Origin of the sequence: Streptomyces muensis, from assembly GCF_021474425.1 — a bacterium.
In the GTDB taxonomy this organism is placed as follows: domain Bacteria; phylum Actinomycetota; class Actinomycetes; order Streptomycetales; family Streptomycetaceae; genus Streptomyces; species Streptomyces muensis.
The window spans coordinates 1-55,505 of record NZ_JAKEIP010000020.1 but is presented as its reverse complement, the minus strand read 5'-3'; the positions used below and the strand labels follow the sequence as shown (position 1 = coordinate 55,505).

General features: G+C 71.0%; 53 protein-coding genes and 2 pseudogenes (1 of these 55 running past the window's edge). 26 read left to right on the top strand and 29 right to left on the bottom strand.

All coding sequences use genetic code 11. From position 1 onward, the window contains the following. Window positions 1-393: the 3' portion of a PTS-dependent dihydroxyacetone kinase phosphotransferase subunit DhaM gene (locus tag L0P92_RS08430; RefSeq protein WP_234761880.1), read on the top strand. It extends 30 nt beyond the left edge of the window; the window shows 393 of its 423 coding nt (coding positions 31-423); its start codon lies beyond the left edge, outside the window; the stop codon is at window positions 391-393. Between the two features lie 102 nt (window positions 394-495). Here L0P92_RS08430 and L0P92_RS08425 read toward each other — a convergent pair whose 3' ends face one another. After that, window positions 496-1,170 carry a TetR/AcrR family transcriptional regulator gene (locus tag L0P92_RS08425; RefSeq protein ID WP_372497219.1) on the bottom strand — a complete coding sequence of 225 codons (675 nt, stop codon included), beginning with the start codon at window positions 1,168-1,170 and terminating at the stop codon, window positions 496-498. Between the two features lie 167 nt (window positions 1,171-1,337). Between L0P92_RS08425 and L0P92_RS08420 the strand changes: the two genes are divergently transcribed. Further along, a complete protein-coding gene (locus L0P92_RS08420; protein ID WP_234761878.1) occupies window positions 1,338-2,108 on the top strand; it encodes an SDR family NAD(P)-dependent oxidoreductase in 771 nt (256 codons plus the stop codon). Window positions 2,109-2,127: 19 nt separating this feature from the next. On the opposite strand, the gene L0P92_RS08415 is transcribed toward L0P92_RS08420, so the two are convergent. Continuing rightward, a complete protein-coding gene (locus tag L0P92_RS08415) occupies window positions 2,128-2,883 on the bottom strand; it encodes a glycoside hydrolase family 75 protein (protein ID WP_234761877.1) in 756 nt (251 codons plus the stop codon). 405 nt (window positions 2,884-3,288) lie between these two features. Between L0P92_RS08415 and L0P92_RS08410 the strand changes: the two genes are divergently transcribed. Together L0P92_RS08410 and L0P92_RS08405 are read left to right on the top strand one after the other, a co-directional pair. Then, complete coding sequence (locus L0P92_RS08410) at window positions 3,289-4,272, top strand: fibronectin type III domain-containing protein (RefSeq protein ID WP_234761876.1); 984 nt, start codon at window positions 3,289-3,291, stop codon at window positions 4,270-4,272. Window positions 4,273-4,439: 167 nt separating this feature from the next. Next, window positions 4,440-4,976 carry a hypothetical protein gene (locus tag L0P92_RS08405; RefSeq protein WP_234761875.1) on the top strand — a complete coding sequence of 179 codons (537 nt, stop codon included), beginning with the start codon at window positions 4,440-4,442 and terminating at the stop codon, window positions 4,974-4,976. A gap of 39 nt (window positions 4,977-5,015) precedes the next feature. On the opposite strand, the gene L0P92_RS08400 is transcribed toward L0P92_RS08405, so the two are convergent. From L0P92_RS08400 to L0P92_RS08385, 4 genes are all read right to left on the bottom strand, one after another. After that, entirely contained in the window at window positions 5,016-5,567 is a 552-nt protein-coding gene (locus L0P92_RS08400; protein ID WP_234761874.1) for a PadR family transcriptional regulator, read from the bottom strand. A gap of 31 nt (window positions 5,568-5,598) precedes the next feature. After that, window positions 5,599-7,614, bottom strand: a complete 2,016-nt coding sequence (locus L0P92_RS08395; RefSeq protein WP_234761873.1) for an NADPH-dependent 2,4-dienoyl-CoA reductase — start codon at window positions 7,612-7,614, stop codon at window positions 5,599-5,601. Window positions 7,615-7,893: 279 nt separating this feature from the next. Then, complete coding sequence (locus L0P92_RS08390) at window positions 7,894-8,274, bottom strand: hypothetical protein (RefSeq protein ID WP_234761872.1); 381 nt, start codon at window positions 8,272-8,274, stop codon at window positions 7,894-7,896. A gap of 121 nt (window positions 8,275-8,395) precedes the next feature. After that, on the bottom strand, window positions 8,396-9,268 hold the full coding sequence (locus L0P92_RS08385; RefSeq protein WP_234761871.1) for a hypothetical protein: 873 nt from the start codon (window positions 9,266-9,268) through the stop codon (window positions 8,396-8,398). Between the two features lie 268 nt (window positions 9,269-9,536). Here L0P92_RS08385 and L0P92_RS08380 point away from each other — a divergent pair, with 268 nt between their 5' ends. After that, a complete protein-coding gene (locus tag L0P92_RS08380; RefSeq protein ID WP_234761870.1) occupies window positions 9,537-11,615 on the top strand; it encodes a SpoIIE family protein phosphatase in 2,079 nt (692 codons plus the stop codon). Window positions 11,616-11,697: 82 nt separating this feature from the next. Here L0P92_RS08380 and L0P92_RS08375 read toward each other — a convergent pair whose 3' ends face one another. Further along, window positions 11,698-12,540: a putative protein N(5)-glutamine methyltransferase gene (locus L0P92_RS08375; RefSeq protein WP_234761869.1), complete on the bottom strand. Its 843-nt coding sequence runs from the start codon at window positions 12,538-12,540 to the stop codon at window positions 11,698-11,700. Window positions 12,541-12,822: 282 nt separating this feature from the next. Here L0P92_RS08375 and L0P92_RS08370 point away from each other — a divergent pair, with 282 nt between their 5' ends. The 3 genes from L0P92_RS08370 to L0P92_RS08360 all read left to right on the top strand — a co-directional run bounded on the left by L0P92_RS08370 (window position 12,823) and on the right by L0P92_RS08360 (window position 14,929). Further along, window positions 12,823-13,428 (top strand): sulfite oxidase-like oxidoreductase, encoded by a 606-nt coding sequence (locus L0P92_RS08370; protein ID WP_234761868.1) that lies wholly within the window; start codon window positions 12,823-12,825, stop codon window positions 13,426-13,428. Window positions 13,429-13,510: 82 nt separating this feature from the next. After that, on the top strand, window positions 13,511-14,266 hold the full coding sequence (locus L0P92_RS08365) for a ferredoxin reductase (RefSeq protein ID WP_234761892.1): 756 nt from the start codon (window positions 13,511-13,513) through the stop codon (window positions 14,264-14,266). A gap of 78 nt (window positions 14,267-14,344) precedes the next feature. After that, window positions 14,345-14,929, top strand: a complete 585-nt coding sequence (locus L0P92_RS08360) for an Rv1733c family protein (protein ID WP_234761867.1) — start codon at window positions 14,345-14,347, stop codon at window positions 14,927-14,929. A 205-nt stretch (window positions 14,930-15,134) separates the two neighbouring features. On the opposite strand, the gene L0P92_RS08355 is transcribed toward L0P92_RS08360, so the two are convergent. After that, window positions 15,135-16,514, bottom strand: a complete 1,380-nt coding sequence (locus L0P92_RS08355; protein ID WP_234761866.1) for an 8-oxoguanine deaminase — start codon at window positions 16,512-16,514, stop codon at window positions 15,135-15,137. Between the two features lie 102 nt (window positions 16,515-16,616). Between L0P92_RS08355 and L0P92_RS08350 the strand changes: the two genes are divergently transcribed. The 3 genes from L0P92_RS08350 to L0P92_RS08340 all read left to right on the top strand — a co-directional run bounded on the left by L0P92_RS08350 (window position 16,617) and on the right by L0P92_RS08340 (window position 19,773). Beyond that, on the top strand, window positions 16,617-17,585 hold the full coding sequence (locus L0P92_RS08350) for an acetylxylan esterase (RefSeq protein WP_234761865.1): 969 nt from the start codon (window positions 16,617-16,619) through the stop codon (window positions 17,583-17,585). Between the two features lie 147 nt (window positions 17,586-17,732). Next, window positions 17,733-18,899, top strand: a complete 1,167-nt coding sequence (locus tag L0P92_RS08345; protein ID WP_234761864.1) for a serine hydrolase domain-containing protein — start codon at window positions 17,733-17,735, stop codon at window positions 18,897-18,899. Window positions 18,900-19,029: 130 nt separating this feature from the next. Next, on the top strand, window positions 19,030-19,773 hold the full coding sequence (locus L0P92_RS08340; protein WP_234761863.1) for a GntR family transcriptional regulator: 744 nt from the start codon (window positions 19,030-19,032) through the stop codon (window positions 19,771-19,773). Here L0P92_RS08340 and L0P92_RS08335 read toward each other — a convergent pair. The 3 genes from L0P92_RS08335 to L0P92_RS08325 form a co-directional block, all read right to left on the bottom strand. Next, entirely contained in the window at window positions 19,743-20,531 is a 789-nt protein-coding gene (locus L0P92_RS08335) for an acyl-CoA thioesterase (protein WP_234761862.1), read from the bottom strand. The two genes, L0P92_RS08340 and L0P92_RS08335, sit on opposite strands and share 31 nt — an antisense overlap. A 71-nt stretch (window positions 20,532-20,602) precedes the next feature. Continuing rightward, window positions 20,603-21,328, bottom strand: coding sequence for a class I SAM-dependent methyltransferase (locus tag L0P92_RS08330; protein ID WP_234761861.1), 726 nt, complete (start codon window positions 21,326-21,328; stop codon window positions 20,603-20,605). A 5-nt stretch (window positions 21,329-21,333) separates the two neighbouring features. Beyond that, on the bottom strand, window positions 21,334-21,891 hold the full coding sequence (locus tag L0P92_RS08325; RefSeq protein ID WP_234761860.1) for a PadR family transcriptional regulator: 558 nt from the start codon (window positions 21,889-21,891) through the stop codon (window positions 21,334-21,336). Between the two features lie 70 nt (window positions 21,892-21,961). Here L0P92_RS08325 and L0P92_RS08320 point away from each other — a divergent pair, with 70 nt between their 5' ends. The 4 genes and pseudogenes from L0P92_RS08320 to L0P92_RS08305 form a co-directional block, all read left to right on the top strand. After that, window positions 21,962-22,360, top strand: coding sequence for a nuclear transport factor 2 family protein (locus L0P92_RS08320; RefSeq protein WP_234761859.1), 399 nt, complete (start codon window positions 21,962-21,964; stop codon window positions 22,358-22,360). A 74-nt stretch (window positions 22,361-22,434) separates the two neighbouring features. Beyond that, window positions 22,435-23,262 (top strand): class I SAM-dependent methyltransferase, encoded by an 828-nt coding sequence (locus L0P92_RS08315; protein WP_234761858.1) that lies wholly within the window; start codon window positions 22,435-22,437, stop codon window positions 23,260-23,262. A gap of 244 nt (window positions 23,263-23,506) precedes the next feature. Next, a complete protein-coding gene (gene rho / locus L0P92_RS08310; RefSeq protein WP_234761857.1) occupies window positions 23,507-24,643 on the top strand; it encodes a transcription termination factor Rho in 1,137 nt (378 codons plus the stop codon). A 93-nt stretch (window positions 24,644-24,736) separates the two neighbouring features. Next, window positions 24,737-25,573: pseudogene (locus tag L0P92_RS08305) on the top strand (D-alanyl-D-alanine carboxypeptidase family protein); the annotation flags it as partial. A gap of 80 nt (window positions 25,574-25,653) precedes the next feature. On the opposite strand, the gene L0P92_RS08300 reads toward L0P92_RS08305, so the two are convergent. The 15 genes from L0P92_RS08300 to L0P92_RS08230 all read right to left on the bottom strand — a co-directional run bounded on the left by L0P92_RS08300 (window position 25,654) and on the right by L0P92_RS08230 (window position 41,946). Then, the gene (locus L0P92_RS08300; RefSeq protein WP_234761856.1) at window positions 25,654-27,006 is read right to left on the bottom strand and encodes a glycosyltransferase 87 family protein; all 1,353 of its coding nucleotides are present in this window, start codon (window positions 27,004-27,006) and stop codon (window positions 25,654-25,656) included. Next, window positions 27,003-28,397 (bottom strand): polyprenol phosphomannose-dependent alpha 1,6 mannosyltransferase MptB, encoded by a 1,395-nt coding sequence (gene mptB, locus L0P92_RS08295; RefSeq protein WP_234761855.1) that lies wholly within the window; start codon window positions 28,395-28,397, stop codon window positions 27,003-27,005. The genes L0P92_RS08300 and mptB overlap by 4 nt, the downstream gene beginning before the upstream one ends. A 225-nt stretch (window positions 28,398-28,622) precedes the next feature. Continuing rightward, window positions 28,623-29,564: a glutaminase gene (locus L0P92_RS08290; protein WP_234761854.1), complete on the bottom strand. Its 942-nt coding sequence runs from the start codon at window positions 29,562-29,564 to the stop codon at window positions 28,623-28,625. Window positions 29,565-29,616: 52 nt separating this feature from the next. Next, window positions 29,617-31,026, bottom strand: a complete 1,410-nt coding sequence (aspA, locus tag L0P92_RS08285; RefSeq protein WP_234761853.1) for an aspartate ammonia-lyase — start codon at window positions 31,024-31,026, stop codon at window positions 29,617-29,619. Between the two features lie 117 nt (window positions 31,027-31,143). Beyond that, on the bottom strand, window positions 31,144-32,160 hold the full coding sequence (locus tag L0P92_RS08280) for an asparaginase (protein WP_234761891.1): 1,017 nt from the start codon (window positions 32,158-32,160) through the stop codon (window positions 31,144-31,146). A 50-nt stretch (window positions 32,161-32,210) separates the two neighbouring features. After that, window positions 32,211-33,650, bottom strand: coding sequence for an amino acid permease (locus L0P92_RS08275; RefSeq protein ID WP_234761852.1), 1,440 nt, complete (start codon window positions 33,648-33,650; stop codon window positions 32,211-32,213). Continuing rightward, window positions 33,647-34,324, bottom strand: coding sequence for a FadR/GntR family transcriptional regulator (locus tag L0P92_RS08270; protein WP_234761851.1), 678 nt, complete (start codon window positions 34,322-34,324; stop codon window positions 33,647-33,649). The genes L0P92_RS08275 and L0P92_RS08270 overlap by 4 nt, the downstream gene beginning before the upstream one ends. Window positions 34,325-34,479: 155 nt before the next feature. Beyond that, window positions 34,480-35,319 carry an undecaprenyl-diphosphate phosphatase gene (locus tag L0P92_RS08265; RefSeq protein WP_234761850.1) on the bottom strand — a complete coding sequence of 280 codons (840 nt, stop codon included), beginning with the start codon at window positions 35,317-35,319 and terminating at the stop codon, window positions 34,480-34,482. Window positions 35,320-35,412: 93 nt separating this feature from the next. Continuing rightward, the gene (crcB, locus tag L0P92_RS08260) at window positions 35,413-35,787 is read right to left on the bottom strand and encodes a fluoride efflux transporter CrcB (protein ID WP_234761849.1); all 375 of its coding nucleotides are present in this window, start codon (window positions 35,785-35,787) and stop codon (window positions 35,413-35,415) included. Then, window positions 35,784-36,188: a DUF190 domain-containing protein gene (locus L0P92_RS08255; RefSeq protein WP_234761848.1), complete on the bottom strand. Its 405-nt coding sequence runs from the start codon at window positions 36,186-36,188 to the stop codon at window positions 35,784-35,786. Before L0P92_RS08255 ends, crcB (L0P92_RS08260) begins: the two co-directional genes overlap by 4 nt. Then, entirely contained in the window at window positions 36,185-36,646 is a 462-nt protein-coding gene (crcB, locus tag L0P92_RS08250) for a fluoride efflux transporter CrcB (RefSeq protein ID WP_234761847.1), read from the bottom strand. Before crcB (L0P92_RS08250) ends, L0P92_RS08255 begins: the two co-directional genes overlap by 4 nt. 77 nt (window positions 36,647-36,723) lie before the next feature. Continuing rightward, a complete protein-coding gene (locus L0P92_RS08245) occupies window positions 36,724-37,686 on the bottom strand; it encodes an SMP-30/gluconolactonase/LRE family protein (protein WP_234761846.1) in 963 nt (320 codons plus the stop codon). Window positions 37,687-37,731: 45 nt separating this feature from the next. Beyond that, entirely contained in the window at window positions 37,732-38,019 is a 288-nt protein-coding gene (locus tag L0P92_RS08240) for a helix-turn-helix domain-containing protein (protein WP_234761845.1), read from the bottom strand. A gap of 209 nt (window positions 38,020-38,228) precedes the next feature. Next, window positions 38,229-39,797 carry a glycoside hydrolase family 53 protein gene (locus L0P92_RS08235; protein WP_234761844.1) on the bottom strand — a complete coding sequence of 523 codons (1,569 nt, stop codon included), beginning with the start codon at window positions 39,795-39,797 and terminating at the stop codon, window positions 38,229-38,231. Window positions 39,798-39,924: 127 nt separating this feature from the next. Then, window positions 39,925-41,946, bottom strand: a complete 2,022-nt coding sequence (locus tag L0P92_RS08230; RefSeq protein ID WP_234761843.1) for a beta-galactosidase — start codon at window positions 41,944-41,946, stop codon at window positions 39,925-39,927. A 186-nt stretch (window positions 41,947-42,132) separates the two neighbouring features. On the opposite strand from L0P92_RS08230, the gene L0P92_RS08225 reads away from it, so the two are divergent. The 6 genes from L0P92_RS08225 (at window position 42,133) to L0P92_RS08200 (ending at window position 47,306) form a co-directional block, all read left to right on the top strand. Beyond that, on the top strand, window positions 42,133-43,461 hold the full coding sequence (locus tag L0P92_RS08225) for an ABC transporter substrate-binding protein (protein WP_234761842.1): 1,329 nt from the start codon (window positions 42,133-42,135) through the stop codon (window positions 43,459-43,461). Continuing rightward, the gene (locus tag L0P92_RS08220) at window positions 43,458-44,393 is read left to right on the top strand and encodes a carbohydrate ABC transporter permease (protein WP_234761841.1); all 936 of its coding nucleotides are present in this window, start codon (window positions 43,458-43,460) and stop codon (window positions 44,391-44,393) included. Before L0P92_RS08225 ends, L0P92_RS08220 begins: the two co-directional genes overlap by 4 nt. Continuing rightward, complete coding sequence (locus L0P92_RS08215; protein WP_234761840.1) at window positions 44,390-45,298, top strand: carbohydrate ABC transporter permease; 909 nt, start codon at window positions 44,390-44,392, stop codon at window positions 45,296-45,298. Before L0P92_RS08220 ends, L0P92_RS08215 begins: the two co-directional genes overlap by 4 nt. Continuing rightward, window positions 45,295-46,326 (top strand): LacI family DNA-binding transcriptional regulator, encoded by a 1,032-nt coding sequence (locus L0P92_RS08210; RefSeq protein WP_234761839.1) that lies wholly within the window; start codon window positions 45,295-45,297, stop codon window positions 46,324-46,326. Before L0P92_RS08215 ends, L0P92_RS08210 begins: the two co-directional genes overlap by 4 nt. A 163-nt stretch (window positions 46,327-46,489) precedes the next feature. After that, window positions 46,490-46,840, top strand: a complete 351-nt coding sequence (locus tag L0P92_RS08205; protein ID WP_234761838.1) for a VOC family protein — start codon at window positions 46,490-46,492, stop codon at window positions 46,838-46,840. A gap of 76 nt (window positions 46,841-46,916) precedes the next feature. Next, a complete protein-coding gene (locus L0P92_RS08200) occupies window positions 46,917-47,306 on the top strand; it encodes a MarR family winged helix-turn-helix transcriptional regulator (RefSeq protein WP_234761837.1) in 390 nt (129 codons plus the stop codon). Window positions 47,307-47,381: 75 nt separating this feature from the next. On the opposite strand, the gene L0P92_RS08195 is transcribed toward L0P92_RS08200, so the two are convergent. Beyond that, on the bottom strand, window positions 47,382-48,269 hold the full coding sequence (locus tag L0P92_RS08195; RefSeq protein WP_234761836.1) for a helix-turn-helix transcriptional regulator: 888 nt from the start codon (window positions 48,267-48,269) through the stop codon (window positions 47,382-47,384). Window positions 48,270-48,647: 378 nt separating this feature from the next. Between L0P92_RS08195 and L0P92_RS08190 the strand changes: the two genes are divergently transcribed. The 3 genes from L0P92_RS08190 (at window position 48,648) to L0P92_RS08180 (ending at window position 51,532) form a co-directional block, all read left to right on the top strand. Further along, the gene (locus L0P92_RS08190; RefSeq protein WP_234761835.1) at window positions 48,648-49,505 is read left to right on the top strand and encodes an aldo/keto reductase; all 858 of its coding nucleotides are present in this window, start codon (window positions 48,648-48,650) and stop codon (window positions 49,503-49,505) included. Between the two features lie 88 nt (window positions 49,506-49,593). After that, window positions 49,594-50,490: an aldo/keto reductase gene (locus tag L0P92_RS08185; RefSeq protein ID WP_234761834.1), complete on the top strand. Its 897-nt coding sequence runs from the start codon at window positions 49,594-49,596 to the stop codon at window positions 50,488-50,490. A gap of 106 nt (window positions 50,491-50,596) precedes the next feature. Further along, window positions 50,597-51,532 carry an alpha/beta hydrolase gene (locus L0P92_RS08180; protein ID WP_234761833.1) on the top strand — a complete coding sequence of 312 codons (936 nt, stop codon included), beginning with the start codon at window positions 50,597-50,599 and terminating at the stop codon, window positions 51,530-51,532. A 31-nt stretch (window positions 51,533-51,563) separates the two neighbouring features. On the opposite strand, the gene L0P92_RS08175 is transcribed toward L0P92_RS08180, so the two are convergent. Both L0P92_RS08175 and L0P92_RS08170 read right to left on the bottom strand, forming a co-directional pair. Next, window positions 51,564-51,965, bottom strand: coding sequence for an SseB family protein (locus L0P92_RS08175; RefSeq protein WP_234761832.1), 402 nt, complete (start codon window positions 51,963-51,965; stop codon window positions 51,564-51,566). A 116-nt stretch (window positions 51,966-52,081) separates the two neighbouring features. Continuing rightward, window positions 52,082-53,323, bottom strand: coding sequence for an acyl-CoA dehydrogenase family protein (locus L0P92_RS08170; RefSeq protein WP_234761831.1), 1,242 nt, complete (start codon window positions 53,321-53,323; stop codon window positions 52,082-52,084). A gap of 184 nt (window positions 53,324-53,507) precedes the next feature. On the opposite strand from L0P92_RS08170, the gene L0P92_RS08165 reads away from it, so the two are divergent. Then, entirely contained in the window at window positions 53,508-54,845 is a 1,338-nt protein-coding gene (locus tag L0P92_RS08165) for a phosphoribosyltransferase (protein WP_234761830.1), read from the top strand. 114 nt (window positions 54,846-54,959) lie between these two features. Continuing rightward, window positions 54,960-55,505 (top strand): annotated as a pseudogene (locus tag L0P92_RS08160) (peptidoglycan-binding domain-containing protein); the annotation flags it as partial.

Sequence of the window (55,505 nt, the reverse complement as noted above, 5' to 3'; positions counted from 1 at the left end):
GTCGGGATCGTGCTCGTCTCGCACAGCGCACAGGTCGCCGCTTCGGTGGCCGAGCTGGCGCAGGGGCTCGCGGGCGGCGGGTCGGCGGTGCCGGTGGCACCGGCGGGCGGCACCGAGGGCGGCGAGCTCGGCACCAGCGCGGAACTGATCGCCGCGGCGGCGGCCTCCGTGGACCGCGGCGCCGGGGTCGCGGTCCTCACCGACCTGGGCAGCGCGGTCCTCACGGTGAAAGCCCTGCTCGCCGAGGGCGACGAACTCCCCGACAACACGCGCCTGGTGGACGCCCCGTTCGTCGAGGGCGCCGTCGCGGCGGTCGTCACGGCGTCAACAGGCGCCGACCTGGCGGCAGTCGAGGCCGCGGCCACGGAGGCGTACGCCTACCGGAAGACGTGAGACTGCCGGCGGCTGCCGACGGTCGACCTCGACTGTGGGCCATCGGCCATCGGCCATCGGCCATCGGCCATCGGCAGCCGCCTTACACCAGGGCCGGCCTCCCTACCCGACCCCCTCCGCCGCGACCTCCAACGCCACGCGCAGCGTCTCCGTCAGCTCCGTCTGTGCGGTCGTCCGGTCGGGGTGGGTGTCCGCGGTGTGCAAGGCGTAGTGCTCGACGGCCGCGCGCAGGGCCGCGTTGAACATCGCCGCCTGGATCGTCGGACGCAGGTCGTCGGCGGGGAGCCCGGCCCGCTCGGCGAGGGCGCGGGCGAACGCCGGTTCGGCCTCGTCGTACGTCTGGAGCCAGATCGCGCGCAGGCCGGGCTCGGTGCGGGTCAGACGTACCAGCGCGCCGACGGTCGCCCGGTCGGGGCCGGCGAGCGGACCGTCCTCGTCGGCGCGTTCCGAGTCGAAGATCCCGTCGAGGGGCCGGCCCGGGCCCCAGCGCCGCAGTGAGTCGGCGATCCGGTCGATGCCGGCCGAGAACAGCGGCCGTACGCAGCTCTCCTTGCTCGGGAAGTAGCGCCACACGGTCCGCGAGGAGACCCCGACCGCGGCGCCGATCTGCTCGCCCGTGGTCGCCGCCACCCCCTGGGTGACGAACAACTCCACGGCGGCACGCGCGATCTCCAGCCGGATCTCGGCCTTGCGCTCCTCCGTCAGGGGCGGGCGCCCCGTGGGTCGGCTCACGGCCCGACTCGTGGGTCGGCTCGTACGTCCACGGGCTGCGGTCATGTTCTCCTCCGGCCGGCGCTGGTCGCTCTCCCGGAATTCTCCCCGACCGGAATTCTCCTCGACATCGCCCTCAAGACTTTATGTCACTCAGAGACATAAAGTCGTATGGTGTGGCCCCGGGCGCGTTCGACGACGCCGCCCCTCGGACACACGGATGGGAGCACCTCATGAGCGGCGGACTGGACGGGCTGGACGGACGCGGCGTCATCGTCACGGGAGCGGGTTCGGGCATCGGGCGTGCGGCCGCCCTGGCCTTCGCCAGGGAGGGGGCCAGGGTGGTGGTGGCCGACCTGAACGCCGAGGGCGCGGAGGCGGTCGTCAAGGAGATCGAGCGGACGGGCGGCGACGCGGTGGCCGTCGTCGGCGACCTGAGCGAGCAGGGCGTCGTCGACCGGGTGGTCGAGACCGCCGTCGAGCGGTTCGGCGGCGTGGACGTCCTGGTCAACAACGCCGGGATCATGGACCGCATGTCGGCCCTCGCGGACGTGAGCGACGCCGAGTGGGAGCGGGTCATACGGGTCAACCTCACCGCCCCGTTCCTGCTCACCCGGGCGGTGCTGCCGCACATGCTCGAGGCGGGCCGGGGTGCCATCGTGAACACGGCGTCCGAGGCCGGCCTGCGCGGCAGCGCGGCGGGCGCCGCGTACACGGCGTCGAAGCACGGCGTGGTGGGGCTGACGAAGTCCCTGGCGGTGATGTACCGCAAGCAGGGGATCCGCGCCAACGCCATAGCCCCGGGCGGCACTCAGACCGGCATCGTCGTGGACGCGGCGCCGGACGCGCACGGACCGGCGGCTCTCGGACCGCACTTCGTCAACCTCGGCAGGCTGGCCCGGCCGGAGGAACAGGCGGCCGCCATCGTGTTCCTCGCCTCGGACGCGGCAAGCAACATCAACGGCGTGATCCTGCCCGTGGACGACGGCTGGTCGGCGGTCTGACGGCCCATCAGGCGCATCCCTACCGGCCGTACGACGAGCCGTGCCGTTTGTCGTATGAACTGCCGTACGTCACACCGTCCACGAACTGCCTCGCCAGCCGCTCCCCCACCCTCGCGGCGGCCGCCGCGTCCTCGATGGGCGTCACCCGCGAGCCCTTGAAGACGATGTAGGTGACGCCGGAGGCCGTGCCGCCGGTGCGCGGATCGGGCGGGATGCCAAGGGCTTTGGCGGTGGCGTACGACGCCTCGCCGATGATGTCGCGCGGGCCGACGTCGCCGACGACCGCGTACCGCACCCGGCCTCGGTAGACGACGGCCGCGACCGCGCCGCCGTGCATGCCGTCGGCGTCGTGGTCCCAGATGCCGCTCGGGGTGGGTACGACGATGTACGGGAGGCGTTCGGCGTTCAAGTGGCGGCCGTCGGACTGCTGATAGGCCGTCGTGGCGGAGAAGTAGGGATCCGTACGGCGGTTGCAGTGGCCGGTGGGCTGTCCGTCGCAGTCGATGTCCATGTCCGCCTTCCAGAACACCGCGCCCCTCGTCCCGCAGACCGGGATCTTCGCGGGCGCTCGGCCGTCGCTGCGGTATCGACCCCGCGAAACGGGGGCGCAGTCGCGCACCTTGGACAGCAGGTCGGCGGCGCTGACTTCGGCGTCGACCTCGCGGCGCACCTCGGGCCCTTCGTCCGCCGCGGGTGGCGTGGGCGGCGCCGTGGGCGTCGTCGGGGCGAGCAGCGCGGCGCCCGCCGCGACCAGCGTCAGCGACTGGAAACGCACGATGGGAACCCTCTCGGCGGGAACACTGACGGACACCGATCGGGACACTGCCGAAAATCAGCCCAAACTGGTGTCATTCCGATCATGTTGCCATCAGTGGGCTCTTACGGTGCGCACCCCGGCGACACGGCGATGTCCTCGAACTTCCGCCAGGGGCCGGGGGTCTGGGTCCGTGAAGGTCCCGACTCCCCGGCCACCCGCGTCCGGCGCGGGTTCAGCGACGACAGCGTGCCCGCGCACGCGGCATGAACTCCCCGGAACTCATGGCGAGTTCAGCCGTGCGGAGCTTCAGCATACGTAACGCCGCGGACGACTCACCAACTACCGCCCTCTTGATGTGATCGCGCCAGCCACGCCATATTGGTCCGGACCATTGCCGCGAGTCCGCCCCCGGGAGGCAGAGTCGTGCGACGCGTTCTCGTACTCGTTTCCGCCCTCTGCGCAATGCTCGCCCTGCTCTCGTCCTGCGCCTGGGGCGACCCGGACGGAAACGGCGGCCGGCCGCCCGGTGCGCCGACCGGTGTCACGGCCGAGGCGGGCAGTGCGACCAGCGTGCACGTGATGTGGAACGCGGTCGTCACGGACCGGGGCGTCCATGTCTACGAGGTGTATCGGGGCACCACAAAGGTCAAGGAAGTGCCGGGTTCCGCGCACATGGTGGATGTCACCATGCTGAAGCCCTCCACCCCTTATGCCTTCACCGTGCGGGCCCGTGACAAGGACGGGCGTCTCGGGCCGCCGAGCAGGCAGGTCCGGGCCACGACCCCGGCGGCGGTAGCCGCCGACCGCACGGCTCCGACACGCCCGGGGAAGGTCACCGGCCGCGCGGTGGGCAGCCGGGCGGTTCAGCTGTCGTGGTCGAAGGCCACGGACGACCGGGACGTGGTGTCGTACGACATCCATCAGGGCGGCACGAAGATCCACAGTGTGGGCGGCAACCAGACGGCGACCGTGGTCACCGGGCTCAGGCCGGGCACGCGCTACTCGTTCACCGTCCGGGCCCGGGACGCGGCCGACAACGTCTCACCGGCCACGCCGGCCGTCCGCATCACCACGCCCGGGACGGACGACGGCCGCGGCACGGCGCCGACCGACTTCCGGGCGACGACCCGTCTGGCGGACGGCGCGTACCACCTCGACCTGAGCTGGGTGCCGCCGCGCACGGACGGCGTCGTCACGGAGTACGAGGTCCGCCTGGACGGGCGTACGGCCACCTCGCTGGTGTACGGCGGTGCCGCGCCGCGCGGACGGGCCACCTACAGCTTCTACCTGGGACCGGAGGCCGAGGTCGAGCACCGGGTCCGGATCCGGATCCGGGGCAGGCTACCGGACGGCACCTGGGGCGGCTTCTCGGCGGAGCGGACGGTGACGACCGGCGCGCAGGGCTGAGGAGCGGTCCGGTGTCCCCCGGATGCAGCAGCGTGTCACCTGACCGGGTCCGGTCCGCATGCGGGTCGGCCCCCCGGCGCGTTGGCTGCCCCTGAGGCAGCACGGGCGTTCCCGACCCTCGGCGGCGCAACGGACGTACCGCCAACCGTGCCGCCGGAGGGCATTCCATGCGCAATTCATCGCTATTCCTCCGCTCGGGCCTGACCGTGGCAGCCGCCTCTCTTCCCTTTGTCGTGGCCGCGGGTTCGGCCGCCGCGGTCTCGGGGATCTCCGTGAGCACCACCGGGTCGACGGTCTCCGTCACGACCAGTGCGTGCAGCAACGTCAACGGCAGCTGGGGCACCGCTTCCCTGCTCAACAGCCGGCAGGCGAACTTCGCCCAGGGCCGCCAGGTCTCCCTGTCGGGGACGGACGCCCTGCAGTCGGCGGCCTGGTCGGGCGTGAGCCCGGGCACGTACACCGTCATCGTCCAGTGCTCCGACGGCAAGACGGCGGGAACCCAGTCGGTCATCGTCTCGGGCCCCTCCCCCACCCGAACGATCTCCACCACGGCCTCGCCGTCGCGCGGTGTCATGGGCGGCATGGGCGGCGGCACGAAGGACTACGGCACGCTCACGCTGGTGGGCGGCGGTGTCCTGGTGGGCGCGGGTGTCGCGGCCACGGCCTGGTTCCTGCGCCGCAAGTCGAAGCCGTACCGGCTCTGACACCCCTTCGGAGTCCGACGCCGCTGCCGGCCCCTCGGCTCACGCCGTCTCGTGTCCCGGCAGTTCCGCGAACTCCTCCAGTGCGCGCGAGAGCCACTGCGTCCAGAAGGTCTCCAGATCGATGCCGGCCCGCAGCACCAGATGCCGCAGCCGGTCCTGGGAACTGTCCTTGCCGGGCGGGAAGTCGCGCTTCTCGATCTCCTCGTACTCGGCCAACTGCCACCGGTGGAGGTCGAGATGACGGCGCAGGTCGGCCTCGATTCCGTCGGTCCCGACCACCGCCGCGGCCCGCATCCGCAGCAGCAGGGGGTCGCGGTGGGGCTTGGGGTCCTGGGACGCGGCGGTCCAGCGGGCCAGTTCGGCGCGGCCCGCCGGCAGAACCTCGTAGCTCTTCTTCTGCCCGCGGGCCGGCTGTGCGCTCGGCAGGGTGCGGATGAACCCGTCGGCCTCCAGTTTTCCCAGCTCGCGATAGATCTGCTGGTGCGTCGCCGACCAGAAGTACCCGATCGACCGGTCGAAGCGACGGGTCAGCTCCAGCCCCGAGGACGGCTTTTCGACCAGGGCGGTGAGGATCGCGTGCGGGAGTGACATGAGCTCATCCTAGGGACGCGTCGGCGCGCCCCTACAGGCTCGCCGCCAGCTCCGTGCCCTGCTTGATGGCACGCTTGGCGTCCAGTTCGGCGGCCACGTCGGCGCCGCCGATGAGGTGCGCGGCGCGGCCCGCCGCGAGCAGGGCCTCGTACAGGTCGCGGCGCGGCTCCTGCCCGGTGCACAGCACGATGGTGTCGACCGGCAGGACGGTGCTCTCCTCGCCGACGGTGACATGCAGTCCGGCATCGTCGATCCGGTCGTAGCGCACGCCCGGGACCATGGTGACGCCGCGGTGCTTGAGCTCGGTGCGGTGGATCCAGCCGGTGGTCTTGCCGAGACCGGCGCCGACCTTGGTGGTCTTGCGCTGGAGCAGGTGGACGGTGCGCGGCGGGGCGGGGCGCTCGGGGGCGGCGAGGCCGCCGGGGCCGGTGTAGTCCATGTCGACGCCCCACTGGCGGAAGTACGTCGCCGGGTCCTCGCTCGCCTTGTCACCGCCGTCGGTGAGGAACTCGGCGACGTCGAAGCCGATGCCGCCGGCGCCGAGGACGGCGACGCGGTCGCCGACGGGGGCGCCGTCGCGCAGGACGTCGAGGTAGCCGACGACGCTCGGGTGGTCGATGCCGGGGATGTCGGGGGTGCGGGGGGTCACGCCGGTGGCGACGACGACCTCGTCGTAGGCGACGAGGTCCTCGGCCGACACCCAGGTGTTCAGGCGTACGTCGACGCCCTGCCAGTCGAGCTGATGGCGGAAGTAGCGCAGGGTCTCGTCGAACTCCTGCTTGCCGGGGACCTTGCGGGCGACGTTCAGCTGGCCGCCGATCTCGCTCGCGGCGTCGAACAGCGTGACGTCGTGGCCGCGTTCGGCCGCGCTGACGGCACAGGCGAGGCCGGCCGGTCCGGCGCCCACGACGGCGACCCTCTTGCGGCGCCGGGTCGGGGACAGGGTCAGCTCGGTCTCGTGGCAGGCGCGCGGGTTGACCAGGCAGGACGTGATCTTGCCGCTGAACGTGTGGTCGAGGCAGGCCTGGTTGCAGCCGATGCAGGTGTTGATGGCCTCCGGCTTCCCGGCGGCGGCCTTGGCGACGAAGTCGGGGTCGGCGAGCATCGGGCGGGCCATCGACACCATGTCCGCGGCGCCGTCCGCCAGCAACTCCTCGGCCAGTTCCGGGGTGTTGATGCGGTTGGTGGTGACGAGCGGGACCGACACCTCGCCCATCAGCCGCTTGGTGACCCAGGTGTACGCGCCGCGCGGCACGGAGGTGGCGATGGTCGGGATGCGGGCCTCGTGCCAGCCGATGCCGGTGTTGATGATCGTCGCACCGGCGGCCTCGACGGCCTTGGCGAGCGTGATGACCTCGTCGAGGGTCGATCCGCCGGGCACGAGGTCCAGCATGGACAGCCGGTAGACGATGATGAAGTCCTCGCCGACGGCCTCGCGCACCCGCCGGACGATCTCCACCGGGAAGCGCGTGCGGTTCTCGTACGAGCCGCCCCAGCGGTCGGTGCGCCGGTTGGTCTGCGTGGCGATGAACTCGTTGATGAGGTAGCCCTCGGAGCCCATGATCTCCACGCCGTCGTACCCGGCCTGGCGGGCGAGGCGGGCGGCACGCGCGTAGTCGTCGATGGTCCGCTCGACGTCGGCGTCGGTGAGCTCGCGGGGCGGGAAGGGGCTGATCGGCGCCTGGAGCGGGCTCGGGGCGACCAGGTCCTGGTGGTAGGCGTACCGGCCGAAGTGCAGGATCTGCATCGCGATCCGGCCGCCCTCGCGGTGCACGGCGTCGGTGATGACCCGGTGCTGCTCGGCCTCCGCCTCGGTGGTGAGCTTGGCGCCGCCCTCGTACGGCCGGCCCTCGTCGTTGGGCGCGATGCCGCCGGTGACGATGAGCCCCACTCCCCCGCGGGCGCGCTCCGCGTAGAAGGCCGCCATGCGCTCGAAGCCGCGCTCGGCCTCCTCCAGGCCCACGTGCATGGAGCCCATCAGGACGCGGTTGGGCAACGTGGTGAAGCCCAGGTCCAGCGGGCTCAGCAGGTGCGGGTAACGGCTCATCGGGGGCCCTCCGTGCGCGGTGTCGTGCCTGACGTAGTTGTAGAGGACCGGAGAGCCTTTATGCAACTAGTTGCACAACCGGGGGAGGGTGACACGGGACACGATCGTCTCGGGCGAGTGGTCGGCCGCGGGTAGGAGGTGGTTGCTCGCGCAGTTCCCCGCGCCCCTGAAAGAAGGGCGTGCAGTGGACGCCCTCAAGGGGCGCGGGGAACTGCGCGACCAGCCCCCACGCACCCGCAGCCGCCACGAATCCGCGACCCACCCCCCACAGCCGGCGAATCACATCGGACCGGGGCGACTCTCCAGCACCACGTGCAGCTCACGCTCCTGGTCACCCGACGCGGAGGCGAGATCGTGCACCGTGAACAGGGAGTCCAGCGTCGTACGGAGCCGTTCGATCGCCCAGTAGCCGCCCTGCGCGTCGGCCTCGACGGACGACGAGAGCCGAGCAGGAGGCGGACACTCGTGCGCGTCCGTCACCTCGAACGTGCCGAGCCACACCATCGGGCGCGTCTCGTGGAGCTGCTGCGGCACGTCCTCGGGGCCCCGGTCGGACTCGAAGCACGCGCACAGCGCGTCGAACACGATCCGGGCGTCTTCCTTGTTGCATCCGCTGATCTCGACGGAGACGGGTTCCTCGTGCATTCGTTCACGGTCCATCGTGATCGCTCCTCTCGTGGCCGCACCGCGGTACCACGGGTAGCCCGCGGAACCGGACCCAACCCCCAGAAAAGCACCACCCGAGAGCGAGCACTACCTGCGGAACCGCCCCGTCCGCACCTCAGCTCCTAGTGAACCGGTAGGTCTTGCTGTCCGTCAGCACACAGAAGTCCGGCGAGATGACGATCACGCGCAGGGTGCCGGTACGGCGGTCGTAGTCGATGCCCTCCGTCTCGAAGTCGCCCGAGCAGGAACTGCGCAGCGGGAGCTGGCGCAGGGCCGTGACCTGGCCGGTGACGTCGGAGGTCCCCGGCTCGGCGGAGAGGTCGATCCGCAGCAGCGGCTTGGTCATGCCGAAGAGGGTTCCGGCCGGGTCGTCGGAGGAGCACAGCAGGGTCGTGGCGTCGAGGAAGTCGCAGCCCTGGACGTCGCGTACGGCGTGGTCCAGCCGGACGCTGGAGGTCCAGGGGAGGTTCGCCGAGGGTGAGGTACTGGGGTTGACGCCCGGTGTGGGGTGGACCAGCAGCCGGGTCATGGTGCCCCACTCGCCCGAGACCATCCACTGGCCGCCGGGCGTGACGGCGGCGAAGGAGTTGTTCAGCGCCTCCCCAGAACCCAGCGTGTGGACGTACTCGGCCCAGGTCCCGTCCGGGGCCTGCACCCGGAACATCTTCGCGGTGCCCGAGTCCGCCTGGTACGGCTCGATGTAGTAGCCGTCATAGGAGGCGTCCGGGTCACCCACGTGGTTCCAGCCGCGGCTGCTGACCGAGACGGGGATGGTGCCGATGCCCGTGTACCGGTTGGGGCTGTTCGCCGGGACCTCGACCGAGGCCAGGCCCTGGCTCTCGGTCAGCGGGTCGGCACGGTCGGAGCCCACCTCCGTCCAGGTGTCGGCGGCCTGCGCGGGCGTCGCGGTGGACAGCACGGCGGCGGAGGCGAGGGCGACGAGGCCGGTGAGAGCGGCGTGACAACGTTGCCGGGCGCGCAGGGCCATGGAAGGACTCCTTGGGGGGTGGGTGCGTGTCGGCGGACAGTTTGGCGGGCCGCCGTAGTCATGTACAGGCCAAGCGGAGGAACGTGTGCTGTCTGTTCGGCCACAGTCGTCCGCCCACGTGATGACTTCGCCGTACGTCCGCCCTCGTGTTGAGGGATGGTGGAGGAGAACGACCGAGGGGGCCCGGAGACGGTTGAACGCGGTAGAACAAGGGGAGTCGGCACGGGGGAACGGCGTGCCGCGAAACTGGGCGAAGGCGGTGCGTGGGATGTCTGCAGCCGAACCTCCCGTGACCGAGGGCGACGAGCCCGTGCGCGGGCCGGTGGGGCCGAGCGGGCTGCTCGACGTGCTGGGCGTGGCCTCGGTGGTGCTGGACACCGACGGGCGCATCGTGCTGTGGAGTCCCCAGGCGGAGGAGCTGTTCGGCTACTCGGCGCAGGAGGCGCTGGGCGAGTACGCGGCCCGGATCATGGTCCACGAGCAGTACCTGGACCTCGTCGTCAAACTGTTCTCCGACGTCATGGAGACCGGTGAGGGCTGGGCCGGGGCGTTCCCGATCCGGCGCAAGGACGGCAGTACGCGGCTGGTGGAGTTCCGCAACATGCGGCTGCTGGACGACGAGGGGGACGTGTACGCGCTGGGCCTGTGCGCCGACCAGTCGACCGTGCGCCAGGTGGAGCGGGACGTCGCGCTGTCGACGCGGACGATCGCGCAGGCACCGATCGGCCTTGCCGTGCTGGACACCGAGCTGCGGTACGTCTCGGTGAACGAGGCGCTGACGCAGCTCAACGGCATCTCGGCCGAGGACCATCTCGGCCGTACGCCGCGTGAGCTGCTGCCCGACGTCGACGCCGACGTCATCGAAGCGGCTCTGCGCGAGGTGCTGCGGACCGGTGATCCTCTCATCAACCAGCGCATCACGGGCCGCACCCCGGCCGATCCGGACCGGGAGCACTTCTGGTCCATCTCCCTGTACCGGCTGGAGGACACGGCAGGCACGGTGCTCGGCGTCGCCGGGATGGCCGTGGACATCACCGAGCAGCACCAGGCCGCCGTGGAGGCCGAGACGGCACGGCGGCGCCTGGCGCTCATCGCCGACGCCTCCGCCCGGATCGGCACCACCCTGGAGCTGGACCGCACGGCGCGCGAGCTGGCCGACGTCGCGGTGCCGGAGCTCGCCGACGTGGCGGCCGTGGATCTGTTGGAAGCCGTGGTGGAGGGCAGACGCAGCAGCCTGGGCCCCGCGGAGTCGGCGGTGATCCGTGCCCTGGCCGTCCGCGCGGCACACGACACGGAGGCGCTCGACGCCGCCGACCAGCCCGGGCAGGTCGCCCGCTACGGTCCGGACCGCCTGGTCACCGAGTGCGTGCGCACCGCGAGCCCGGTGATGGTGACACAGGTCGAGGAGAAGGACCTGCCACGCATCGCGCGCTCCCCCGAGGCCGCCGTCCAGCTGGGCCGCGCGGGCGTGCACTCCTATCTGGCGGTGCCGCTGATCGCGCGCGGCGAGGTGCTCGGCGCCCTAGACCTCAAGCGGACCCGCAATCCGCTGCCGTTCAGCGAGGACGACCTGCTGCTGGCCCGTGAGCTCGCGGCCCGCGCGGCCGTGCAGATCGACAACGCCCGCTGGTACCAGAACGCCCGCGACACCGCCCTCACCCTCCAGCGCAGCCTGCTGCCGAGCCATCCGGCGGTGACCGGCGGACTGGAGGTCGCCTCCCGCTACCAGCCCGCGGGCGCCAGCGCCGAGGTCGGCGGCGACTGGTTCGACGTGATCCCGCTGGAGGACGGCAAGACCGCGCTGGTCGTCGGCGATGTGATGGGCAGCGGCATCGACGCCGCGACCACCATGGGCCGGCTGCGCACGGCGACGCACACGCTGGCCTCCCTCGACCTCGAACCGGCACGGCTCCTGGAGCACCTCGACAAGATCACCGAGGGCCTCGACCACTCCATCGCCACCTGCGTCTACGCCATCCACGACCCCCGGCTGCGCCAGTGCCGGATCGCCAACGCCGGACACCTTCCGCCCGTCCGCCTCCGCCCCGGCGACGCGCCGGAGCTCCTCGAACTGCCCACCGGGGTGCCGCTGGGCGTGGGCGGGGTCCCGTTCTCCACGACCACGATCGACCTCGAACCCGGCGACCGCCTCGTCTTCTACACCGACGGCCTCGTCGAGACCCGCCAGCACCCGCTCGACGAGCGCCTGGCCGCGCTGCTGGAACTCCTCGACGGCCCCGACCGCCCGCTGGAGGAGGTCTGCGACCTCCTGCTGCGCACCCTGCACCGGCCCGAGAACGCCGACGACGTGGCACTGCTCATCGCCCGTGTGCTGATGCCCGGTTGATGAGGGCGGAGCCGGGGAGGGCAGGGCCGGGGAGGGCGGTACGGTCCCTGGAGAGCCCTTCGAGCAGCGGCGCTGTGACCTCCTAGCCTCCGGCCGGACTAAGGCCGACGACGACATTCGCGTACCGCTCCTCGGAGGCGATCAGCCGCGCCGACAGTCCACTGCGGGTGAAGGCGTCCAGGGCCGTCGGTGCCTGGCGTTCACTCGTCTCGACCAGCAGACAGCCGCCGGGCGCCAGCCACCGGGGAGCCTCGGCGGCGACCCGGCGCAGGACGTCGAGGCCGTCCGCGCCGCCGTCGAGGGCGACGCGCGGCTCGTGGTCGCGGGCCTCAGCGGGCAGGAGCCCGACTTCGTCGCTGGGTACGTATGGCACGTTCGCCGCGAGGATGCCGACGCAGCCGCGCAGGCTGCCGGGCAGCGCCTCGAAGAGGTCACCCGCGTGCACCTGACCGCCGAAGGGCGCCACATTGCGGCGAGCACAGCGCACCGCAGCCGGGTCGATGTCGGCGGAGTGCAGCTCGACGCCGCCGAGTGCGGCGGCCAGTGCGGCACCGACCGCGCCCGAGCCGCAGCACAGGTCCACGACCACGGACGCGTCCGGGGCATGGGCGAGTGCCTGCTCGACGAGGAACTCGGTGCGGCGGCGGGGCACGAAGACACCGGGTTCCACGGCGATGCGCAGCCCGCGGAACTCGGCCCAGCCGAGGACGAGTTCGAGGGGCAGTCCGGTGACACGCCGGTCCACCATGGCGGCGAGTTCGTCCGGGGTGCCGGCGGCGGCCAGGATCAACCGGGCCTCGTCCTCGGCAAAGACACAGCCGGCGGCGCGCAGCGCGGAGACGACGGCGTCGGGCGTCAGCGGCGAGGGGGAGGAAGACGAGGAGGAAGGTGAAGGGGAGGAAGACGAGGAGGGGAGAGGGGGCATGGAAGCCGAGAGCCTTTCGGAAGCCGAAGGGTGCTCTCGCGGTCGCCTACTGGCGGTGATCCGCGCCGATTCGAGGTGAGAGCACCCGACCTGACACAGCGGTAATGGGTCTCACCTCCTTGGACTCCAGCACGGTCGGGACGGCCCCGACCGGACGGCAACCCTACCCCAACCGACCCGGCTCGGGGCGGGTCACCGGAGCGCGTACGGTTGGATGAACAGAACACTGATCACGCTCGACCCGCGGGCCGTCGCCTACGGCGGCCTGGAGGCATCCCCCGTATGAACGTCACCCGAGGCTTCACCGGACGCCCACGCGTCCAGAACGCCGCGCTGCCGCCCGGTCAGTACGACGCGGGCGACGACTGGCCCGTCCTGTCCGCCGAGGTCACACCGGAGCTGACGCCCGCCGAGTGGACCTTCCGGGTCGACGGTCTGGTCGAGGAGCCGCGCACCTGGAGCTGGGAGCAGGCCCACGAGCTGCCGACCTCGGCGTACGAGGGCGACATCCACTGCGTGACGAGCTGGTCGAAGTTCGGGGTGCGGTTCGGGGGCGTCTCACTGGACCGGTTCCTTGATGTGGTCCGGCCCCATGTGTCCGCCACACATGCCGTCGCCTACTCGCACACCGGGTACACCACCAACCTGCCGCTCGCCGACCTGACCGGCGGACGGGCCTGGATCGCCTGGGAGTTCGACGGCGAGCCGCTCGCCGCGGAGCACGGCGGCCCGGCGCGGCTGCTGGTGCCGCACCTGTACTTCTGGAAGAGCGCCAAGTGGATCGCGGGCCTGCGGATCCTCGACCACGACGAGCCCGGGTTCTGGGAGCAGAACGGCTACCACGCCCGCGGCAACCCCTGGGAGGAGCAGCGGTACTCCGGTGACTGAGGTGACTGTGACTGACATGACGGTGACTGCGGAGGCCATGACTGAGGCGGCTGTGACCGAGGCGGCCGTAACCGAGTCAGCTGTGCCCGAGACGTTCACTCCCCCGACCCGCTTCGCCGTGCCCGGGCGGATCGCCGTCAGCAACCGCGTCGCCGCGCTGTGGCAAACCGCGACGATCACCGAGATCCGCCGCGAGACCCCGCACGCCGCCACGTTCCGGCTCGCGGTGCCGGACTGGGCGGGCCATCTGCCGGGCCAGCACCTGATGCTGCGGCTGATCGCGCGGGACGGCTATGTGGCCCAGCGCCACTATTCGATCGCGTCCGCGCCGGACGACTCCGGGCACATCGAGCTGACCCTGGACCATGTCGAGGGCGGCGAGGTCTCCGGCTGGTTCCACTCCGTGGCCGAGCCCGGTGACACGGTGGAGGTGCGCGGCCCGGTCAGCGGCTTCTTCGCCTGGCCCGGCGACCGGCCCGCGCTGCTGATCGGCGCCGGCTCCGGTGTCGTACCGCTGATGTCGATGGTGCGCCACCACAGGGCGCGGGGCCTGGACGTGCCGCTGCGACTGCTGGTGTCGGCGCGCAGCCCCGAGGAGTTGATCTACGCGCGGGAGTACGGCGCGGAGACGACGCCCGTGTTCACACGGAGTGCGCCGGAGGGTGTGGCTGTGGGACGTATGGCCGCCACATATGTGGCGCCACTCCTGGCCGAGCAGCCTCCGGGTGGGTGGGAGGCCTATGTGTGCGGCTCCAACGGGTTCGCCGAGCACGCCTCCCGGCTGCTGGTGGCGGCAGGTCAGCCCGTGGACCGTATCCGGATCGAGCGCTTCGGCTGACCGACGGTCCGGGGCGGTGCCGCGCGTTTGTCCGGAATCGTCAGGAACGTTGTCCTGTGTACGGGGTACCTGGACGCCATGCGATACCTGGTGGGTGACCGGCACCGGCGGCGCAGTTCACTGCGGCGCCGGTCGGACGTCGTCGAGGCGTGGACGACAGGGGCGGTGGCCGTCCTGCTCCTCGTGATGGCGCCCCTGGTCGGGGTGTGCGCGGCCTGGTGGGCCCATGACAGTGCCCGGGCGACGGCCCAGGAACAGCGCGCCGATCGCCGGCAGGTCCGGGCCGAGGTCGTCGGCAGACTGTCCGACACGCTGCCCATGGCACACGGCGGACGGCAGCCGTCCGCGAGGACGACGGTCCGCTGGGCGGAGCCGGACGGCACCGCGCGGACGGCCACGGCGCGCGTCCCGGCGGGCACCCGGAGCGGCGAGGCGGTCGACGTGTGGCTGGACTCCCGGGGCCGCAGCGTGGCCCCGCCGCCGGACGCCATGGCGATCTCGCAGCACGCCGTCACCATCGGCGTCTGCGCCACGGGCGCCACGGTCGCCGTGATCCTCCTGGGCCACCTGGCCGTACGCCACACCGCTATGCGTCACCGCCTGGCCGAATGGGAACGGGAGTGGGCCGCGACGGAACCGGAGTGGACGCGCCGTCGGGCATGACCTGGCGGCATCGCCCGGGCACACGAGCCCTACGCCGCCTCCTGCATGCGGCGTGCGATGCCTTCGTGCACCCGCAGGGCGTCCGCCGTAGCGCGATGCGTCGCAGCCTGACCGACGGAACGGGAGTGGGCCGCGACGGAACCGGAGTGGACGCGCCGTCGGGCATGACCTGGCGGCATCACCCGGGCACACGGGCGGCCCGGCCCTACCCGGCCCCCTGCATCCGGCGTGCGATGCCGTCGTGTGTCCGTAGGGCGTCCGCCAGTCCCGGCAGGCGGGGCTCGCCGTGGTCGACCAGGATGCGGCCGCCGACCACCGTGGTCCAGGCCCGGGCGGGGCCGCAGCGCAGCCAGGCCTCCACGGGGTCGCTGACGGCGCCGGCCAGGGCGACCTCGTGCAGGTCCCAGACGACCAGGTCGGCGCAGGCGCCGGGCCGCAGATGGCCCAGTTCGTCGGCCCGGCCCAGGCAGCGCGCCGAGCCACGGGTGGCGATGTCGAGGGCATCGCGGGCGGTCATCGCGCCTGGTCCGCCGCGGTAGCGGCCCAGCAGCAGCGCCGCCCGGGTCTCCAACCAGAGGGAGGCGTGGTCGGTGGAGGCCGAGCCGTCGCAGCCGATGCCGACGGGCAGGCCCAGTTCGCGCATCTCCCGCACGCGCGCGGTGCCGCCGCCGATGAGCATGTTGGAGCTGGGGCAGTGCGCGACGCCGACGGCCGCCGCGGCAAGACGGCTCAGCTCGGCGTCGTTCGGGTAGATGCAGTGCGCGACCCAGCTGCGGTCGCTCATCCACCCGGTCTCCTCGAAGTACTCGACGGGGCGGCAGCCGTAGGTCTCCAGGCAGTACGTGTCCTCGTCGTGGTCCTCGGCGAGGTGGGTGTGCAGCCGTACGTCGTGGCGCTCGGCGAGTGCGGCGGTCGCCGTCATCAGCGACCTGGTCACCGAGAACGGCGAGCAGGGCGCGAGCGCGACGCGGACCAGTGCCCCGGGTTCGGGGTCGTGGTAGGTCCTGATGAGACGCTCGCTGTCGGCCAGTACGTCGTCCTCGGTCTGGGTGACGCTCCTCGGCGGCAGTCCGCCGTCGTCGACGGAGCGGGTCATCGAGCCGCGGGTGGCGTGGAAGCGGAAGCCGATGTCGCGGGCGGCGCGGATCTCGGCGTCGACGAGACGCGGCCGGGGATGGACGTAGAGGTGGTCGGACGACGTGGTGCAGCCGCCCATCAGCAGTTCGGCCATGCCGACGTACGCCGACACGTACGCGGCCTCCTCGTCGAGGCCCGCCCAGAGCGGGTAGAGGGTGGTCAGCCAGTCGAAGAGGGAGCCGTTCACGGCGGGCGCGTAGGAGCGGGTGAGGTTCTGGTAGATGTGGTGATGCGTGTTGATCAGGCCAGGGGTGACGAGTCGTCCGGCCGCCGAGACGGTCGTGCGGGCCTCGGGCTCGCTCCCGGCCCTGCCGACGGCGGTGACCCGATCACCGGTGACGGCCAGCCAGCCGCCCGGGATCTCCCGCCCGCCGTCCACCACCAGTAGTTCGGCGTCCCTGATCAGCAATTCCACTGCCTGGACCGGAGCTTCGACGGCAGACGTCATGACGTCATGGTAGGTGCTTGACCGGGAGAGACCTGGCGAGACCTCCGATCTCACCCGTACGGTGTGATCATCCGCAGTAACCCTTCGAAAAGGCGGTCCTTCATGGCCCTGTTCGACCTTCCGCTCGACGAACTGCGCGAGTACCGCAGCCGGTCCGTCGAGCCCGAGGACTTCGACTCGTTCTGGTCCAAGACCCTGGAGGAGGCACGCGGACACGATCTGGACGCCCGCTTCGAGCCGGTCGACACCGGGCTGTCCACGGTGCGGGTGTACGACGTGACGTTCGCCGGGTTCGGCGGTCACCCCGTGAAGGGCTGGCTGCGGCTGCCCGCGGCGGCCACCGAGCCGTTGCCGCTGGTCGTGGAGTTCATCGGGTACGGCGGCGGGCGTGGGCTGCCGCACGAGAACCTGCTGTGGGCCTCCTCGGGCCGGGCGCACTTCATGATGGACACGCGCGGCCAGGGCAGCGCCTGGGGCGCGGGCGGCGGGACGCCGGACCCGGTGGGGGCCGCGCCCGCGTTTCCCGGTTTCATGACGCGGGGCATCGACGCGCCCGAGAACTACTACTACCGCCGGGTGTTCACGGACGCGGTGCGTGCCGTGGAGGCCGCCCGTTCGCATCCGCTGACCGACGCCTCGCGCACGGTGGCGATCGGCGCGAGCCAGGGCGGCGGCATCACGATCGCCGTGGGCGGCCTGGTGCCGGATCTGACGGCCGTCGCGCCGGACGTGCCGTTCCTGTGCGACTACCCGCGCGCGACGACGATCACGGACCGCCACCCGTACCGCGAGATCGGCCTCTACCTGAAGACGCACCGGGGCCGCTCCGAGGACGTCCTGCGCACCCTGTCCTACTTCGACGGCGTCCACTTCGCCGCGCGCGGCCGGGCGCCCGCCTTGTTCTCGGCGGCCCTGGAGGACCAGACCTGCCCGCCGTCCACCGTGTTCGCGGCCTTCAACGCCTGGGCGCACGACACCAAGGACATCGAGGTGTACGACTTCAACGACCACGAGGGCGGCGGCCCCTTCCATGAGGCGGCCAAGCTGGACTGGCTGCGCGCGCACGTCTGACGGGCGCGGGGATCCGGTGGACGCGCCGGCCTCGGTGAGGTCGGCGCGTTCGGCACCTTCCACCCAGTCCGACCAGTCGGTACGTTCAGGGAGCCCGGGCCGCGCCGTCGCCGCCCGGGCTTCCGGCTGAGGACGAGGGGTGGGCTCATGACGGAGCACGAGGCAGAGGTGCACGGGCACTGCGATCCGCGGTTCGCGGCGGTGCGGGCGGCGTTCGAGGCGAACTTCCGGGAGCGCGGGGAGCTGGGCGCGGCCGTCGCGGTCACGGTCGGCGGGGAGACCGTGGTGGACCTGTGGGGCGGGTGGGCGGACGCGGCGCGCGGCCGCCCGTGGCAGCGGGACACGCTGGTCAACGTGTGGTCGACGACCAAGGGTCCGACGGCCCTGTGCGCGCACGTCCTCGCCGACCGGGGGCTGCTCGACCTGGACGCCCCGGTGGCCGCGTACTGGCCGGAGTTCGCCGCGGCGGGCAAGGAGCAGATCCTCGTACGGCATCTGCTGTCGCACCGCGCCGGTCTGTCCGGTCTGCGGGAGCCGCACTCGCTTCAGCAGCTGTGCGACTGGGAGTTGACGACGCAGCGGCTCGCGGCGATGGAGCCGTGGTGGACGCCGGGCACGGGGTCGGGGTATCACGCGCTCACGTACGGGTTCCTGGTCGGGGAGGTGGTGCGGCGGGTGTCGGGGCTGCTGCCCGGGGCCTTCCTGGAGCGGGAGGTGACCGGGCCGCTCGGGATCGACTTCGCGATCGGCCTGCCGCAGAAGGAGTCGGGGCGGGCAGCCGAGCTGGTGCAGCCGCCGGTCGCGTCGAGCAGTGAACAGAAGGCGATCTTCAGTCAGTTGGCGCCGGCCGCCGTCGCCGCGCTGGCCAACCCGGCGGTGGGGGCGGCGCAGGCCAACTCGCCCGAGTGGCGGGCCGCCGAGATCCCCGCGGCGAACGGACACGGCACCGCGCGGGCCGTCGCCGCGCTGTACGGGATCTTCGCGGGCCTCGGCTCGTACGACGGCCACCGCGTCCTGTCGCCCGAGGCGGCCGAGCGGGTGCGTGAGGGACAGGGCAGCTGTCGCGACCTGGTGCTCGGGGCCGGATTCGAGAAGGAGACGGAGGCCGGGCTCGGCCTGTGGCTGAGCGGGGCCAACGGTTCGTACGGACCCAACCCGCGGGCTTTCGGACACGACGGCTTCGGTGGCTCGTGCGGTCTGGCCGATCCGGAGGCCGGGGTGTCGCTGGGCTACGTGATGAACCGGATGGGGCCTCATATAGCCGACGACCCGAGGAAGATGGCGCTGATCGACGCCGTGTACGGCGCTGTGTGAGCGCTGGTTCACGCGGGTCGTTTCGGCCGAAGTGACAGACCGCCCTTCCCTTCTGGTTTAGACCAATGCTTGGATCTGGTGGCGCAACGAACCCGCACGACTACGACACGTCACCAACAGGAGGCGCGGCATGGTCCGCACCACCCCGCACGACCGCCCGCTCACCGGAGCGCAGCCGCTGTACTGGAGGATCGCCACCCAACTGCTCGGCGAGCTGCGCGACGGAACCGTCCCGCCCGGTGAACGGCTTCCGGCGGAACGGCAGTTGGCGCTGCACTTCGGGGTCAGCCGGGAGACCGTACGGCAGGCGCTGGAGGTGCTGCGCCACAGCGGCCTGGTCACCACCGACCGGCGGGGCAGCCATGCCGTCCTGTCCGGTCCGCCGGTCGAGACCCCCTCGACACTCACCTTCCCGGTCGGCGCCCGGTCCACGGCGCCGGGCGCGGTGGACCGGGCGACGGTCACCTGGGAGACTCCCCCGCCGGAGCACGCCGAGGCCCTGGGGCTGGCCCCGCACCGGCCGACCCTGGTACACCGCTACGAGTCCGCGGGCGCCGACGGCCACGGCCGGCGTACGGCCGTGACGTCCTTCTCCGCCGTGGCGCTCGCCGAGGTGACGGAGCTGGCCCGCTGCCGCGACCGAGCCGACGGCGCCGGGGCGGCCGAGCTGCGCCGCGCCTACGACTGGATGCGCCGGGCGGGCCTCACGCTGCACCATCGCGACGCCATCACCCGGCTGCCGGGCGCGCCTTCGGTGCGGGTCACCCGGCGCGTGCACGATCAGTACGCCCGCCCCCTGGAGATCACGGACCTCGTCATGGACGCCCAACAGGACGCCCTGGTCTACGAGTTCACACTGCCTGCGGCGGGCTGAGCGCGCACGACCCTCGCCTGCCGGGCCAGCGCCAGCAACCGGCCGTCCGCCGCCCAGACCGCGCTGTCGTCGACCGCCCAGCCGCCGCCCGCCCGCTCGGTCCGGATCCGGACGAGGGCCCAGCCCTCGTGGGTGCCGTCGTCGAAGGCGTCGGTGAGATGGACGGTGAGTTCCGCGGTGGGCACCGGGCGCGGGGTGCGCCAGCGGGCGTACAGGGCGGGCGGCAGGACGTCGGTGAGGGTGACGGCCGCCGGGGCGTCGAGGGCGCGGCCGTCCAGGAAGCGGACCCAGGCCGTCAGTTCGGCCTTGTCGCCGCCCGCGAGCGGGAGGTCGTCGGTGGCGGGACGGATCTCCAACTGCCGGGCGAAGGGCGACAGTCCGGCGGGGAGGTCCAGGCGACGGCAGTCCCTGGGTCCCGGCACACCCGGGAGCGGACTCTCGTCGTACGACGGCCCCGGGCGCCCTGCGCCGAACAGCGCCGAGCCATGGATGACCGGTACGCCGTTCTGGTGGCCGGTGAAGACACAGCTCGCCGTGCGCCGGCCGACCGCGGGCGCCGCGCCGGAGAAGTGGAGCGGGCTGTCGTCGACCGGTGCCAGATAGTGCGTGGTCAGTGTGCGGACCGGATGGGCGCCGCCGGCGAAACGGTCGCGTACGGCGGTCAGGGCGAGGGCGGCGACATGCCCGCCGTGCGCCCCCTCCCAGGACCACCATCTGGGGTCGACGCGGATCTCGGTGTCGGTCGTAGTCGCTGTCACGGGCTCACCATAACCTCGCGAGTTTGAAAAACAAACCCACTGGCCGCTGGGAGTCCGAAATTCCAACCCGCCTAGTCAGGGCGGCGCGCCACCACCATCCGCACCCGCGGGCTCCCGTCCGCACGCCGGCCGAACTCCGACAGCGCACCGAGCTCCACCCGGAAGCCCGCCCGTTCCAGCCCGGCACGCACCTCGCCGAGCCGGAAGGCCCGGTAGTACATGACGAAGGGCGGCCGCCACACGGCGTTGCGCACCCGCATCACCGAGTCGAAACCCAGCAGCATCCAGTACGCGGGGGACGTGGGGCGGGGCGGGGCCACGACCGGGAAGGCGAAGGTTCCGCCGGGCCGCAGCACGGAGTGGACCTGGGCGAACAGGCCCGGCAGCTCACGGGGAAGGAAGTGGCCGAACGCCCCGAAGCTCACCACGAGGTCGAAGGCGGAGGTGAACGGCAGGGCACGGGCGTCCGCACGCACCCAGCCGACGTACGCGCCCTTGACCTCCACCTGACTCCTGGCGACATCGAGCATGCCGGCACTGAAGTCGACCCCGGTGACACTGCGCCGGCACACCTCGGCCAGCACCTCCACACCCGCGCCCGTCCCGCAGCACAGGTCGAGGCCGTCGTCGTACGGGCCGATCCGGCCGAGCGCGGACGCGACGGCGGTGAGTACCGACTCCGGCGTACGGAACGGGGTGTGGTCGAACTTCGGGGCGAGCAGGTCGTATCCGCGCTCGACGGACGACAGGGCCTGGACGGCGAGTTCGCGCAGGGAGGGACCTTCGGGGCTGAACATCCGGGTCACCCCGCGGCGACGCGTTGCTTCAGGACGGCGAGTACCCGCTCGCACCAGCGCAGGTTCTCCTCCTCGAAGGAAATGCCGCGCAACAGCGTCAGATACGGTCCGACGCGGTCGGCCTCGCGCAGGAACTCGTCCTCGGTGCGTCCGTCGAGGAGGCGGTCGCGGACGCGGGCGTAGCGGTCGAGTTTGCCGCGCGCCCAGGTCACACGCTCCTCGATCAGGGCCCGGGTGGTCTCGGGGTCGTCCATGGCCTGGAGCTTGATCAGGAGTTCGTCACGGACGGCGGTGGGCCGCCGGGGCGGTTCCGCGGCGAAGGCGCGCAGGTCCTCCCGGCCGGCCTCGGTGAGGGTGAACATCCGCTTGTTCGGCCGGCGTTCCTGCTGCACGAACCGGGCCTCGACGAGGCCGTCCTGCGCGAGGCGCTCCAGCTCGCGGTAGAGCTGCTGCGGGGTCGCGGGCCAGAAGTTGGCGAACGACACGTCGAAGACCTTGGAGAGCTCGTAGCCCGAGGCCTCGCCCTCCAGGAGTGCGGCGAGCACGGCGTACTTGAGGGACATGTGGACACCGTAACAGCAGGTGATTATTCTCATCGACACCTACTCAACTAATTGACCATGAGGTGATCCGATGCGCGCGTTCCGCGAGGCGGTCGAGGCAGGGGACTTCGACGCCGTGGAGGCCCTGCTGGCCGAGGACGTCGTCTTCACCAGCCCGGCCGTTTTCAAGCCGTACCCCGGCAAGGCGATCACCGCGGCCATCCTGCGCGCGGTGGTCCGGGTCTTCGAGGACTTCCGCTATGTGCGGGAGATCAACGACCCGGGTGGCCGCGACCACGCGCTGGTCTTCACCGCGCGCGTGGGCGACCGGCAGATCACCGGCTGCGACTTCCTCCGGGTGAACGAGGACGGGCTGATCGACGACTTCATGGTCATGGTCCGTCCGCTGTCCGGCGCGCAGGCCTTGGCCGAGGCGATGGGCGCGCAGTTCGAGCAGATCGCCAAGGAGGCACAGGCGCGTTCGGTGTGACGGCCTCGGCACCCGGGTGCCCGTGTCCTGAATTCCTGCCGCCGCGGGTGCCGGGTTCGCGGTTGGATGTCCTCATGAGCACCGACGAGCACGCGCGGATGATGTCGGCCAACCAGGCGAACTGGGACGCCCGCACGCCCGTCCATCTGGGGAGCCGGTTCTACGGCCTCGACCAGGATCTCGATCCCGCGCGCTGGTTCGCCTCCTTCGAGTGGGACGACCTCGGTGAGCTGGCCGGTCGCGATGTGCTCCATCTCCAGTGCCACCTCGGCACCGAGACGATCGCCTTCGCACAGCGCGGGGCGCGGGCGGTCGGCCTGGACTTCTCCGGGGCGTCGGTGGCCGCCGCCAACGGGATCGCCGACAAGGCGGGGCTCGACGTCAGCTACGTACAGGCCAATGTGTACGACGCCGTGGAAGCCCTGGGCCGACGGCGGTTCGACGTGGTGTACACGGGCAAGGGCGCGCTGTGCTATCTGCCGGACCTCGACCGCTGGGCCGGTGTCGTGGCCCGACTCCTGCGTCCCGGGGGACGGTTGTACCTCGTCGAGTTCCATCCGCTGCTCAACTCCCTCGGCCCGAAGCCCGGTCCGGGCGAGGGGCCCGAGCTGCTGCTGCGCCACGACTATCTGGGCGGCGACGGCGCCGTGCACCGGGACGCGACGCACACCTACACCGACGGCCCCGCCGTCGAGGGCGCCACGGACAGCTATGAGTGGATGCACGGAATAGGCGAGGTCGTCAACGCGTTGGTGCAGGCGGGACTGACCATCCGGCGCCTCACGGAGAGCGACGAGCTGCCCTGGCCGCGCTGGCCGCAGATGGTGCGGACGCCCTCCGGTTGGTGGCGGCTCCCCGAGCCGCGCATCCCCCTGCTGTACGGACTGCTCGCCACACGCTGAACCACCGTGGTACCGTCCAGACAGCACATGTGTACGCCCCGTCGTGGGCGCCGGTGCTGTCTCACCTCAGTTCGCCGGTCGTCGTACCGGCATCACCTCACCACCTCGTGACCGGTGGTTCCGCCGTATCCGAGGTGCTGTTCTCCCGCCGCCCGAAGGCGATCTGACCGCCTTCCCGAAGTCCGCGGCCCCTCCCTTCCCTGCGCATGTCCCATGCCTTCCGTCCGTGAAAGGACCGAACCTCATGACCACCACACTCGAACACCCCCCGGTCCGGCAGCAGCCCCCGGCCCGCGCCGTCACCGGTGTCCTCGACATCGACGCGAGCGGGAAGGGCCACCTGCGCGCCGAGAACCTGCTGCCCTCCCCCGCCGACCCGCACGTCTCCCCCGCTCTGATCCGCCGCCACGGCCTGCGCAAGGGCGACCTCGTCGACGGCGTGCACGGCGACCGGCGCGCCCTCACCGAAGTCGCCCGCGTCAACGGCCGCACTCCCGGCGAAAGCCGCCGTGCCTTCGGCGAACTGACGCCGCTTCACCCGCGTGAGCGGATCCGTCTCGAACACCCGGGGTCCGGCCTGACCGGACGGGTCGCCGATCTGATCGCGCCCGTCGGCAAGGGCCAGCGAGGGCTCATCGTGGCCCCGCCCAAGACCGGCAAGACCGTGCTGCTCCAGCAGCTCGCGGCGGCCGTCACCGGCAACCACCCGGAGTGCCGGCTGATGGTGGTGCTCCTCGACGAGCGCCCCGAGGAAGTCACCGACATGCGGCGCTCGGTGCGCGGCGAGGTGTACGCCTCGACCTTCGACCGGGCACCCAAGCAGCACATCGCACTCGCCGAGCTCGTCATCGAACGGGCCAAGCGGCTCGTCGAGGCGGGCGAGGACGTCGTCATCCTGCTCGACTCCCTGACCCGGCTGTGCCGCGCCCACAACAACGCCGCCGCGTCCAGCGGCCGCACCCTGAGCGGCGGCGTCGACGCGGCCGCGCTGCACGGGCCGAAGCGGTTCTTCGGCGCCGCGCGCCTCGCCGAGGAGGGCGGTTCCCTGACCATCCTCGCGACGGCCCTGGTGGAGACCGGTTCCCGGGCCGACGACTTCTACTTCGAGGAGCTCAAGAGCACCGGCAACATGGAGCTGCGGCTGAGCCGGGAGCTCGCCCAGCGCCGCGTCTTCCCCGCCGTCGACATCAACCCCTCAGGCACTCGTCGTGAGGAACTCCTCCAGCCTCAGGGCGAGTTGACGGCGGTACGCGGCCTGCGCCGGGCGCTGCAGACCCGCGACGGCCAGTCCAACCTGGAGACCCTGCTGGAGCGGATGCGCGAGACGCCGGACAACGCCACGTTCCTCCGGCGGATCCAGCCCACGCTGCCCGGCGAATGACACTCCCCGGAAGGATCGCCCGTCCGGGTGCAGGCGCACCCCGACCGGCCCGGGCAGCGCGCTGTACGACGAGACCCTTCCTACGTTGGCGGTATGAAGATCGGATTTACCACCCGGGCTCTCCTCTCCGCCTGCGCGCTGTGCGCGGCCGGCCTGCTGGCGCTCGCGCCGGCCACCGCGGTCGCTCGCACCCGGCACGACGCCGATCCGCCCGGCGGGCACCGGGCCACGACACCGCAGCCCGCGCTGCTGTACCGCTCCGGCCCCCACGTGCGGCCCGGTACCGAGGCGCCCCGGGTGCCACGTCTCTCCGCGCTGTCGTGGCTGGTGGCCGACGCCGACTCCGGCGAGGTGCTCGCCGCGTACAACGCGCACCGCAGACTGCCGCCCGCCAGCACGCTGAAGACACTGTTCGCCCTCACCGTGCTGCCGACCCTGCCCGGTGGCATCCGGCACACGGTGCGCGAGGAGGAGCTCGCCGGCATCGGGCCCGGCAGCAGTCTGGTCGGGGTCGCCGAGGGACACACCTACCGGGTCGCCGATCTGTGGCGCGGTGTGTTCCTGAGCTCCGGGAACGACGCCGTGCGTGTGCTGGCCGCGCTGAACGGCGGCTGGCGCGAGACGGCCGCCCGTATGCAGACCAAGGCCCGTGCGCTGGGCGCGCTCGACACGCGCGTGGTGTCGCCGGACGGCTATGACACGCCTGGTCAGGTGTCGTCCGCGTACGACCTGGCGGTGTTCGGCCGGGCGGGGCTGCGCAACGCGGAGTTCGCGCGGTACTGCGGCATGGCGGCGGCCAGGTTTCCGGGCCGGGGCGGCTGGTCGTACGAGATCCGGAACACCAACCGGCTGCTGACCGGCGCGGACGGCGTGGACCGGTATCCGGGCCTGATCGGCATCAAGAACGGCTACACCAGCCATGCGGGCAACACGCTCGTCGCCGCCGCCCGCCGGGGTGAGCGCACGCTCGTCGTCACGGTGATGAACCCCAGGGCGGGCGGCTTCGCCGTCTACGAGGAGGCCGGCGAGCTGCTCGACTGGGGGTTCGGGGCGGCGGGGCGGGTCGAGCCGGTGGGGTCGCTGGACGCTTTGCGGGCCAAGCCGAGACCCGGGCCGGTGACGCAGCCGGTGGTCGCCGCGGTGGAGCCCGAGGGCAGGGCCGGCTGGCCGGAGGCCTTCGCGATCGTGGGCGCCGCCGGAGTGGGGGCGGGTGCCGTGTCGCTGGTGACGCGGGGCAGGGTCGAGCCGTCGGCGCCGGGGTGAGCGACCGGCAGCCACAGCAGCAGGCCGAGCGTGATCCAGGCGTAGGTGTTGCCGCCGAGGAAGCCGTCGACGCCGGACGCGTCGTCGAACCACAGCCACACCACGCTGGTGCACAGCACGGCGTACAGCGCACCGGCGGTCCACCGGTACCCCGCGCGGACGAGGACGGCGAAGGACGGCAACAGCCAGACCAGGTGGTGGACCCAGGTGATCGGACTGACCAGGCAGGCGGTCAGCCCGGTCAGGGCGAACGCCGCGGTCCAGTCCCCCGCCCCGACCGCCCGGCGCGTGCGCGCCACCCAGACGCCCAGCACCAGCAGGACCACCACGGCCCAGACCGCGCGGCTCGACACGTCAAGGCGGGCCAGGACGCCCTGCAACGACTGGTTGGAGACATAGTCGAGACGGCCCACGCGGGTGGTGTCCCACATCGCGTGCGTCCAGTAGAAGCGGGACGCGTCCGGTGCCACCAAGGCCGCCAGGGCCGTGGCGACGGCGGCGACGGCGGTGGCCACGGCCGCCGCCCGCCGACGTCCGGCCACCAGCAGCAGACCGATGAACGCGGCCGGCGTCAGCTTGATCGCCGCCGCCAGCCCGATGCCCACGCCCGCCCAGCGCTCCCGGCCGGTCGCCAGCAGCCGGCAGTCGAGCAGCACGAGGGCCAGCAGCAGGATGTTCACCTGGCCGAAGCTGAAGGTGTCCCGCAGCGGTTCGAACAGGGCAAGCCCGCACACCGCCAACGCACAGCCGTACCAGCCGTACCGCCGCAGGTCCTGCCCCGCGAGCACCCGCAGGGCGAAGGCCAGGGCCGCCAGGTTGAGCAGCAGCGCCACCGCGATGGCGACGTGCAGACCGACCAGCGCCATGGGCAGCATGACGACGGCGGCGAACGGCGGGTAGGTGAAGCCGTACGTGGTGCCGGGCACGCGGTAGTCGTAGATACGGCCGCCGTGGTGGATCCAGCTGTCGACGGTGCCGTAGTAGACGCGCAGGTCGAACCAGTCGCGCAGCAGCGGCACGGTCGCGGTGAAGACGGTCACGGCGGCGGCGAGGACCAGGACCAGGGCGAGCCGGCCGCGGTCGGTGCGGGGAAGTCTCATGCGGTGCGCTCCAACGCCGGGGCCTGCGCCGCGAGATGCGCCTGCCACAGGACGACCACGGCGAGTACGCCCCCGGAGACGGCCAGCACCAGTTGCCCGGCGTCCGCCGCGCCGCCGCTGGGCAGCACGGCCAGCGCGAGCACACCCGTCACGGCCGCCACCCGGTGCCGTACCGACGTACTGGGCGCGGCGGCGGCGATGAGGAACAGGCCCCACAGGGCGTACCAGGGGCGGATGGCGGGTCCGAACGCGGCCACGGCCGCCAGGCTCAGACCGAGCGCGTACACGGGGCGCGGACGCCAGCGCCACCAAATCAGGAGCACCAGGACCGCCGTGAGTACGAGGCCGAAGACGTGCCAGGCCGGGACGGCCAGCGGCGCCAGATCGCTGCCGACCTCGGTCAGCAGGGAGGCGGTGGCTCGGCCGAGGAGGCTGGTGAGCGCCCAGTTCTGCGGGGAGACCGGGGTGTCGAGGGCGCCTATCCAGCCGTATCCGGTGCCCGCGACGGCCGTGGCGGCGACCGTGGTGGCGGCGGACGCGGCGGCCGTGCTCAGGACGGCCTTCGCCGGGTGGTGGCCGGAGCGCATCTGGAGCAGGACGACCGCGGCGAGGCCCAACGCGGCGGGCGCCTTGACCAGGGCGGCGAGCGTGACGAGTACGGCGCCCAGGACCGGCCATCGGCCGAGCGCGGCGACCAGACCGGCGCCGAGCAGGCCGAGCATGATGGCGTCGTTGTGGGCGCCGGCGACCAGGTGCAGCAGCACGAGCGGGTTCAGGGCGCCCAGCCACAGCGCGGCGGCCGGGTCGGCGCCGCTGTGCCGGGCGAGACGCGGCAGCGCCGCCGCCATCAGCGCCACCCCGAGGAGGGCTATGAGACGCATGCCGAGGAGCCCGGCGGGGAGTTCACCGCGGGTCAGTCCGGACAGGGCGGAGGCGACGCCGAGGAACACCGGGCCGTACGGGGCACCCGTGTGCCGCCACAGCGGGGCGACCTCGTCCGCGAGCGGGCCGCCGAGGTGGGCCGGACCGTACGCGTACACGTCGATGTGCGCGTCGACCATGGCGCCTTGCGCCAGATAGCTGTAGACGTCCCGGCTGAACAGCGGCGGCGCGATCAGCAGCGGGGTGGCCCACACGGCGAGCACCAGCAGCAGGGCGCGCGGGGTGGGTGGGTCGGCGCCGCGCACCAGGCTGCCGAGGAGCAGCCACGCCACTATCAGCAGGACGACGCCGAAGTACACGCCGACCAGGCCCAGGGCGGCGTGCACCGAGCTCGGGGCCAGGAGTTCCCGGACGGGCAGGGCGCCGGCCGTCTCACCGCCCAGGGCGAGGAAGGCGGTGCCGGCCAGACCTAGGATCTGGCAGCGGCGGAGATCGAGGGGGAAAGCCATGGCCAACACTCGGGCAGGGTGTCAACGTGGGGTGACCGCGAGTTGACGCGGTTCTCTCCGGGGGGAGGACGTGGTGTGTCCGGCGCGTGATCGTCTGCCGGGGGTTGTGGTTGGTGGGGAGCGTCTGCCTGGTGCGGCGGTTCGCAGGGTGCGGGCCGGTGGGGGCTTGTCGCGCAGTTCCCCGCCCTGAAGGGCGTGGCCGCAGCCCGCGTGAAAGAGTCCTCTCTAGAACACCGACAAGCCCGTCAGCGTGGTGAATCTGTCCAGGGCTGCCACTCCCGCCACCGAGTTGCCGCGTTCATCCAGCCCGGGGCTCCAGACGCACAGCGTGCAGCGGCCCGGTACGACCGCGATGATGCCGCCTCCGACGCCGCTCTTGCCGGGCAGGCCCACCCGGTAGGCGAAGTCGCCCGCCGCGTCGTACGTTCCGCAGGTCAGCATGACCGCGTTGACCTGTTTGGCCTGGCTGCGGGTGAGGAGGCGGGTGCCGTCGGCGCGGACGCCGTGGCGGGCGAGGAAGGTGGTGGCGAGGGCGAGGTCGGCGCAGGACGCCTTGATCGAGCACTGCCGGAAGTACTGGTCGAGCAGGTCCGGCACCGGGTTGTCGATGTTGCCGTAGGACGCCATGAAATGGGCGAGGGCGGCGTTGCGGTCGCCGTGTGTGGACTCGGAGGCGGCGACGTCCTGGTCGAAGTCCAGGGTCGGGTTGCCGCTCTCGGCGCGGAGGAAGTCCCGCAGCCCACCTGCAGCGTCTCCGGTACGGGTCTGGAGGCGGTCGGTGACGACGAGGGCGCCCGCGTTGATGAACGGGTTGCGGGGGATGCCGTTCTCGTACTCCAGCTGGATCAGGGAGTTGAAGGGGTTGCCGGAGGGCTCGCGGCCCACGTGCTCCCAGAGTTCGTCGCCCTCGCGGGCCAGGTCGAGCGCGAGGGTGAACACCTTGGTGATGGACTGCGTGGAGAACGGCTCGCGCCAGTCCCCCACGCCGTACACCGTGCCGTCGAGTTCCGCGACGGCCATGCCGAAGCTACGCGGGTCGCAGGCCGCGAGCGCCGGGATGTAGTCGGCGGGGCGGCCGCGGCCGGGGGTCCGCCCGATCTCCTCCGCGATGCGCTCCAGGACCGGCTGGAAGGTCAGTGACGACGTCGACGCTGCCATGATCACCATTGTGCCTTCCGGCCGGTCCCGGCGCGCATCCCGAGGTAGGGGTTCCTGCTGGTCAGGCCAGGGCCTGGCGGCTGCCCGCGAGGACTTCCGGACGGAGCAGGTCGGCCAGGGTCTCGGCGGGCAACAGGCCCTTCTCCAGGACGAGTTCGGCCACGCCTCGGCCGGTGACGAGGGCCTCCTTGGCGATGTCGGTGGCCGCCGTGTACCCGATGTGCGGGTTCAGGGCGGTGACCAGGCCGATGGAGTTCTCCACGGTCCGGCGCAGCGCCTCGGTGTTGGCGGTGATGCCGTCCACGCACCGCTCCGCGAGGGTGAGGCAGGCAGCGCGGAGGTGGGTGATCGACTCCGACAGGGAGTGCAGGATGATCGGCTCGAAGGCGTTGAGCTGGAGCTGTCCGGCCTCGGCGGCCATGGTGATGGCCACGTCGTTGCCGATCACCTCGAAGGCGACCTGGTTGACGACCTCGGGGATCACCGGGTTGACCTTGCCCGGCATGATCGACGAACCGGCCTGCACCGGCGGCAGGTTGATCTCACCGAGGCCCGCACGCGGCCCCGAGGACAGCAGGCGCAGGTCGTTGCAGCTCTTGGACAGCTTCACGGCGATCCGCTTGAGCACGCCCGACATCTGCACGAACGCCCCGCAGTCCTGGGTCGCCTCGACCAAGTTGGCCGCGGTGACCAGCTGGAGCCCGGTGATCTCGGCGAGGTGCCGGCGGGCCGACTCGGCGTATCCGGCGGGGGCGTTGAGGCCGGTCCCGATGGCCGTGGCGCCCAGGTTGATCTCATGGATCAACTCGACCGCCTCGGCAAGACGTGACCGGTCCTCGTCCATCATGACCGCGTACGCCGAGAACTCCTGCCCCAGCGTCATCGGCACCGCGTCCTGCAACTGTGTACGGCCCATCTTGAGCACGTCACGGAACTCGACAGCCTTGCGGGCGAAGGAGTCCTGAAGCACGGACATCCCCTTGAGCAGCCCGCGCACCGCGAACACCGTCGCGATCTTGACGGCGGTCGGGTAGACGTCGTTCGTCGACTGACCGAGGTTGACGTCCTCGTTGGGGTGCAGGTACTCGTACTGGCCCTTGGCGTGGCCCAGCAGCTCCAGCGCCCGGTTGGCGACGACCTCGTTGGCGTTCATGTTGGTCGAGGTGCCCGCGCCGCCCTGGATGACGTCGACCACGAACTGGTCGTGCAGCTTCCCGGACCGGATCTCCCGGCAGGCGGCGACGATCGCACCGGCCTTCTTCGCCTCCAGCAGCCCGAGCTCCTCGTTGGCGAGAGCGGCGGCCTCCTTCACGGCGGCCAGGGCGTCGATCAGGTGCGGGTAAGCGGAGATCGGCGTCCCAGTGATCGGGAAGTTCTCCGTGGCCCGCAGGGTGTGAACACCCCAGTAGGCATCGCCGGGGACGTCCCGATCGCCCAGCAGATCGTGCTCGCTACGGGTGACGACGTTCATGAGGGAACGGTTCTTCTTTCTACGATGGTGAGGTGAGCGCCCCTGAAAGGGGCGCGGGGAACTGCGCGACAAGCCACAAACAACCCGCAGCCGCCGTACAAGAATTCCGGCACATCCTTAGGCGCACGCCGAAACAACAACCGGCTCCAGCGACCGAACGGGCCGCACACGCCCGACCTCCTGGCCGCCCCCGAGCAACGCCTCACCCTGGAACTCGGTGAGCAACCCAGGATCAACCCCGGCCCAGGCGAGCGCGGCGGCAGCCACCGGCACCCGCGCCCGATTGGCCCCGTCGGCGATCTTCACGGCGACGGCCCGCCCGTCCGGCAGCGCGGCGACCTGCACTCCCTCGAACCCGTCCTTGGCGAGCAGCCCCGGCACGGCCCGCATCAACGCGGCCACGTCCCGCCCGGACCCGGAGGCCATCTCGGCATGAGACCGCATCGCGTCCGCGACCCGCGCCTCCGGCGTACCCGGCACCGCGGCCGTGATCCGGGCGGCGGCCCGGGCGAGCCCGTGCAGCGAGACGGAGAACAACGGCGCCCCGCACCCGTCGACGGTCACCTGCGCGATCCGCTGACCGGTCAGGTCCTCGACGATCTCCGCGATGGCCTGCTGGAGCGGGTGCCCGGGATCGAGGTAGTCGTCCAGGGACCAGCCGTTCAGGGCGCAGGTGTACAACATGGCGGCGTGCTTGCCGGAGCAGTTCTGGGCGAGCCGGGAGGGCGCGCGGCCCTCCCGGATCCAGGTGTCCCGGACGACCGGGTCGAACGGCATGTCCGGGACGTTGCGCAGCCGGTCCTCGGTGAGTCCGGCGAGTTCGAGGATGCGCCGGGTTCCGGCGAGGTGACGTTCCTCGCCGGAGTGGCTGGCAGCAGTGAGCGAGAGCAGCTCGCCGTCGAGCGGGAGCCCGGCCCGTGCCATGGCGACGGCCTGGACGGGCTTGAGCGCGGAGCGCGGGTAGAAGGCGGCCTCGATGTCACCGAGCTGGAACTGGACCTCGCCGTCGGTGCCGAGGACGACGACGGAGCCGTAGTGGATGCCTTCGATCATTCCGCCGCGTATGAGGTGGGCGACGGGGGCGTGGAGAGGTTCGCGGACAAGGGGTGCGTCCGCTGTGGAACTGCTGTACATCACTGCCTGGTTGTCGTGGGTCGATGAGGGGTCGTCGACCGACACGGGTCTCACGCGTCGGCCTTGCTTGCGGTGCGCGCGACACGGCGGCGGATGCCGAACCAGCCCGCGACCAGCGCCAGGACGATCAGCGGCAGGCACAGCACGGTGGTGCGGCCGGCGCCTCCGTCGGCGTACATGAGGACCAGGACGGAGGCGAGGAAGGCCAGCGTCACGAGTTCGGTCCAGGGGGAGCCCGGCAGTCGGTAGCCGGGGCGGGTGAGCTCACCCTTCTGGGTCTTCTGCCAGAAGAGCAGGTGACAGATCATGATCATGCCCCAGGTGGCGAGGATGCCGATCGCCGCGAAGTTCAGCACGATCTCGAACGCGTCGGCGGGGACGACGAAGTTGAGGCCGACGCCGAGGACACAGATACCGCTGGTGAGCAGGATGCCGCCGTACGGGACCTGGCTGCGGCTCATCACCGAGGTGAACTTCGGGGCGGAGCCGGACATCGCCATGGAGCGCAGGATGCGGCCGGTGGAGTACAGGCCGGAGTTGAGCGAGGACATGGCCGCCGTCATCACGACCAGGTTCATGACGCCGCCTGCCGCCGGGATGCCGATGTTGGAGAGCACGGTGACGAAGGGGCTCTCGCCTGCCTTGTACGAGGACCAGGGCAGCAGCATCGAGAGAAGGACGACGGAGCCGACGTAGAACAGGCCGACGCGCCACATGATCGAGTTGATCGCCTTCGGCATGATCTTCTCGGGGTTCTCGGTCTCGCCGGCGGCGACGCCGACCAGCTCGACGGAGGCGTAGGCGAAGACGACGCCCTGGATGATCAGCAGCATGGGCAGCAGGCCGTTGGGGAAGACACCGCCGTGGTCGGTGATCAGGGACGGGCCGGGGGTCGTGCCGTCGACGGGGTGCTGGGTGACCAGCAGGAAGATGCCGATGCACATGAAGACGACGAGCGCGCCGACCTTGACGATGGCGAACCAGAACTCCAGTTCGCCGAAGATCTTCACCGAGATCAGGTTCACGGTGAGGACGACGGCCAGGGCTATCAGCGCGATCACCCACTGCGGGATGTCGGAGAACATGCCCCAGTAGTGGGTGTACGTGGCCACCGCGGTGATGTCGGCGATGCCGGTGGTGGCCCAGTTGAGGAAGTACATCCAGCCCGCGGTGTACGCGCCCTTCTCGCCCATGAACTCCCGGGCGTACGACACGAAGGCGCCGGAGGACGGGCGGTACAGGACGAGTTCGCCGAGGGCGCGCACGACGAGGAAGGCGAAGATTCCGCAGACCGCGTAGGCGATGAACAGGGACGGGCCGGCGTCGGCGAGACGGCCTCCGGCACCGAGGAACAGGCCGGTGCCGATGGCTCCGCCGATGGCGATCATGTTGACGTGCCGGGACTTCAGCGACTTGCTGTAGCCGAGGTCTCCGGCGTCTACGTGACCGGACTGGGGGCGCGTCTCTTCTTTGAGGTGCTGCTCGCTCACGCCTCGGGTCCGCCTTCCGTGGTGCTGTCCGTGCGCGCGGGGCGCACGATGTCGGTGAGGGTGGTCTCGACGCGGTCCAGGTGGTGGGCCATGGCGTCGGTCGCGTCGAGTTCGGAACCGTCGATCAGCGCCTCGACGATGGCCCGGTGCTCGCGGTTGGACTGCTCGCGGCGGCCGCCCAGCTCGTTGAGGAAGGCCGACTGACGCGCCAGTGCGTCGCGGATCTCCTCGATGACCCGGCGGAACACCGGGTTCTGGGCGGCCTCGGCCACGGCCAGGTGGAAGAGGGTGTCCATCGCGACCCACGCGGTGGTGTCCGTCTCCCGTTCCATCCGGTCGAGCAGATGGGCCAGGTGGTCGAGGTTCTCCGGGGTGCGGCGCAGGGCCGCGTACCCGGCGACCGGGATCTCGACGTGCCGGCGCACCTCCAGCAGATCGCTGGCCGCGTAGTCGCCGAAGGTGGGGTCCTCGACGGCGTTCGCGACGACGAAGGTGCCCTTGCCGGTCTTGGAGACGGTCAGACCCATGGTCTGCAGGGCCCTGAGGGCCTCGCGCAGGACGGGTCGGCTGATCTCCAGGGTGCGGCAGAGCTCCGCCTCGGAGGGCAGCTTGTCGCCGATGGCGTACTCGCCGCGCTCGATGGCGCTACGGAGGTGTGCCAGGACGGCTTCCATGGCGCTGATGCGTCGCGGGGGCTGTCCGGCTGTCCGGCTGTCTGACAGGTTCACAGGAGTGATACTCCGGGTGGGCCGTGGGTGGTGTCAAGGGAGCCGAAAGAAAAGATTCACCGGGTGTGGGGCCTGAAAGTCGGCTTCACGCCGGATCCGTGTCAACTGTTGATCACGCCCGCGCCCAACAGCCCGAACAGCAGCACCCCGACCACGATCCGGTAGATCACGAACGCGTTGAACGAGTGCTTGGCGACGAACTTCAGCAGCCAGGCGATGGAGGCGTAGGCGACGACGAAGGAGACGGCGGTGCCGACGGCCAGCGGCAGCGCGCCGGTGCCGGTCGTGCCGAGGGCGTCCTTCAGCTCGTAGATGCCGGCGCCGGTGAGGGCCGGGATGCCGAGGAAGAAGGACAGCCGGGTGGCGGCGACCCGGTCGAGGTCGAGCATCAGCGCCGTGGACATCGTGGCGCCGGAGCGCGAGAAGCCCGGGAACAGCAGGGCGAGGATCTGGGAGCTGCCGACGAGCATCGCGTCCTTGAAGGAGGTGTCGTCCTCCCCGCGCTTGTGCCGTCCCATCTGGTCCGCCGCCCACATCACCCCGCTGCCGACGATCAGCGAACCCGCGACGACCCACAGCGAGGCGAGCGGCCCCTTGATGAGCGGCTTGGCGGCCAGGCCGACCGCGATGATCGGGATCGTCGCGTAGATCACCCACCAGGCGAACTTGTAGTCGTGGTGGTAGCGCTCCTCCTTGTCCCGCAGCCCGCGCAGCCACGCGGAGACGATCCGCACGATGTCCTTGAAGAAGTACACGAGCACGGCGGTGATCGCGCCGACCTGGATGACGGCCGAGAACCCGACGACCGCGTCGTCGTCGACGGGGATGCCCATGAGCCCCTCGGCGATCTTCAGATGGCCGGTCGAGGACACGGGCAGGAACTCGGTCACGCCCTCGACGGCTCCGAGGACGATGGCCTGACCGACGCTGATGGCGCTCATGGGATCCAGTTCCGGGGGGTCGGCGGGACAGTGGCGCGCACTGTCCTACCAGGTGCGGGTGTGATCCCCGCGCCGACAACGCCACGTGGCGGCCTAGGACCACACCGCCTGGGCGAGCGAAACCCCCACGAACGCCGCACCGAGGCCCGCGGTCACGCTCCCCGCGATGTTGGCGACGGCGTAGAGCCCGGCGCCGGTCTCCGCCAGCCGGAGGGTCTCGTACGAGAAGGTCGAGTACGTGGTCAGGGCGCCGCACAGGCCGGTGCCGAGCAGCAGCTGAAGGTGGGAGCTCAGGGCGCCCTGGGCCGCCGCGCCGGTGACCAGGCCGAGGATCAGACAGCCGCTGACGTTGACCAGGAAGGTGCCCCACGGGAACACCGAGTCGTGCCGGGACTGCACGGCCCGGTCGGTGAGATAGCGCAGGGGTGCGCCGACGACGGCGCCTGCGATCACCAGCAGCCAGTTCACGGCGCCTTCTTACCTTCCGTGTTCTTACCTGTGTTGTCCGCTTCGGGCGGTTCGGGCGGGGTGTCGCCGCGGCCGATGTACCGGATGACCTCGCAGTCGTCGAGGGTGACGAGCCCTTCGGTGACGAGTTCGTCGAGCTGCGGCAGGAAGGCCCGTACGCGTTCCTCGGTGTCGACGACCACGATCGCGACCGGCAGGTCCTCGCTCAGGGACAGCAGCCGTGAGGTGTGGATCAGGGAGGAGGCGCCGAACCCCTCGATGCCGCGGAAGACGCTCGCTCCGGCGAGACCGGCGGCGTGGGCGCGGTGCACGATCTCCGCGTACAGGGGTTTGTGGTGCCAGGTGTCGTGCTCGCCGACGAAGACGGTCAGGCGCAGGGCCCTGCCGGTCAGCCTGGTCATGGCTGCCTCACTTTCAGAACGCGGCGGGTGGCCGTCGCCGCGAGCCAGACGGCCGTGAGCGCCGCGACGAGGGTGGCGGCGAGGTAGGCCAGGCCCACCCGCGGATGCCCGCTGTCGAGCTGCTTCTGGATGTCGACGGCGTACGTGGAGAAGGTCGTGAAGCCGCCGAGCACTCCGGTGCCGAAGAAGGGGCGGACGAGGCGGTGGGCGGCCCACACCTCGGTGATGACCACCATGAACACGCCGATCACCGCGCAGCCCACGACATTGATCCAGAACGTCGCCCAGGGGAAGCCGCCGGGCCCGGACGGCCACCACAGGGAGGCCGCGTACCTGGCCGTGGCGCCGATCGCTCCGCCGAGCGCGACGACCGCGACGACGGGCGCCTGGGTCCGCCAGGCGGGCTGTCGCGGCGCACGGACGGGGGCGCGCAGGCTCTCGGTGTTCGGGGCTGTCATGGTCGTACGTCTCCTGCCTGGGCCGCCTCACCGCACCTGGCGTGGTGATCGCGGCCGGTCAACAGCGTACGCCGGGCTCATTTGGGTACCGGTGCCTCGCACACCGCGACGCCCCGCTCCCACATGCTGCCCAGGACCAGCCGGCCGCCGGTCTCGCAGACGCTGGTGACCATGCGGAAGCGGGAGTGCCGGCGGGCCAGGTGGTGCACGACCTGACCGGTGTCGTCGACCGCGAGGACGCCGATCGTGCCCGTGGGGCGGAAGGGGGCGCGCACGGCGATGCGTGCGGCGCCGCGGCGTACGGCGGGTGCGGCGCGGTGCAGGAGGTTCAGCGGGGGTACGCGCGGGCCGGCCAGCGCCACCCAGATCGGGCCGTCCGGGGAGCCGCGCCAGAGGTTGTCCGGCATGCCCGGCAGGTTCTCGGCGAAGGGCTCGCTCTGTCCGGTGCGGGGGCCGGTGAGCCAGTAGCGGGTGAGGCGGCATTCGCTGGTCTCGGCGACGACCAGGAAGGAGCCGTCGGCGCTCGGGGCGAGGCCGTTGGCGAACTGGAGGCCGTCCAGGAGGACTTCGGGGGTGTCGCTGCCGGGGGCGAGGTGCAGGAGGCGGCCCGTCGCCGTGTGTTCGACGAGGTCGCCGATCCAGTGGTCCAGGGGGTGGCGGCGGCTGCTGACGGTGAAGCAGACGCTGCCGTCGGGCAGGGCCACGGCATTGCTGCAGAACCGCAGCGGCTCCCCCGCAACCGAGTCGGCGAGGACGCGTACGGTGCCGTCGGTGAGGTCGACGCGGAGCAGTCCGCGTTCGGCGTCGCACACCAACAGGGCGTCGTCCGGGAGGAGTTCGAGACCGAGGGGTCGTCCGCCGGTCTCGGCGAGCACTTCGACCCGGGTCTCGGCTGGGTCCGCCAGGCCGTCGAGGCGCAGGATCCGGCCGTCCTCGACGCCGGTCAGCACCCGGCCGCGCGCGTCGGCGACCACGTCCTCCGGGCCTAGGCCGCCGATCGCGACGTAGTGGTACGGGACGAGCGTCCCCGGACGTTGCATGGTGTGCCTGCCTCTCGCCGTCGGCCCTTCGTCGTCGTCCCCTGCCTACCAGCCCTTCTCAAACATGCGGGCGACCTCGGCGATCCGCATGTCGTCGCGGCGGTAGTACAGGCGCCGCCGGATCCGCTTGGTGCGCAGGAGGCCGATGTTCACCAGGAGGCCGAGGTGGGTCTCGGCGACCTTGCGCGGCACACCGAGTTTCGCGGCCACGGCGGACGCGGTGACGCCGTCCTCGGCGGGGTCGGCGTGCCGCTGCTTCGGGAAGTGCGCGACCGGATCCTTCAGCCATTCCAGGATGTCCAGGCGCGCTGTGCCGGCGGGAGTCCTCAGCATCTCGTCCCCCCTTCATCGGGCCGCGTCGTCACGCGTCCTCCCACTGTCCCGCAGCCGCTGCCGCTCTGTCCGCGACTCTTCGAGCCTTGTCCGGTACCGAACGGGCCTACCGCACAAGGCGGTTCGGAGGGAACGCGCCGGGGCCCGGCCGCGAGCGCGCGACCGGGCCCTTTGTCACCGGCTTGACCGACTCGGCGGAATCGGCGGACTCACCGGTGGCTGAACCACGCCATCGACGAGAGCGCCTTGTCGTCGTAGCCGAACAGTGCCTGGTTCTCCCAGCCGTTGCCGGAGGCGGCGTCGGTCGGGTCCCAGCCGTTGCCGGAGACGGCGGTCCAGGTCGCCTCCCAGTAGAAGACACCGAGGCCGCGGCCGTTCGGGACGGCCTCCACGATGCTGGTCACGTCGTTCATCCAGCGGCGCTGGCCGGCCGTGTTCGCCGGGTAGCCGGAGACCAGCTCGCCGGTGGTGTTGATGATCTCCTCGTGCGCGTCCTCGCTGTCCAGCCGGAACGGGTAGGCCGTCTCGGCGACGAAGACCGGCTTGCCGTAGCGGGCGGCCGCGTCGTCCAGGGTGGTCTGGAAGTCGTAGAGCGAGCCGTGCCAGTAGCCGTAGAAGGACAGGCCGATCGCGTCGAACTTCACGCCGTTCGCGACCGCGTTGTCGAACCACCAGCGGGTGCCGGACAGGTCACCGCCCTTGGCGAGGTGCAGGGCGACCGTGGTGGACGAGTTGACCGCCTTGACGGCGTCGTAGCCCGAGTTGAGAAGTCCTGCGAGCTGCGACCAGTTGCTCGTGGAGCCCTCGTTCCACAGCATGCCGCCATTGATCTCATTGCCCACCTGGACCATGTCGGCGGTGGTGCCTTGAGCCTTCAACGCGTTCAACACGTCGTACGTGTGGTTGTACACGTCGGTCCTGAGTTGACTGTACGAGTGCCCCGCCCAGGCGGCCGGCTTGCTCTGGGCGCCCGGGTCGGCCCAGATGTCCGAGTAGTGGAAGTCGACCAGCAGCTTCATGCCGGACGCCTTGATGCGCTTGGCCATGGCCAGGACGCGCGTCTTGTTGTTGTAGCCGTCGGCCGGGTTGACCCAGACCTTCAGACGCGCGTAGTTCATGCCGGCGTTCTTCAGGATGGTGACGGCGTCACCGGTCGTGCCGGACGCGGTCCTGTAGACGCCGCCCTTGGCCTCGCTCTTGGCGAGGGAGGAGATGTCGGCGCCGTGGATCGACGTGCCGCCCGTGCCGGACGCGAAGGTCAGGTCGTCGACATTGATCCAGTTGCCGGCGTTCGCGTCACTGTTGATGCTGATCGTGCACTGGTTGCCGGTGACATTGACCGGCACGACGATACGGATCCAGCCGCTCGCCGAGACCGGGAGGTCGGTGCGCTGTTCCGCACTTCCGCAGTTCTTCAGCGCTATGTACGCCGAGTTCTGGCCGCCGCCGGAGCGGACCCAGGCGGTGAGCTTGTAGTTGCCGTTGGTCAGCCCGGACAGGTACTGGTACGTCTCCACCTTGTAGGCGGAGGACGCCCAGTGGGTCAGGCGGTAGCTCCCGCCGTGGCCGCCGGCCTCGGTGAAGGAGGCGGAGTTCTGCCCGGCCGCGGAGTACGTGGACCAGCCGGCCGGCGTCGCGGTGCCGGTGCCGTCCGACTCGAAGCCGCCGTTGGTGAGCGTGCTCGCCGCCGAGGCGGTCTGCGCGGGCAGGGCGGTCAGGGCGAGCCCGGCCGCGAGCGGCAGCAGCAGGGCTCGGAGGGTGCGTCTGGGATGGAACATCGTCGTCCGTCGTCCCTTCGACGTAAGTGGGGTTGGGGGTGTCCCTCGCCGCCGTGTAGCGCAACCACCGCGGTGAGGAGCCCCTCCGCCCGCGGCTCGTGGCACGCGCGGGCGGAGGGGAGTCGGCTCAGCCGTCGAGTCGGACGACCCGGACGGCTCCCGCGGGGACCTCGATACGGCCCGCGGCGCGTTCACCGGTCAGCAGCTCGGTGCCGGGTGACTCCAGCGGCACCTTGGCATCGGAAGCGGTGTGGTTGAGGGCGAACAGGTAGCTGCCCGACTCGCCGGAGCGGCGCACCACCTCGACATCGCGGGGCAGGTCGACACGCGGTGCGACCTGCGCGTCCTCGATCGCCCAGCCCAGCAGCGCGTCGAGACCCTCGGCGCCCAGGCGGGTGGAGACGTACCAGGCGGTGCCCTCGCCGAGGCGGTGCCGGGTGATCGCCGGGTGGCCGGCGGTCAGGCCGTCGGCGTAGGTCCAGACGGTCTCGGCGCCGCGCGGGACGACGAACTCGCTCCACACGTCGCCGCTGAGCTCGGAGCCGTCCGGGCCGGTGACCCGCACCAGCTGGTCCTGGAGCAGCGGCGAGAACTCCTCGATCGTCAGTCCGAGGACGTCCCGGAGCGGGCCGGGGTAGGCGCCCTCGTGCACGGCGTCGTGCTCGTCGACGATGCCGGAGAAGTACGACACGACGAGAGTGCCGCCGTTCTCGACGTACTGGCGCAGATTGCGGCCGGCCGCCTCCGTCATCAGGTACAGCGCGGGTACGACGACAAGGGGATAGGGCGACAGGTCGGCTTCCGGGTGGGCGAAGTCGACGGTGAGGTGACGGTCGTAGAGCACCTCGTAGAAGGCGTCGGCGCGCTCGCGCGGGTCGTGGTCCTCGCTGGGCCGCCAGTCGAGGCTCTGCGCCCACCAGGAGTGCCAGTCCCACAGCATGGCCACGTCGGCCTGGGTGCGGGTGCCGCGTACAGTGCTCAACGAGTCGAGGGACGCGCCGAGTTCGACGACCTCGCGCCACACGCGCGTGTCGGTGCCGCCGTGCGGGAGCATCGCCGAGTGGAACTTCTCGGCGCCGCGCCGGGACTGCCGCCACTGGAAGAACATGGCGCCCTCGGAGCCGCGCGCCACATGCCCGAGGGAGTTGCGGGCCATCTGGCCGGGGGCCTTGGCGGGGTTGCGGGGCTGCCAGTTGACGCCGGAGGTGGAGTGCTCCAGGAGGATCCAGGGCGCTCCCCCGGCGACGGACCTCGTGAGGTCAGCGGCCATCGCGAGGTTGACGTGGGTGCGGCGGCCGTCGGTGATCAGGTAGTGGTCGTTGGTGACGATGTCGACCTCGCGGCCCCAGGCCCAGTAGTCGACGGAGTCGCACTGGCTGAGGGCCGTCATGAAGTTGGTGGTGACCGGGATACCTGGCGAGAGGCGGTGCAGGACGTCCCGCTCCATCACGAAGTTCTCGCGCATCGTGGCGTCGGCGAACCGCTTGTAGTCCAGCGCCTGGGACGGGTTGACGGCCGTCGGGGTCGCACGCGGCGGGTTGATCTGCTCGAAGCCGGAGTAGCGCTGGCCCCAGAAGGCCGTGCCCCAGGCCTCGTTGACCGCGTCGACCGTCCCGTATGTCGCCGCCAGCCAGCGGCGGAAGTGGGCGGCGCAGGAGTCGCAGTAGCAGGCGGAGACGGGGACGCCGTACTCGTTGTGCACATGCCACATCGCGAGTGCCGGATGGTCGCCGTAGCGTTCGGCGAGCTTGGTGGTGATGCTCGCGGCGGCCGCGCGGTAGTCGGCGTTGCTGTGACAGATGGCGGCACGGGAGCCGAACTCGTGACGCACACCCTCCGCCGTCACGGGCAGGGCCTCGGGGTGGGCGCGGTAGAACCAGACGGGCGGGCAGACGGTGGGCGTGCCCAGGTCGACGCGGATGCCGTTCTGGTGCAGCAGGTCGAGCAGCCGGTCCAGCCAGCCGAAGTCGTATACGCCGGGTGAGGGCTCCAGCAGGGCCCAGGAGAAGATCCCGACGCTCACCATCGTGACGCCGGCCTCCCGCATCAGCCGGACGTCCTCCTGCCAGACGCTTTCCGGCCACTGCTCGGGGTTGTAGTCCCCGCCGAAGGCGAGCCTGGTGAGGCCCCTGGGCGTGGTCTCCGGCATGGATCTCTCCCGTTTGGTTTCGATCATTTGGGAACGTGCACACATCGAATCAGCGGTGCTGAGCCCAACATAACCGCACAGCAACAACCATTGACAAGTGGCCGGGATGTTTCTCTACTGTGAACGCTCACAGAAGCATGGCGGGCCCTCGCAGCAGGCGGAGGCCCCAGGTCAGGGGAGAGATCCATGCCCATCACGAAGCGTCGGCGACTCGTTTTCAGAACCGCGGCCACCTGTGTCGCCGCCGCCCTCGGCGCCACCGCCCTCGCCGCCTGCGGCTCCGAAGACGCCGGGGAGGACTCGTCGGGGCCGGTCTCGCTGACGTACTGGACCTGGACGCCGGGCATGGACAAGGTCGTCGACCTGTGGAACAAGGGCCCGGGCAAGAAGGACCAGATCACGGTCACGGTGAAGAAGCAGGCGTCCGGCGACACGCTGGTCACCAAGATCCTCACCGCGCACAAGGCCGGCAAGGCCCCGGACCTGGTCCAGGCCGAGTACCAGGCGCTGCCGACACTGGTCAGCAATGACGCGGTCGCGGACATAGCCGACGAGGTCGGCGACGCCAAGGGCAAGTTCGCCGAGGGCGTCTGGCAGCAGACCACGCTGGGCACGGACTCGGTCTACGCGGTGCCGCAGGACATCGGGCCGATGATGTTCTACTACCGCCAGGACCTCTTCAAGAAGTACGGCCTGACGGTCCCGAGCACCTGGGAGCAGTTCGCCGAGACGGCCCGCGCGCTGAAGAAGAAGTCCCCCGACACGGACCTGACCACGTTCTCCGCCAACGACTCCGGCCTCTTCGCGGGTCTGGCCCAGCAGGCCGGTGCCAAGTGGTGGACGACCTCCGGTGACAAGTGGAAGGTCGGCATCGACGACGACGCCTCACAGAAGGTCGCAAAGTTCTGGGGCGACCTCGTCAAGGAGGGCGCCATCGACGACCAGCCGATGTACACGCCGGCCTGGAACAAGGCGCTCAACACGGGCAAGCAGATCGCCTGGGTCAGCGCCGTGTGGGCGCCGGGCACGCTGACCACGGCCGCGCCCGACACCAAGGGCAAGTGGGCCATGGCCCCGCTGCCGCAGTGGTCGCAGTCGGAGAACGTCACCGGCAGCTGGGGCGGCTCCTCCACCGCCGTGACGACGGACTCCAAGAACAAGGCTGCCGCCGCCAAGTTCGCCGCCTGGCTCAACACCGACGGCGCCGCGCTCCAGGCGCTGGCCAAGGAGAGCGGCATCTACCCGGCCGCCACGAACGCCCAGACCAGCGGCGCCTTCGCCACCCCGCCGGACTACTTCTCGAACCAGTCGGACTTCTACACCAAGGCCGCCGAGATCGCGAAGACCACCGCACCGTCGGCGTGGGGCCCGAACGTGAACGTCGCCTACACGACCTTCAAGGACGCCTTCGGCAAGGCCACCAAGGACAAGTCGGACTTCGTCGCCGCCCTGCAGACCATGCAGGACGACACGGTCGCCGACCTCGAGAAGCAGGGCTTCGAGGTCTCCGAGTGACCAGCACAAGCCGGAAGGCGTACGGGGTGAAGGGGGCCCCGTACGCCTTCCTCCTCCCCGCAACGCTCCTCTTTCTGCTCTTCTTCGCACTGCCCATCGGTTACGCGGTCTGGCTCAGCTTCCACAAGGTGAAGGTCTCCGGGCTCGGGCTCGGTTCCGGCGCCCGCAAGGAGGTCTGGGCCGGGCTGGAGAACTACACGGACGCCCTCACCGACAGCGAGCTGGTCGGCGGCGCGCTGCGCGTCCTCGGCTACGGCTGCATCGTGGTGCCGGTGATGCTGGGCCTCGCCCTCCTCTTCGCGCTGATGCTCGACTCCGACAAGGTGCGGCTCGCGCCCTTCACCCGGCTCGCGATCTTCCTGCCGTACGCCATCCCCGGCGTGGTGGCCGCGCTGCTGTGGGGCTTTTTGTACCTGCCGGACGTCAGCCCCTTCTACTACGTGCTGGAGAAGTTCGGTCTGCCGCAGCCGGACCTGCTGGACGGCGGGCCGCTGTATCTCGCCCTCTCCAACATCGCGGTCTGGGGCGGTACGGGCTTCAACATGATCGTCATCTACACCTCGCTCCAGGCGATCCCGGCCGAGGTGTACGAGGCGGCCAAGCTGGACGGCGCCACGCCGCTGCAGATCGCGCTGCGGATCAAGATCCCGATGGTGGCGCCCTCGCTGGTGCTGACCTTCTTCTTCTCGATCATCGCCACGCTCCAGGTGTTCAACGAACCGACGACCCTCAAGCCCCTCACCAACTCCGTGTCCACGACGTGGAGTCCGCTGATGAAGGTGTACCAGGACGCCTTCGGCAAGGGCGACATCTACGCGGCGGCCGCCCAGGCCACGATCATCGCGCTGGCGACGCTGCTGCTGTCCTTCGGCTTCCTGCGGGCCGCGAACCGTCGGAACAAGCGGGACTTCGGTCACGGAGGTGCACGATGAGCTCCCTCGCCGTCGGCAAGGCCGACACGGCCGCCGGCACCACGTCCGGGGCCGCGCAGAGCCGCCCTCCGCTGCGCCGCCGGATCGCACTGGTCCCCACGATCACGCTGCTGCTCGGCGCGGCCTACTGCCTGCTGCCGGTGGCCTGGGTGGTGATCGCGGCGACCAAGTCCGGCAGCGAGCTGTTCTCCACGTTCACCTTCCTGCCGGGCACGGGCTTCGCCGACAACTTCTCGGACCTGAGCGCCTACCGCGACGGCGTGTACTGGCAGTGGATGGGCAACTCCGCCCTGTACGCCGGTCTCGGCGCGCTGCTGTCGACGGTCGTCTCGGCGTTCAGCGGCTACGCGCTGGCGATCTACCGGTTCCCCGGCCGCGAGACGCTCTTCAACGTGCTGCTGACGGGTGTGCTGATGCCGCCGGTCATCCTCGCCATCCCGCAGTACCTGCTGCTGGCGAAGGCGGACCTCACCGACTCGTACCTGGCCGTGCTGCTACCGCAGCTCCTGTCGCCGTACGGCGTCTATCTGTCGCGGATCTACGCGGCCGCGGCCGTGCCCGCCGATGTGGTGGAGGCCGGGCGGATGGACGGCGCGAGCGAGTGGCGGATCTTCACGCGGGTCGCGCTGCCGATGATGGTGCCCGGCATGGTGACGGTGTTCCTGTTCCAGTTCGTGGCGATCTGGAACAACTTCCTGCTGCCGTACATCATGCTCAGCGACGACGAGAAGTTCCCGATCACGCTGGGTCTGTACACGCTCCTCGAACAGGGTGCCAACACGCCGGCGCTGTACACGCTGGTGATCACCGGCGCTTTCCTCGCGGTCATCCCGCTGGTGGCGCTCTTCCTGGTCATCCAGCGGTTCTGGAGCCTGGATCTGCTCTCCGGGGCCGTAAAGTCATGACCATGAGCAACACGGGGGGCCGACGCAAGCCGCCGACGATCCACGACGTGGCGCGCGAGGCCGGAGTCTCACGGGGCACGGTCTCGCGGGTGCTCAACGGCGGGCACTACGTCAGCCCGACCGCCCAGGAGGCGGTCAACGCGGCGATCCGCAAGACGGGTTACGTCGTCAACCGGCATGCCCGCTCGCTGATCACGGGACGTTCGGACTCGATCGGCTTCCTGCTGACCGAGCCGCAGGAGCGGTTCTTCGAGGATCCCAACTTCAACGTCCTGCTGAGCGGCTGCACCAAGGCGCTCGCGGCGCACGACATCCCGCTGCTGCTGATGCTGGCGGGCACCCGGGACGAACGGCGGCGCATAACGCGGTACATCACGGCGGGTCATGTCGACGGGGTGCTGCTGGTGTCCAGCCACTCCGGGGACCCGGTGGCCGACGAGCTGCGCGAGGCGGGGGTGCCGCTCGTCCAGTGCGGCAAGCCCATGGGGCTCGGCTCCAAGGTGAGTTACGTGGCGGCGGACGACCGGGACGGCGCCCGTGACATGGTGCGCCACCTGCTGTCGCTGGGCCGCCGCCGGATCGGCGTGGTGAGCGGTCCGCTGGACACCCCGGGCGGTGTCGACCGCCTCGCCGGGTACAAGGAGGTGCTCACGGAGGCGGGCGTCGAGATCGACGAGCGGCTCATCGTCTCCGGCGACTACAGCCGCGCCAGCGGCGAGGCCGGCACCGAGCGGCTGCTCGCCCAGGCCCCGGACATGGACGCCTTGTTCGTGGCCTCCGACCTGATGGCGCAGGGCGCCCTGACCGCGCTGCACCGGGCGGGCCGCCGGGTGCCCGAGGACGTGTCCGTGGGCGGCTTCGACGACTCCAGCGCGGCGACGGAGGCCACCCCGGCCCTGACGACGGTGCGCCAGCCCTACGACCGCATCAGCGCCGAGATGGTGCGGTTGCTGCTCGCGCAGATCGGCGGCGAGGACCCGGCGGCGGTGATCCTGCCGACGGAGCTGGTGAAGCGCGAGTCGACCTGACGGCGTTAGCCGGCCGCGAGGGCGCGCCACGCGGCGATACGGCCGTGGGCGCGCCCTTCGCATGCGACCGGTCAGGAATCGAGAAGCCCGCCACCGCTCCCCCGTCCTAGCGTGAAACCACCGACGAGAACCGTCGGCACACACGTCACGTCAGGAGTACGCCATGACCGCCGGAGTCAACACGATCATCTACCCCGTCAAGGACCTCGACCGGACGAAGGCCCTGTTCAGGGCCCTGCTGGGCACGGAGCCGTATGCGGACGAGCCGTACTACGTCGGCTTCAAGGACGCCGGACAGGACGTCGGCCTCGACCCCAACGGGCACGCGAAGGGCATGACCGGCCCGGTCCCCTACTGGCACGTCGACGACATCCGGACCACCCTCGCGGCCCTGCTGGAAGCGGGCGCCGAGACGCTCCAGGACGTCCACGACGTCGGTGGCGGCAGGCTCATCGCCTCCGTGCGGGACGGGGACGGCAACCTCGTGGGGCTGCTCCAGGACCCGACCGCCTGAGAGCCTGCGCAGAACTCGTTGCGCACGCAGTAGTTGCACAGTCAATAAATGGCCGAATCGGTGCTACCGTGCCGGTATGGCAGTGAAGACGGCCGATGCCGGACTCGAGGACCGCTGGCGGGAGATCCTCTCCGTACACGCGCGCACGATGACGGAGATCGACCGCGTTCTGCACCCGCACGGGCTCGGCGCGAGCGACTTCGAGGTGCTCGACATCCTCGCCTCGTCGACGCCCGAGGAGGGCGCGCAGTGCCGGGTGCAGAACCTGGTCGGACGGGTCCATCTCAGCCAGAGCGCACTGTCCCGGCTCATCGGGCGGCTGGAGAAGGACGGCCTGGTGGAGCGCTCCGTCTGCGCGGAGGACCGGCGCGGTGTCTACGTCGCCCTCACCCCCAAGGGCCGTGCCCTGCACACGGAGGTCCTGCCGCTCCAGCGCGACGTGCTGGCCCGGATGCTGAACGGCTGACACCGGGCAGCCGGATGGCTGGACGACACCGGGGCGCGCCCTCGCCGATGTCCGGCTCCGCTCCTGTCGCGAAAGTCAGCTCGTGGATTCGGTGTCGGCGTCGTGTTCCTGGCCTGCGACGGTGGCGGACCAGCCGGCGAGCAGTTTGAGCCCGTCCGCGGCAGCGGTTCCGGCTGGTGCGCTGTAAACGGCCAAGGTCAGTCCGGTGTCGTCCGGCAGGCGCATGGTCTCGTGATGGAGTTCCAGGTCGCCCACGACCGGATGGTGGAGGCGCTTTGTGCCCTCGCGGAAGACGTGTACGTCGTGGGATCCCCACATCATGCGGAAGGCGTCGCTGCGGGTGGACAACTCGCCGATCAGGTTGGACAGCTCCCGGTCGTAGGGGTTCTTGCCCGCTTCGACGCGCAGTGCGCCCACGGTGGCGTGGGTGACGCGTTCCCAGTCGCGGTAGAACTGCCTGGCCGCGGGGTTGAGGAAGGCGAAGCGGGCGGTGTTGGCTCCGCAGGTCGGGTCGGCGTACATCTGTGAGTACAGGGCTCGCCCCAGCGGATTGGCGGCCAGGACGTCGAGTCGGTTGTTCTGCAGGAACGCCGGCAGCTCCGGCATGCCCTCGATGATCCGCGCCACGCTCGGCCGCACCGTCGGCGCGGCTTGGCGCTGCCGGGAGCTCGCCGCGCGTGCGGGACCGGCGGCTCGGGCGAGGTCGTACAGGTGCATGCGTTCGGTGTCGTCGAGACGCAGGGCGTGAGCGAGGGCCTCCAGCACGCTGTCCGACACCCCTTTGAGGCCGCCGCGCTCCAGGCGTGTGTAGTACTCCACGCTCACTCCGGCGAGCATCGCGACTTCACCCCGGCGCAGTCCGGGCACCCGCCGCTGACCGTAGACGGGCAGGCCCGCCTGCTCGGGGGTGACCTTGTCCCGCCGGGAGCGAAGGAAGGCTCTGACTTCTTCCCGGTTGTCCATACGGCCAGGCTAGGCCGGTCTCGTTCGGGGTGGGGGTCCCTGCCGGTACCCCTCACAGCACGGACTCCCACCGCCCTGCCGGCGCGGGTTGCATGGGGAACGTCCCGCTGCGCCGGGACCCCCGAGTACCACGAGCCCTCGGTCTGACCGAGGCCCGAAAGGAGGGCGACCCGGACCACGACGAGGCCACCCGCGTCATCCACCACGCCCTGGACTCCGGCATCAACTTTCGGCCCGCGCACGCTTCAGCACCTTCAGTCGCAGCTGGCGGCAGCCGACGTGCCCCTCGATGCGGCAGTTCTGGACCGCGTCGACACCATCGTCACCCCACTCACCCCCGTCCTCTACTCGACATTCCACGGAAAGGAAGCCTGGACGATGTCCTCGCGAACCCCCACGGTCACCCTCAACAACGGCGTCGACATGCCGGTCATCGGATTCGGCGTCTTCCAGATCCCCGACGACCGGACGCAGCAGGCGGTGGAGGCCGCGCTGGAGGCCGGCTACCGCTCCATCGACACCGCCGCGGCCTACGAGAACGAACGAGCCGTGGGCCGGGCCATCGCCGCCAGCGGCATCCCGCGCGACGAGCTCTTCATCACCACCAAGCTGTGGATCCAGGACCAGGGCGAGGAGAGCGCCCTTCGGGCCTTCGACCGCTCGCTCGACCGGCTCGGCCTCGACCACCTCGACCTCTACCTCATCCACCAGCCCTTCGGCGACTACTACGGATCGTGGCGGGCCATGGAGAAGCTGCACCGCGACGGCCGCACGCGAGCCATCGGCGTCAGCAACTTCCACCCCGACCGGCTAGCCGACCTCCTCACCCACAACGACACCGTGCCTGCGGTCAACCAGATCGAGACCCACGTCTTCTTCCAGCGCGCCGACGACCACAAGCTCATGCGTGAACACGGCATCCAGCACGAAGCCTGGGGCCCCCTCGCACAAGGCGGCCAGTTCTTCGACAACCCCGTGCTCGTCGACATCGCCCACGCGCACGGCAAGTCCGTCGCCCAGATCGCGCTGCGCTGGCTGATCCAGCAGGACATCGTCGTCATCCCCAAGTCGGTGAAGCCCGCACGCATGGCGCAGAACCTCGAGGTGTTCGACTTCGCCCTCACCGACGACGAGATCGCGCGCATCACCGCCCTCGACACCGGCCGCAGCCACGTCTTCGACCACCGCGACCCGGAAGGCGTCAAGTGGCTCGGTGCGACGCGCTTCCACACGTGATGCGACCGCCCACGCCCCTGCCCGCGACACAACCGTCCGGACACGGCAGGCCCACCGGAATCTTCCTCAGCGCCTACGGAGTACCAGCATGAATGCCCCGCACGAAACCATCACTCTCAACAATGGCGTCACCATGCCGCCCATCGGTCTCGGCGTCTTCCAGAGTCCGCCTGAAGAGACCTCCGCCGCCGTCGAGGCCGCGCTCCGCACCGGCTACCGTCACATCGACACCGCCGCCGGTTACCTCAATGAGCGCCAGGTCGGTGAGGGCATCCGTCGTTCCGGTGTCGATCGCTCCGAGGTCTTCGTCGAGACCAAGGTCTGGGTCTCCGACTACGGCTACGACGAGACCCTGCACGCGTTCGACAAGAGCGCCGGGAAGCTCGGCCTCGACGTCATCGACCTGCTGATCCTGCACCAGCCGATGCCGCAGCACTTCGAGCGGACCATCGGCGCCTACAAGGCCCTCGAACAGCTCCTGGCCGACGGGCGGGTGCGGGCCATCGGCGTCAGCAACTTCATGCCCCACCACCTGGCAGATCTCCGGAAGCAGACCACGATCGTCCCGGCCGTGAACCAGGTCGAGCTGCACCCGTACTTCACTCAGCCTGACGTGCGGGCCGCGAACGCCCAACACGGCATCGTCACCCAGGCATGGTCGCCGATCGGCGGCATCACCTTCTATCCCGGCTACGGCGACGAGCGCCGCAGCGTCATGCAGGACGAGACGATCAAGGGCATCGCCGCCGCGCACGGCAAGTCGCCGGCCCAGGTGATGCTGCGCTGGCACATCCAGCAGGGCCGGTCCGCCATCCCGAAGTCCGTCAACCCTGGCCGGATCACGCAGAACTTCGACGTCTTCGACTTCACGCTCAACGACGACGAGATCGCCGGCATCGACGCGCTCAACACCGATGTCCGACTCGGGCCCAGCCCCGACGACGTGGACCCGTCCACGTGGGGCCTCGAGATCCCGGAAGCCTGAACATCACGTATCCCACGCCGGCACCCCGTACACGACTGCCGGACATCAGCAAAACCGAACTCGAAGAATCTCATGGCCAGGAGAATGGCCGGAAAGTGGCGACACCATGACGATCGCTAACACCGAGCAGGTCAGCATCAAGGCGCTGGCCTGGGACATCGCGGCCGATATCTATTTCCCGCCCGGATTCGATGCCACGCAGAAGTACGCGACGATTATCAGCGCCCACCCGGTCGGCAGCTGCAAAGAGCAGACGTCGGGCAATGTCTACGGCACGGCGCTGGCTGCGGAGGGCTTCGTGGTGATCGCCTTCGACGCGAGCTTCCAGGGCGCCAGCGGTGGCGAGCCCCGGGCCCTGGAGGACCCGACCCTGCGGGTGCAGGACTTCAGCTACGTGATCGACTACCTGGTCACGCTGCCGTATGTCGACGAGAACAGGATCGGAGCCCTCGGGATCTGTGGCGGCGGCGGATACGCGGTCAACGCCACCATGACCGAACGCCGGATCAAGGCAATCGGAACGGTGACCGGCGCGAACTACGGTCGAGCCATTCGCGAGGCGGGCTCGAATCACGATCCGATCAGCGCGCTGGAGGCCATGGCCGCTCAGCGCACTGCCGAAGCCCGTGGCGCCGCACTGCGGGTGGACGACGCGCTGCCGTCGTCACCGGACCAGGCGAGGGCGATGGGCCTGACGGACATCGACGTGGTCGAAGCCACCGAGTACTACCGCACCGACCGTGGTCGCAAGCCGAACGGCGTCAACCTCTCGATCTTCTCGCGCTCGGCGACCGCGGTCGGCTGGGACGCGTTCGACAGGGCAGAGGTGCTGCTCACCCAGCCGTTGTGCATCGTGGTCGGCGACAAGCCCGGCGCGTTCGGGGCCTACCGCTCCGGCCTGGAGCTCTACGGCCGCGCGGCCTCGAAGGACAAGGAGCTCGTCGTTGCCGAGGGCTGGTCGCACTACGACCTCTATGACCAGCCCGAGCCGGTGAAGATCGCACTGGACCACCTGGTCCCGTTCTACAAGCAGCACCTCTGACGGTGAGTTGGCGTGCCCGGGGACCGGCGCGCTACGGCCGGGCCAGCAAGGTCCGTACGCCCTCCGAGGTCAGGGTCAGCGGGTGGGAGGACCCGGCGTCTATCGTCAGCGCCAGGTCGTCGGCCGGCCACTGCGAGGCGAGGGCGCCCAGCGGGACCAGGCGGTAGCGGGAGACGAAGGGCAGCAGTTCGGCCATCGCGGGCTCGGAGGTGAACACGGGGACGACCGGCTCCCCGCCCGGACGTTCGATGACCGGCAGCGCCACGGCGCCGGGGTCGGTGGCGTCCTGTTCGTCGACGTCGTCGGGCACGGGCACGAGGACGTCGCTGCTCGCGAGCGTGTCCATCGCCGCCGTGTCCTCGGTGTTCCCGGCCAGCGCGTCCAGCGCACGCCGGGCCGGTGTGACGGTGTTGTCGTTCGCTGGTGTCTCCATGACAGATCCCCTGGTAGCGGCGTTCGTGCGGTCCTGCTCACGTACCCGATCCGGAGCGGGGCATTCCTGCGACTGTCCAGGGGATCTCGGAGACTTCGGCCAGGGCTCCGCGCGGCTCAGGGGATCAACGGAATGTGCTCGGACGGCAACCCCATGCGGTCGCAGCCCATCCGGCGGGCCAGGGGCTCGGCCATGCTGGGCCCGACATGGGTCAGGTACATGGCCGCGTCCCGGAAGTAGCGCTGCATCCGCTCGCCGTCGCGGGCGTGCCGGGAGCCCGCGGTGCGAAAGAGGGTGCCCTGGAGGACGTCCCAGGTCATGCAGCCTGCGTTCAGGAACATCAGCGCGAGACGGTTGTCCTCGGCGATAGTGAAGGGGGCGATGCCGGTGGCGTTGCGCCGGCAGGTCTCCATCCACTCCTCGGCGGTGCCGCGCAGTGCCGCCTCTGCCGTGTGGATCACGCCGAGGGCCTCGCCCAGGTGCCGCTGGTAGTCGTGGAGTTCGCCGCGGGTGCGGTCGGGTTCGAGGACGAGCGGGCGGTCGGCGACGACCCGGGCGTACTCGTCGGCGGCGGCGTACGCGGTGCCGATCATGATGGCGGCCAGTTCGCCGTGGAAGAAGCTCGGCGCCCGCCCGGCGTACATGGGGTTGCCGTGCAGCGCGGAGCCGACGCTGCCGCCCTCGACGGGCAGGTCGAGCAGGCTCGCCTCGCAGGTGAGGTGAGTGGGGATGCGGGCCTGTTCCATGTGGATGCTGTTGGAGCCGCTGCCGCGCAGGCCGAGGACACCGTGCCAGTCGTCGAGCACCGTCCACACCGAACGCGGGGCGACGAAGAGCAAGGGCGGTCCGGGCGGGGCGCCCGGGTGGTCGGGGGCGCGCAGGGTCTGGCCGACGTAGTGGGTGGAGTAGGGGGCGCCCGAGGAGTAGGGCCAGGTGCCGTCGAGGACGACATGGCCGTCGCCGTCGGGCTGTGCGATGCCGATGGGCGCGACCGTGGACGCGGCGCGGAAGTCGCCGTCGGCGCCGAAGATCTCGTCCTGTGCCTTCTCGCCGAAGAGGGTGGCGACCTGGAGGACATGGGCGGCGGTGAGGGACAGGGCCCAGCCGGTGGAGGGGCAGCCCCGGGCGATCTCGGTGACGACCCGGTAGAAGGTGGGCAGGCCGAACTCGTAGCCGCCGTACCGGCGCGGCTGCAGCATCCGGTAGAAGCCGGCCCGCAGGAAGTCGTCGTGGGTGTCCTTGGGGTAGTGCGTCAGCCGTTCGGTCTCCGGCTGGCGTTCGAGCAGCGCGGGCCGCAGGTGCACGGCGCGTTCGACGATGTCGGTTTCGGTCAGACCGGGCTCGGGAGCGGCGATCACGTTGCCTCCTGACGTGTGGGGCCGTCCGTTGGTGCCGTGCCGCGTGACGCGTCACGAGTGATTGAACACGGCAACCACGGGTGGGGTACCGACCGGATATCGCCAAGTGCCGGGGCCGGGGCGAACAGTCGTAGCCTGAAGGGAAAGGGACAGGCTCCCGTCCTCGTGGGCGCGGGAGGCGCGTATGCGTTACGACGACCGCAGGGCCGCCGGTCAGATGCTGGCGGAGGGGCTGGCGGAGCTGCGCGGCCAGGATGTGGTGGTGCTGGGGCTGCCGCGGGGCGGGGTGCCGGTGGCGGCCGAGGTGGCCCGGCGGCTCGGCGCCCCGCTGGATGTGCTGGTGGTGCGCAAGCTGGGCGTGCCGCAGCAGCCGGAGTGGGGGTTCGGGGCGATCGGCGAGGGCGGGGTCCGCGTCCTCAACCGGGACGTGATCGCGGACGCCGGGCTGGGCACGGCGGAGCAGGAGTCCGTCGAGGCGGCCGAGCGCGCCGAGCTGGAGCGGCGGGTGCGGAGCTACCGGCAGGGGCGGCCGGCGTCGCCGGTTGCCGGCCGCACGGCGGTCGTCGTGGACGACGGGCTCGCCACCGGCGCCACGGCGGAGGCGGCCTGCCGGGTCGTACGGGATCAGGGCGCGGCCCGGATCGTGCTGGCCGTGCCCGTCGGACCGGCCCACAGCGTGGCCCGGCTGGCGCGGGTGGCCGACGAGGTGGTGTGCCCGCGGGCGCCGGAGGTGCTCGGCTCGGTGGGGGCCTGGTACCGGCACTTCGCCCAGGTCTCGGACGAGGAGGTGACGGCCCTGCTCGCGGCGGCCGCCCGGTCCGAGTCCCGCTCCCCCACGCCGGCCGAGCCCCCGAACCGTGAGGTGCTGATCCCGGCCGCCGGAGCCCGGCTGGGCGCGCGTCTGGTCGTGCCGGACGGGGCGCCGGCCGCGGTGGCGTTCGCGCACGGCAGCGGCAGCGGCCGGCACAGTCCGCGCAACCGGTACGTCGCCACCGAACTCAACCGGGCCGGCCTGGCCACCCTGCTGCTCGACCTGCTCACCGACGACGAGGCGCACGACCGGCACAACGTCTTCGACATCTTCCTGCTCGCCCGCCGACTGCACGCCGCGTCGCTGTGGCTGCGTGGTGAGACCGGCCTGCCCGTCGCCTATTTCGGCGCCAGCACCGGAGCCGCCGCGGCGCTGGAGGCGGCCGCGCTGTCCGACTCCGAGATCCGCTCGGTCGTCTCCCGCGGCGGCCGCCCGGACCTGGCGACGCCGGCCGCGCTGACCCGGCTTCGGGCACCGACCCTGCTCATCGTCGGCAGCCGTGACACCCAGGTGCTCAGCCTCAACCGCCTCGCCGCGGACCGGATGCACTGCGAGCACCGCATCGCCGTCGTCCCCGGCGCCACCCACCTCTTCGAGGAGCCCGGCACGCTCACCACGGTCGCCGAACTGGCCCGCGACTGGTTCACCGCCCACGTCGAGCGGCCCACCGCCACGGGGACGCCGGGGACACCACCGCGCCGGTCGGCGTGAGACGGCTTGTTCTGGACGGTCCGGAGGCCCCGCTTCCACCGACAGCCGGACGCATGGAGATTATGTGGGGAACATATGCCTGAACTCTGGATCCCGCACGGAGAAGGACCCCACGTGAGTCAACCGAACGGCCCCGTCTGCCCGGAGTGCGCTGCGCCCCGGGCTTCGGACGGAACTCCCGCCTGCTCCTGCGCCCGCCGTGCGTCCGAGGCCCGTCGCGATGCCCGCACGGCGGAGGCGGCTGCCGCGGAGGACTTCGATCCGGTACGGATACGGCCGTTCGTGGAGCTGGGTGCCGAGACCGGGGCGGTCACGTCGGCGGAGGATGAAGTCCCGCGAGAATCAGGGGACTTGGCGGATCCGGACGCAGACCCCACCCCCTCGGACACAGCAGCGCCGGCGCCCGTCCCCGACTCGGGCGACCCCCACGAAGACCCCCGGCAGCGCAGGCGCCGCACCCTTCTCATCACGGGCGCGGTCGCCACGCTGGCCGTCCTGCTGACGAGCGCCTTCCTGAGCGGTCTGTTCCTCTACGACAGCCCCTCGCGGGACCGAGCGGCCTCCGACGACGTACGGGCCCCCGTTCCCGACGCCTCCACCGAGGACGGCACCTCACCCGAGGGACAGTCCGCCGGCACGGCTTCCGCATCACCGTCCGAG

Excerpts from the sequence above, each read along its gene's own strand:
- L0P92_RS08215 (WP_234761840.1), top strand. The coding sequence starts at position 44,390 with ATGAGCTCCCTCGCCGTCGGCAAGGCCGACACGGCCGCCGGCACCACG.
- L0P92_RS08400 (WP_234761874.1), bottom strand. The coding sequence starts at position 5,567 with ATGTCACTCCCGCACGCGATCCTCACCGCCCTGGTCGAAAAGCCGTCC.
- L0P92_RS08370 (WP_234761868.1), top strand. The coding sequence starts at position 12,823 with ATGAACGTCACCCGAGGCTTCACCGGACGCCCACGCGTCCAGAACGCC.
- L0P92_RS08280 (WP_234761891.1), bottom strand. The coding sequence starts at position 32,160 with ATGTACAGCAGTTCCACAGCGGACGCACCCCTTGTCCGCGAACCTCTC.
- L0P92_RS08320 (WP_234761859.1), top strand. The coding sequence starts at position 21,962 with ATGCGCGCGTTCCGCGAGGCGGTCGAGGCAGGGGACTTCGACGCCGTG.
- L0P92_RS08245 (WP_234761846.1), bottom strand. The coding sequence starts at position 37,686 with ATGCAACGTCCGGGGACGCTCGTCCCGTACCACTACGTCGCGATCGGC.
- L0P92_RS08290 (WP_234761854.1), bottom strand. The coding sequence starts at position 29,564 with ATGGTGATCATGGCAGCGTCGACGTCGTCACTGACCTTCCAGCCGGTC.
- L0P92_RS08380 (WP_234761870.1), top strand. The coding sequence starts at position 9,537 with ATGTCTGCAGCCGAACCTCCCGTGACCGAGGGCGACGAGCCCGTGCGC.
- mptB (WP_234761855.1), bottom strand. The coding sequence starts at position 28,397 with ATGGCTTTCCCCCTCGATCTCCGCCGCTGCCAGATCCTAGGTCTGGCC.
- L0P92_RS08230 (WP_234761843.1), bottom strand. The coding sequence starts at position 41,946 with ATGCCGGAGACCACGCCCAGGGGCCTCACCAGGCTCGCCTTCGGCGGG.
- L0P92_RS08185 (WP_234761834.1), top strand. The coding sequence starts at position 49,594 with ATGAATGCCCCGCACGAAACCATCACTCTCAACAATGGCGTCACCATG.
- L0P92_RS08175 (WP_234761832.1), bottom strand. The coding sequence starts at position 51,965 with ATGGAGACACCAGCGAACGACAACACCGTCACACCGGCCCGGCGTGCG.
- L0P92_RS08265 (WP_234761850.1), bottom strand. The coding sequence starts at position 35,319 with ATGAGCGCCATCAGCGTCGGTCAGGCCATCGTCCTCGGAGCCGTCGAG.
- L0P92_RS08340 (WP_234761863.1), top strand. The coding sequence starts at position 19,030 with ATGGTCCGCACCACCCCGCACGACCGCCCGCTCACCGGAGCGCAGCCG.
- L0P92_RS08420 (WP_234761878.1), top strand. The coding sequence starts at position 1,338 with ATGAGCGGCGGACTGGACGGGCTGGACGGACGCGGCGTCATCGTCACG.
- L0P92_RS08385 (WP_234761871.1), bottom strand. The coding sequence starts at position 9,268 with ATGGCCCTGCGCGCCCGGCAACGTTGTCACGCCGCTCTCACCGGCCTC.
- crcB (WP_234761847.1), bottom strand. The coding sequence starts at position 36,646 with ATGACAGCCCCGAACACCGAGAGCCTGCGCGCCCCCGTCCGTGCGCCG.
- L0P92_RS08180 (WP_234761833.1), top strand. The coding sequence starts at position 50,597 with ATGACGATCGCTAACACCGAGCAGGTCAGCATCAAGGCGCTGGCCTGG.
- L0P92_RS08350 (WP_234761865.1), top strand. The coding sequence starts at position 16,617 with ATGGCCCTGTTCGACCTTCCGCTCGACGAACTGCGCGAGTACCGCAGC.
- L0P92_RS08405 (WP_234761875.1), top strand. The coding sequence starts at position 4,440 with ATGCGCAATTCATCGCTATTCCTCCGCTCGGGCCTGACCGTGGCAGCC.
- L0P92_RS08300 (WP_234761856.1), bottom strand. The coding sequence starts at position 27,006 with ATGAGACTTCCCCGCACCGACCGCGGCCGGCTCGCCCTGGTCCTGGTC.
- rho (WP_234761857.1), top strand. The coding sequence starts at position 23,507 with ATGACCACCACACTCGAACACCCCCCGGTCCGGCAGCAGCCCCCGGCC.
- L0P92_RS08165 (WP_234761830.1), top strand. The coding sequence starts at position 53,508 with ATGCGTTACGACGACCGCAGGGCCGCCGGTCAGATGCTGGCGGAGGGG.
- L0P92_RS08195 (WP_234761836.1), bottom strand. The coding sequence starts at position 48,269 with ATGGACAACCGGGAAGAAGTCAGAGCCTTCCTTCGCTCCCGGCGGGAC.
- L0P92_RS08225 (WP_234761842.1), top strand. The coding sequence starts at position 42,133 with ATGCCCATCACGAAGCGTCGGCGACTCGTTTTCAGAACCGCGGCCACC.
- L0P92_RS08345 (WP_234761864.1), top strand. The coding sequence starts at position 17,733 with ATGACGGAGCACGAGGCAGAGGTGCACGGGCACTGCGATCCGCGGTTC.
- L0P92_RS08205 (WP_234761838.1), top strand. The coding sequence starts at position 46,490 with ATGACCGCCGGAGTCAACACGATCATCTACCCCGTCAAGGACCTCGAC.
- L0P92_RS08200 (WP_234761837.1), top strand. The coding sequence starts at position 46,917 with ATGGCAGTGAAGACGGCCGATGCCGGACTCGAGGACCGCTGGCGGGAG.
- L0P92_RS08390 (WP_234761872.1), bottom strand. The coding sequence starts at position 8,274 with ATGGACCGTGAACGAATGCACGAGGAACCCGTCTCCGTCGAGATCAGC.
- L0P92_RS08355 (WP_234761866.1), bottom strand. The coding sequence starts at position 16,514 with ATGACGTCTGCCGTCGAAGCTCCGGTCCAGGCAGTGGAATTGCTGATC.
- L0P92_RS08255 (WP_234761848.1), bottom strand. The coding sequence starts at position 36,188 with ATGACCAGGCTGACCGGCAGGGCCCTGCGCCTGACCGTCTTCGTCGGC.
- L0P92_RS08190 (WP_234761835.1), top strand. The coding sequence starts at position 48,648 with ATGTCCTCGCGAACCCCCACGGTCACCCTCAACAACGGCGTCGACATG.
- L0P92_RS08360 (WP_234761867.1), top strand. The coding sequence starts at position 14,345 with ATGCGATACCTGGTGGGTGACCGGCACCGGCGGCGCAGTTCACTGCGG.
- L0P92_RS08330 (WP_234761861.1), bottom strand. The coding sequence starts at position 21,328 with ATGTTCAGCCCCGAAGGTCCCTCCCTGCGCGAACTCGCCGTCCAGGCC.
- L0P92_RS08235 (WP_234761844.1), bottom strand. The coding sequence starts at position 39,797 with ATGTTCCATCCCAGACGCACCCTCCGAGCCCTGCTGCTGCCGCTCGCG.
- L0P92_RS08315 (WP_234761858.1), top strand. The coding sequence starts at position 22,435 with ATGAGCACCGACGAGCACGCGCGGATGATGTCGGCCAACCAGGCGAAC.
- L0P92_RS08240 (WP_234761845.1), bottom strand. The coding sequence starts at position 38,019 with ATGCTGAGGACTCCCGCCGGCACAGCGCGCCTGGACATCCTGGAATGG.
- L0P92_RS08270 (WP_234761851.1), bottom strand. The coding sequence starts at position 34,324 with ATGGAAGCCGTCCTGGCACACCTCCGTAGCGCCATCGAGCGCGGCGAG.
- L0P92_RS08425 (WP_372497219.1), bottom strand. The coding sequence starts at position 1,170 with ATGACCGCAGCCCGTGGACGTACGAGCCGACCCACGAGTCGGGCCGTG.
- L0P92_RS08325 (WP_234761860.1), bottom strand. The coding sequence starts at position 21,891 with ATGTCCCTCAAGTACGCCGTGCTCGCCGCACTCCTGGAGGGCGAGGCC.
- L0P92_RS08395 (WP_234761873.1), bottom strand. The coding sequence starts at position 7,614 with ATGAGCCGTTACCCGCACCTGCTGAGCCCGCTGGACCTGGGCTTCACC.
- L0P92_RS08375 (WP_234761869.1), bottom strand. The coding sequence starts at position 12,540 with ATGCCCCCTCTCCCCTCCTCGTCTTCCTCCCCTTCACCTTCCTCCTCG.
- L0P92_RS08210 (WP_234761839.1), top strand. The coding sequence starts at position 45,295 with ATGACCATGAGCAACACGGGGGGCCGACGCAAGCCGCCGACGATCCAC.
- aspA (WP_234761853.1), bottom strand. The coding sequence starts at position 31,026 with ATGAACGTCGTCACCCGTAGCGAGCACGATCTGCTGGGCGATCGGGAC.